At 36.5% G+C, this 57671-nt stretch carries 42 protein-coding genes (1 of these 42 running past the window's edge); 30 read left to right on the top strand and 12 right to left on the bottom strand.

Annotation, left to right across the window (positions count from 1 at the left end; genetic code table 11):
* Positions 1-5: 5 nt before the first annotated feature.
* From AC07N0_RS07370 to AC07N0_RS07355, 4 genes are all read right to left on the bottom strand, one after another.
* Complete coding sequence (locus tag AC07N0_RS07370; protein WP_494588678.1) at positions 6-1286, bottom strand: adenylosuccinate synthase; 1281 nt, start codon at positions 1284-1286, stop codon at positions 6-8.
* A gap of 284 nt (positions 1287-1570) precedes the next feature.
* Positions 1571-2071, bottom strand: coding sequence for a Fur family transcriptional regulator (locus AC07N0_RS07365; RefSeq protein ID WP_492801874.1), 501 nt, complete (start codon positions 2069-2071; stop codon positions 1571-1573).
* 107 nt (positions 2072-2178) lie between these two features.
* Complete coding sequence (locus AC07N0_RS07360; RefSeq protein WP_492801873.1) at positions 2179-4437, bottom strand: RelA/SpoT family protein; 2259 nt, start codon at positions 4435-4437, stop codon at positions 2179-2181.
* A gap of 162 nt (positions 4438-4599) precedes the next feature.
* Entirely contained in the window at positions 4600-5607 is a 1008-nt protein-coding gene (locus tag AC07N0_RS07355; protein ID WP_494588677.1) for a DUF6089 family protein, read from the bottom strand.
* Between the two features lie 293 nt (positions 5608-5900).
* On the opposite strand from AC07N0_RS07355, the gene AC07N0_RS07350 reads away from it, so the two are divergent.
* Positions 5901-6395, top strand: a complete 495-nt coding sequence (locus tag AC07N0_RS07350; protein WP_323246397.1) for a hypothetical protein — start codon at positions 5901-5903, stop codon at positions 6393-6395.
* Between the two features lie 69 nt (positions 6396-6464).
* Here the strand turns inward: AC07N0_RS07350 and ilvC are convergent, their stop codons facing one another.
* A complete protein-coding gene (gene ilvC / locus AC07N0_RS07345) occupies positions 6465-7949 on the bottom strand; it encodes a ketol-acid reductoisomerase (protein ID WP_494588676.1) in 1485 nt (494 codons plus the stop codon).
* Between the two features lie 222 nt (positions 7950-8171).
* Here ilvC and AC07N0_RS07340 point away from each other — a divergent pair, with 222 nt between their 5' ends.
* Together AC07N0_RS07340 and ilvA are read left to right on the top strand one after the other, a co-directional pair.
* Positions 8172-9056, top strand: a complete 885-nt coding sequence (locus tag AC07N0_RS07340; RefSeq protein ID WP_309912888.1) for an AraC family transcriptional regulator — start codon at positions 8172-8174, stop codon at positions 9054-9056.
* Between the two features lie 83 nt (positions 9057-9139).
* A complete protein-coding gene (ilvA, locus tag AC07N0_RS07335; protein ID WP_494588675.1) occupies positions 9140-10417 on the top strand; it encodes a threonine ammonia-lyase IlvA in 1278 nt (425 codons plus the stop codon).
* Positions 10418-10475: 58 nt separating this feature from the next.
* Here the strand turns inward: ilvA and AC07N0_RS07330 are convergent, their stop codons facing one another.
* Positions 10476-13148, bottom strand: a complete 2673-nt coding sequence (locus AC07N0_RS07330) for an MGH1-like glycoside hydrolase domain-containing protein (RefSeq protein ID WP_492801865.1) — start codon at positions 13146-13148, stop codon at positions 10476-10478.
* Between the two features lie 456 nt (positions 13149-13604).
* Between AC07N0_RS07330 and AC07N0_RS07325 the strand changes: the two genes are divergently transcribed.
* The 14 genes from AC07N0_RS07325 to AC07N0_RS07260 all read left to right on the top strand — a co-directional run bounded on the left by AC07N0_RS07325 (position 13605) and on the right by AC07N0_RS07260 (position 32259).
* The gene (locus AC07N0_RS07325; RefSeq protein ID WP_492801864.1) at positions 13605-15731 is read left to right on the top strand and encodes a bifunctional aldolase/short-chain dehydrogenase; all 2127 of its coding nucleotides are present in this window, start codon (positions 13605-13607) and stop codon (positions 15729-15731) included.
* A 146-nt stretch (positions 15732-15877) separates the two neighbouring features.
* Positions 15878-17152: a sugar isomerase gene (locus AC07N0_RS07320; RefSeq protein ID WP_494588673.1), complete on the top strand. Its 1275-nt coding sequence runs from the start codon at positions 15878-15880 to the stop codon at positions 17150-17152.
* Positions 17153-17158: 6 nt separating this feature from the next.
* Positions 17159-18553, top strand: a complete 1395-nt coding sequence (locus tag AC07N0_RS07315; RefSeq protein ID WP_494588672.1) for an FGGY-family carbohydrate kinase — start codon at positions 17159-17161, stop codon at positions 18551-18553.
* Between the two features lie 608 nt (positions 18554-19161).
* Positions 19162-20679: a lipopolysaccharide biosynthesis protein gene (locus AC07N0_RS07310; RefSeq protein ID WP_494588671.1), complete on the top strand. Its 1518-nt coding sequence runs from the start codon at positions 19162-19164 to the stop codon at positions 20677-20679.
* Between the two features lie 139 nt (positions 20680-20818).
* Positions 20819-21148, top strand: a complete 330-nt coding sequence (locus AC07N0_RS07305; protein ID WP_309912909.1) for a hypothetical protein — start codon at positions 20819-20821, stop codon at positions 21146-21148.
* An 84-nt stretch (positions 21149-21232) separates the two neighbouring features.
* A complete protein-coding gene (locus AC07N0_RS07300; RefSeq protein WP_309912912.1) occupies positions 21233-21523 on the top strand; it encodes a cell division protein ZapA in 291 nt (96 codons plus the stop codon).
* 344 nt (positions 21524-21867) lie between these two features.
* Complete coding sequence (rny, locus tag AC07N0_RS07295; RefSeq protein WP_492801858.1) at positions 21868-23445, top strand: ribonuclease Y; 1578 nt, start codon at positions 21868-21870, stop codon at positions 23443-23445.
* 490 nt (positions 23446-23935) lie between these two features.
* On the top strand, positions 23936-24358 hold the full coding sequence (locus AC07N0_RS07290) for a hypothetical protein (protein WP_494588670.1): 423 nt from the start codon (positions 23936-23938) through the stop codon (positions 24356-24358).
* Between the two features lie 148 nt (positions 24359-24506).
* Positions 24507-25592 (top strand): efflux RND transporter periplasmic adaptor subunit, encoded by a 1086-nt coding sequence (locus AC07N0_RS07285; protein WP_494588669.1) that lies wholly within the window; start codon positions 24507-24509, stop codon positions 25590-25592.
* A gap of 120 nt (positions 25593-25712) precedes the next feature.
* Positions 25713-28919 carry an efflux RND transporter permease subunit gene (locus tag AC07N0_RS07280; protein ID WP_494588668.1) on the top strand — a complete coding sequence of 1069 codons (3207 nt, stop codon included), beginning with the start codon at positions 25713-25715 and terminating at the stop codon, positions 28917-28919.
* Positions 28912-30351: a TolC family protein gene (locus AC07N0_RS07275; protein ID WP_494589092.1), complete on the top strand. Its 1440-nt coding sequence runs from the start codon at positions 28912-28914 to the stop codon at positions 30349-30351. The genes AC07N0_RS07280 and AC07N0_RS07275 overlap by 8 nt, the downstream gene beginning before the upstream one ends.
* A gap of 137 nt (positions 30352-30488) precedes the next feature.
* Complete coding sequence (locus AC07N0_RS07270) at positions 30489-31181, top strand: helix-turn-helix transcriptional regulator (RefSeq protein ID WP_492801851.1); 693 nt, start codon at positions 30489-30491, stop codon at positions 31179-31181.
* A gap of 75 nt (positions 31182-31256) precedes the next feature.
* Positions 31257-31670 carry a DUF1761 domain-containing protein gene (locus AC07N0_RS07265; RefSeq protein WP_494588667.1) on the top strand — a complete coding sequence of 138 codons (414 nt, stop codon included), beginning with the start codon at positions 31257-31259 and terminating at the stop codon, positions 31668-31670.
* A gap of 10 nt (positions 31671-31680) precedes the next feature.
* The gene (locus tag AC07N0_RS07260; RefSeq protein WP_494588666.1) at positions 31681-32259 is read left to right on the top strand and encodes a YdeI/OmpD-associated family protein; all 579 of its coding nucleotides are present in this window, start codon (positions 31681-31683) and stop codon (positions 32257-32259) included.
* Positions 32260-32361: 102 nt separating this feature from the next.
* On the opposite strand, the gene ilvN is transcribed toward AC07N0_RS07260, so the two are convergent.
* The 3 genes from ilvN to ilvD all read right to left on the bottom strand — a co-directional run bounded on the left by ilvN (position 32362) and on the right by ilvD (position 36517).
* Entirely contained in the window at positions 32362-32892 is a 531-nt protein-coding gene (gene ilvN, locus AC07N0_RS07255) for an acetolactate synthase small subunit (protein ID WP_309912936.1), read from the bottom strand.
* 113 nt (positions 32893-33005) lie between these two features.
* A complete protein-coding gene (gene ilvB / locus AC07N0_RS07250; RefSeq protein ID WP_494588665.1) occupies positions 33006-34748 on the bottom strand; it encodes a biosynthetic-type acetolactate synthase large subunit in 1743 nt (580 codons plus the stop codon).
* Positions 34749-34834: 86 nt separating this feature from the next.
* Complete coding sequence (ilvD, locus tag AC07N0_RS07245; protein WP_492801846.1) at positions 34835-36517, bottom strand: dihydroxy-acid dehydratase; 1683 nt, start codon at positions 36515-36517, stop codon at positions 34835-34837.
* An 812-nt stretch (positions 36518-37329) separates the two neighbouring features.
* Here ilvD and mgrA point away from each other — a divergent pair.
* The 6 genes from mgrA (at position 37330) to AC07N0_RS07215 (ending at position 42713) form a co-directional block, all read left to right on the top strand.
* Positions 37330-38334, top strand: a complete 1005-nt coding sequence (gene mgrA, locus AC07N0_RS07240; RefSeq protein WP_494588664.1) for an L-glyceraldehyde 3-phosphate reductase — start codon at positions 37330-37332, stop codon at positions 38332-38334.
* A 171-nt stretch (positions 38335-38505) separates the two neighbouring features.
* Positions 38506-38928, top strand: coding sequence for a Dabb family protein (locus AC07N0_RS07235; protein ID WP_494588663.1), 423 nt, complete (start codon positions 38506-38508; stop codon positions 38926-38928).
* A gap of 11 nt (positions 38929-38939) precedes the next feature.
* Positions 38940-39926: an aldo/keto reductase gene (locus AC07N0_RS07230; RefSeq protein WP_494588662.1), complete on the top strand. Its 987-nt coding sequence runs from the start codon at positions 38940-38942 to the stop codon at positions 39924-39926.
* 35 nt (positions 39927-39961) lie between these two features.
* Positions 39962-40726 (top strand): ThuA domain-containing protein, encoded by a 765-nt coding sequence (locus AC07N0_RS07225; RefSeq protein ID WP_494588661.1) that lies wholly within the window; start codon positions 39962-39964, stop codon positions 40724-40726.
* Between the two features lie 265 nt (positions 40727-40991).
* Positions 40992-41789, top strand: a complete 798-nt coding sequence (locus tag AC07N0_RS07220) for an SDR family oxidoreductase (RefSeq protein WP_494588660.1) — start codon at positions 40992-40994, stop codon at positions 41787-41789.
* Positions 41790-41801: 12 nt separating this feature from the next.
* Positions 41802-42713: a helix-turn-helix domain-containing protein gene (locus AC07N0_RS07215; protein WP_494588659.1), complete on the top strand. Its 912-nt coding sequence runs from the start codon at positions 41802-41804 to the stop codon at positions 42711-42713.
* A 149-nt stretch (positions 42714-42862) separates the two neighbouring features.
* Here the strand turns inward: AC07N0_RS07215 and AC07N0_RS07210 are convergent, their stop codons facing one another.
* The 3 genes from AC07N0_RS07210 to AC07N0_RS07200 form a co-directional block, all read right to left on the bottom strand.
* Positions 42863-43720 carry a sugar phosphate isomerase/epimerase family protein gene (locus tag AC07N0_RS07210; protein ID WP_494588658.1) on the bottom strand — a complete coding sequence of 286 codons (858 nt, stop codon included), beginning with the start codon at positions 43718-43720 and terminating at the stop codon, positions 42863-42865.
* Between the two features lie 21 nt (positions 43721-43741).
* Positions 43742-44860 (bottom strand): TolB family protein, encoded by a 1119-nt coding sequence (locus AC07N0_RS07205; protein WP_494588657.1) that lies wholly within the window; start codon positions 44858-44860, stop codon positions 43742-43744.
* 213 nt (positions 44861-45073) lie between these two features.
* The gene (locus tag AC07N0_RS07200) at positions 45074-46192 is read right to left on the bottom strand and encodes a glycoside hydrolase family 26 protein (RefSeq protein ID WP_494588656.1); all 1119 of its coding nucleotides are present in this window, start codon (positions 46190-46192) and stop codon (positions 45074-45076) included.
* Positions 46193-46389: 197 nt separating this feature from the next.
* Between AC07N0_RS07200 and AC07N0_RS07195 the strand changes: the two genes are divergently transcribed.
* From AC07N0_RS07195 to AC07N0_RS07165, 7 genes are all read left to right on the top strand, one after another.
* Positions 46390-46947 (top strand): RNA polymerase sigma factor, encoded by a 558-nt coding sequence (locus AC07N0_RS07195; protein WP_492801828.1) that lies wholly within the window; start codon positions 46390-46392, stop codon positions 46945-46947.
* A gap of 85 nt (positions 46948-47032) precedes the next feature.
* Positions 47033-48037, top strand: a complete 1005-nt coding sequence (locus tag AC07N0_RS07190; RefSeq protein WP_492801826.1) for a FecR family protein — start codon at positions 47033-47035, stop codon at positions 48035-48037.
* Between the two features lie 315 nt (positions 48038-48352).
* Entirely contained in the window at positions 48353-51703 is a 3351-nt protein-coding gene (locus tag AC07N0_RS07185) for a TonB-dependent receptor (RefSeq protein ID WP_494588655.1), read from the top strand.
* A 117-nt stretch (positions 51704-51820) separates the two neighbouring features.
* Complete coding sequence (locus AC07N0_RS07180; protein WP_494588654.1) at positions 51821-53404, top strand: RagB/SusD family nutrient uptake outer membrane protein; 1584 nt, start codon at positions 51821-51823, stop codon at positions 53402-53404.
* Positions 53405-53525: 121 nt separating this feature from the next.
* Positions 53526-54638 (top strand): acyltransferase family protein, encoded by a 1113-nt coding sequence (locus AC07N0_RS07175; RefSeq protein ID WP_494588653.1) that lies wholly within the window; start codon positions 53526-53528, stop codon positions 54636-54638.
* Between the two features lie 68 nt (positions 54639-54706).
* The gene (locus AC07N0_RS07170) at positions 54707-56947 is read left to right on the top strand and encodes a GH92 family glycosyl hydrolase (RefSeq protein ID WP_494588652.1); all 2241 of its coding nucleotides are present in this window, start codon (positions 54707-54709) and stop codon (positions 56945-56947) included.
* A 336-nt stretch (positions 56948-57283) separates the two neighbouring features.
* Positions 57284-57671 carry the 5' portion of a gluconate 2-dehydrogenase subunit 3 family protein gene (locus AC07N0_RS07165; RefSeq protein WP_494588651.1) on the top strand. The gene runs 143 nt beyond the window's last position, so the window shows 388 of its 531 coding nt (coding positions 1-388); its start codon is at positions 57284-57286; its stop codon lies beyond the right edge, outside the window.

The raw sequence follows: 57671 nt of genomic DNA, 5'->3' as shown, positions 1-57671 counted from the left end.
TTGGATTAAGCCAAAGCTCCTTTCAATACACATTCATCACGGTCTGGACCCGTAGAGATAAAATTGATTGGTAAGCCTAATTTCTCTTCTAAGAAAGTAATATAGCCTGTTAATTCAGTTGGAAGATTTTCGAAATTTCTTAACCCTTCTAATGAACAGTTCCACCCCTTCAATGTTTCATATACTGGTTCTACAATCGTATCTGTCATATCGTAAGGCAATTGTTCTGTAACAGTACCGTCTGGTAATTTATAAGCAACACATACTTCTATTTCTTCAAAAATGTTCAATACATCAGCTTTCATCATTACCAATTGCGTTACGCCATTAATCATCATTGCGTATTTAAGCGCTGGTAAATCAATCCAACCACAACGACGAGGACGACCAGTAGTTGAACCAAATTCGCGACCTTCCTGACGCATTCTTTCGCCCACTTCATCCATTAATTCCGTAGGGAATGGCCCTGAACCTACACGTGTAGCATAAGCTTTGAAGATACCATAAACTTCACCAATGTTTTTTGGAGCAACTCCTAAACCTGTACAAGCACCTGCTGTAATAGTATTTGAAGAAGTAACAAATGGATACGAACCAAAGTCAACATCTAATAAACTTCCTTGCGCACCTTCAGCCAAAATCGTTTTGCCCGCAGTAATCGCATTGTTAACAGAGTATTCAGAATCTACCAAACGGAATTGTTTCATAAACTCTACTGCTTCAAAAAAGTCAGCTTCAGCGGCTGTTAAATCATATTCAAACTTATAGACATCTAAAATTGCAGTATGACGAGCCACCAAAGCATCGTATTTTGCTTTGAAGTTTGGTGAAATCATATCACCTACTCTTAATCCTTGACGTGAAATTTTATCAGTATAAGTTGGTCCGATACCTTTTAAGGTTGAACCAATTTTGGCATCACCTTTTGCTTTTTCATAGGCAGCATCCAACAAACGGTGTGTTGGCAGAATGATAGAAGCTTTTTTAGATACTTCTAAGTTCTCAAGTACGTTCAAATTATACTTTGCTAAACCATCAATTTCTTTTTTGAAAATAATTGGGTCAAGAACAACACCATTTCCGATAATGTTTTGTACTTCCTGACGGAAAATTCCTGATGGAATTTGATGCAAAACATGTTTAAAACCATCGAATTCAAGGGTATGCCCAGCGTTTGGTCCACCTTGAAAACGAGCAACTACTTGATATTTAGGGGCTAAAACATCAACTATTTTACCCTTTCCTTCATCACCCCACTGCAAACCCAACAATACATCTACTGCCATTTTTTTGTTTTTTGGTTGTCATTCTCACGAAGGAAGCATCTGGCGGTGGCAGACCAGTTCCCTCCTGACGTCGAGATAACAGGAAACAGAAAAATCAAAAAAGAATAAACCACCTAATCAAAGTCGCAAAGATAAACAAACAAAAATAAAACCTCACAAGAATTTCAATAATGCTGTAGTTTTAGTTGAAGAGTATTCCAAAAAATTTCCTAAAAAATACAAAAACAGGACTTTCATTCGGATTATGAATGAAAGTCCTGTTTGCTTGCTGTTGATAAATACTGTTAATTATGGTCTCTACTAGACATTGCTCTTTCCGCTAACATTGCTTTTTTATGTTCGCATTCTGTTTTTGTGCAAGCACCATAAAAAATCAAAGAATGGTGCATTACATTGAACTGTAACATTTCTCCTACCATCGATTGTATTGTTTGTACTCTTGGGTCACAAAATTCAGTAACATGATGGCATTCTGTACAAATCAGGTGGTCGTGTTGGCGACGTCCGTATGATTTCTCGTACTGTGCCTGATTTCTCCCAAATTGATGTTTAGAAACTAAATCACATTCTACTAATACGTCAAGTGTATTATACACAGTAGCACGTGAAACCTGATATTTCTTATTTTTCATCGAAATATATAGTTCCTCCACATCGAAATGGTCATCTCTTGTGTAAATTTCCTCCAAAATGGCAAATCGTTCTGGAGTTTTTCGAAGACTTTTATTTTCAAGATAAGCAGTAAAAATCTTCTTTACTGCCTCTAATGTGGCGTTTGATGGCATTACTGACTATTTTCAGAAAAACAAAAAATAAAATTTATTGATTTAATAATTAGACTAAATCAATTTTGAAAAGTAAAATAAATCAATTTTTAAGAGAAAAAGAAATTCTAGTCTCCTCTTTCAATCTGAATTACACCATCAACTTGCTCTAAAGAGTGAACAAGTGTTTCAAGATGTTGTGTGTCTTGTACCATCAATGCTATTTTTCCTTCAAAAATACCTTCTTTTACTCCTATTGAAAGATTTTGAATATTTACTTTTAACTCTTGCGAAATTACTCTTGTCACATCGTTCATCAAGCCCATGCGGTCTGTGCCTTTAATAATTAATTGGGCAATGAACGACATTTTCACTTGGCTCGTCCACAAAGCTTTTATTACTCTATCGCCATGACGAGACAATAGCTCGGTAGCATTTGGACACGAAGTTCTATGAATTTTTATGCCTTCATTAATCGTAACAAAACCAAAAACAGTATCGCCCGCAATAGGATTACAACATTTAGCCAACGTATAGTCTACCCTATCCATGTCCTCGCCAATCAAAATTGCATCTGCATTTTTTACATCACCATGCAATTTCTTAAGCTCTTTAACGATATTTTTAGTATTCGTTAGCGGTTCTTGAATGGTTTTTGTAGCCTGCTTTCTTTCATGCGCCTCTCTGTCTGACTTCCATTTTTTTATCTCGTCTAAGCTAATATATGCTTTTCCAAAACGATAAAATAAGTCGTTTGTATCTTTTGCATTAAAATACGCCCTTAGTTGATTGGTGATTTCTAGGGTTAACGTATTTACGCCCAACACTTTTAAACGATGTTCAATCATATCACGCCCCATGATGACGTGCTGCTTATTGGCTTCTTTAATATAATCCTTGATACGGGCTTTTGCCTTGGTCGTTGCTACAAAGGCTAACCAATCTTCTGATGGTTTTTGCTTTGCCGAGGTCATACACTCGATAATATCGCCAGTCTTGAGTTTGTGGCTCAAAGGGACTAGCTTATTATTTACCTTAGCTCCTATACACCTTGCTCCTACTTCTGAGTGAATTTCAAATGCAAAATCCAATGCCGTAGCACCGTCTTTCAATACAATCAGTTTCCCTTTTGGGGTATATACAAAAATCTCGTCGTTATACAAACTACTTCTAATATCATCAACCAATTCAACGGCTGACTGTGATTTATCAGTAGTATCCAATGCTTCTCGAATTTGGCTTAACCATGACTCAAAAGCTTTGTTTGTACGTGTATCATTTCCTTTATATTTCCAGTGTGCGGCAAATCCTTTTTCGGCAATTTCATCCATCCGAGTTGTCCGAATCTGTACTTCTACCCAGCGTCCACGTCGCCCAGAACTCATTACAGTGGTATGCAATGATTCATACCCATTTGATTTAGGATTAGAAATCCAGTCTTTCAAACGTTCAGGATTGGGCTTATAATGGTCTGTTACCATCGAATAAACAGCCCAGCAAGCAGACTTCTCTAATTCAGTAGGGACATCTAAAATTACCCGCACCGCAAAAAGGTCATAAATTTCCTCAAAGGGCGTATTATTCTTCTTAAGCTTGTGGTAAATAGAATAGATTGATTTCGGTCGCCCTTTCACAATGTGTTTATAACCCATTATGTTAAGGTCTTTCTCAATCGGGCGAATAAAGTTTTGGATGAAACTCTCTCTCGATGTTTTGGTTTCTTTTAACTTCTTGGCAATATCTTTATAAGCTTCTGGCTCAGTGTATTTCAAACACAAGTCTTCTAGTTCAGACTTTATCGCATGAAGTCCCAAGCGGTGTGCCAGCGGAGCATATAAATAAAATGTTTCAGAGCTAATTTTGAGTTGTTTATCACGAGGCATACTTCCCAATGTTCGCATATTATGCAAACGGTCGGCAAGTTTGATTAATATTACCCGAATATCATCCGAAAGCGTAAGTAACATCTTACGGAAGTTTTCTGCTTGTTGCGAACTTCCATAATCAAAGACGCCCGTAATTTTAGTAAGACCGTCAATAATTTTGGCTACATTTTTTCCAAAAATAGCTTCAATTTCTGTCAGTTCTATTTCAGTATCTTCCACCACATCATGCAACAATGCACACATGATAGATGTTGCTCCCAAACCTATTTCTTCAACACAAATTTGGGCAACAGCAATAGGATGATAAATATAAGGCTCGCCAGATTTCCTCCTCATCTCTTTATGAGCTTCGGCAGATAATAGGAAAGCTTTTTTTATCAGTTTAGCATCATCATCTTGCAAATATGGACGGGCAATGTTGAGTAATTTTCGGTATCGCTTTAGAATCTCTTTCCGTTCTTGCTCTAAGTCTATTTCTTTTACTTCCACGGTGTTATTCAAGGACAAATGAGTTTTTTGTAAGAAACATTAATTTAGTGTTTAGTCTAAATTAGCGATTTTTGAGGGAAACGGCAAATGGAAGTGCATTTAATTTATGAGAGAAGTGAATGGTTTTTATAGAAATTCCATTAAAGTCCTGATTAATAATTAGTCACAATTATTTTATTCAATCACAGGGCATTTTATTGAGGGAGAAAGATGGTATGTTATCCGAAAGCTAGTTAATAAATAAATATCATTTAATTTACTAGCGCCATCTCTAATAGTACCTTGTCTATATATTTCAGGAAAAGTACTTACTGGGGTCAAATTAGGATTACTATAATTGGGGTTAATATTTTCAGCCAGATATTTTCTAATAGAAGCTTCTCTATTATTGCCAGTATTAGCCGCTATCAATTCATATTCTCGATGGCCCATGATAGCAGAAAGAGGGCTAATAGCATACATTTGATTGAAACTGGTATAATATCCACCAACGTCATCAATATAATCCGTTAAATTATAACGAATACCTACCTCAAACCCTAAATCAATTTTTCTATCTATTTTATATTTTACTCCAAACCCCAACGGGAAGTTCATTGCCAACAACTCATATTTATTATTAAGATTGCCAGGTAAACCTTGTCCTTCCGTATGAAGTGGCTGAAGACTCACCCAATCACCTGGTGATGCCTCTGATCCTCTATAACTAACAGGTACTTTGGCAACTGGATTATGGTGAAAAAAAGCAAAGCCTAAAAAAACATAAGGTGTTATTTGCGCTCTTTTTTGATACCTATCACTTTCTCTAATTAAATTAAAAATCCCCTTGAAAGATAACTCTTGAATATCATTTCTGAAATGGGCATTTCTCATAAATGATCTTTCTAATAAAGAAACACCTTCAAGTTTACTATCATCACCCACAATTCTTACCCAAGTCAAAGCGATATTTCCTGAAAATCGAGGTGTGAAATGTTTTGTATAATCCACTGAAATATTCCAACGAACATTTTCTACAGTAGACTGGATGGGGCGGTTTATTGGTACGAGGTCTCCGTAATAATTTGCAGTGCCTATTCCAAAAGCTATATCAGAATGCTTCTCAAAAAGCTTTTTTTGTGAAAAAGCTTGAAAACATATACATAAAGCAATAAGGATTTTAAATAAGTTCTTAATCAACATTAGGAAATCTATTGGGTTATGTTTTGCTTATAAACGACAAACAAAGTATAAAAATATACTAAATTTTACAAATTAGATAATTGACATCTAATTATTGCCTAGAATAGGCATCAAAAAACAACCAATATATCATTCATCTTTTTATGAAATACCCTTCCAAAAATTCATATTCACGATAATTTTTAAGAAATGATTAATAGAACTTAATCAACTTAACAAAAAAATACATTAATTGCTATTATTAGCTATTTTCAGTAAGTTTGATTTTCACATATATAAACCATTTAATAATTATGTCAATAGTGTTTATTGCTTTTGCTATTATCGCTGGATTTGTTGCTTTTACACGAACTAGAAAAAATTCAATGGCTTCCGAAAGATCTGATGATGTATTAGGCGAGATTGTTAGAAATGAAGACTATGCATCAGCGTTTGCTGAAACGCTAGACCTTACTGTTGTTATAAAAAAAAATATTGATGTTAACGCAGTCAGAAAAGCACTATTACAAATAAAACCTTTCCAGCTCGACAATTATTCAATAAAATCATTTAAGGAGTTAACACAAGACTCCTTCCTTTGCTTAACGGTTGTAAAATATGATGATATAGAATATAGGAGACATGGTAACATAACTGTCGAACACATATTAGACTTGAATTTTAAAATTTTGCTAAATGAGGAAAGTCAGAATTGCAGAATCTATTCAGACTTACATGAGACTCTAACTGACAAAACTTTAAGGGAAGAGTTTGTAAATAAATTTTGGGCATTCATTGAGAAAAAATAACAATTTCCTAACAAAAAACTCCCGATGAAATTCATCGGGAGTTTTTTGTTATCTATTAAAACCAATTCCTTACGCTACCGTAGAAATTGCTTTCATGTCTGTCATTGCTTGACGTAATTCAGCCCCAACGAACTCGATATCGTGTGAACGAAGTGCTTCGTTTACTGCGATAATTGTTCTGTTATCTACGCCGTTATCTTTACCAGCATTGAAGTTTGTACCGATAATGTCAGTTTCAACTGTTGACATAAAATCAGCTAACAAAGGCTTACAAGCGTGGTCGAATAAATAACATCCGTATTCAGCAGTATCTGAAATTACAGAGTTCATTTCGAATAGTTTTCTACGAGCAATCGTGTTAGCGATTAGCGGCGTTTCATGTAATGATTCATAATAAGCAGATTCTTCTTTGATACCTGCTTCAACCATTGTTTCAAAAGCTAATTCAACCCCTGCACGAACCATCGCAACCATCAATAATCCGTTATCGAAGTATTCTTGTTCAGCAATTTTAACATCACCTGCTGGTGTTTTTTCAAAAGCAGTTTCGCCAGTGGCAGCTCTCCAAGTCAATAAGTTTTTGTCGTTGTTTGCCCAGTCAGCCATCATGGTTGAAGAGAACTCTCCACTCATGATATCATCTTGGTGTTTTTGGAACAACGGACGCATAATATCTTTTAATTCTTCAGAGATTTCAAATGCTTTGATTTTCGCAGGATTCGAAAGTCTGTCGAACATAGCCGTAATACCACCTTGTTTCAAGGCTTCAGTAATTACTTCCCATCCGTATTGGATTAATTTAGAAGCATAACCAGCATCGATTCCTTTTTCAACCATTTTGTCGAAACAAAGGATTGAACCTGTTTGTAACAAACCACAAAGGATAGTTTGCTCTCCCATTAAGTCAGATTTTACTTCTGCTACGAAAGATGATTGTAATACCCCTGCACGGTGACCGCCCGTTCCTACGCAATAAGCTTTTGCATAAGCCCATCCTTTTCCTTCTGGATCATTTTCTGGGTGAACTGCAATCAAGGTAGGTACACCAAAACCACGAACATATTCAGCACGTACTTCTGAACCTGGACATTTTGGCGCAACCATGATTACTGTAATATCTTTACGGATTTGCATTCCTTCTTCAACAATATTGAAACCGTGTGAATAAGAAAGCGTAGCTCCTTGTTTCATCAAAGGCATTACTGCATTTACTACTGATGTATGTTGTTTGTCTGGCGTAAGGTTAATTACTAAATCAGCAGATGGAATTAGTTCTTCGTAAGTACCAACTTTGAAATTGTTTTCTGTAGCACTTTTCCAAGATTGTCTTTTAGCATCAATTGCTTCCTGACGTAAAGCATAAGAAACATCTAAACCTGAGTCTCTCAAGTTCAATCCTTGGTTCAATCCCTGTGCACCACAACCTACTACTACGATTTTTTTCCCAACTAAAGCACTTACTCCGTCAGCAAACTCATTACTTTCCATGAATTCACAAACACCTAACTGATTTAATTTTTCTCTTAAAGAAAGAGTATTGAAATAATTTGCCATTTTTTGAATGTTTTTGATTTTGAATAACGTTGTCGAAGGCTAAAATTCGCAACATTGCTGAAATATGCACAAAGTTGATAAAAATCATCAATTAATGAATGGTAAATTAGTGTTTTATTTAGGTACTTTTCATGGGTAATTCATATCAGGGTAAGCGTATTTTATTTTAAGTAGATGATTTTAAAACTTTTACAACTAAAGCTAAATGTGTAATTTTATTACATGAAACAATTAGATATTCCTGTTTATAGTATCGATAGGTTTAATAGTAAATCTGAAAAAACGATTCAATTTCAGATTGAACCCTTTGATATTAATCGAAATTTTAAGGTAACTTATCCACATCGTCATGATGATTTTTACGAAATCCTCTTCCTTACACAAGGACAAGGCATTCATACGATTGATTTTCAGAATTATACGATAAAACCCAATACTATTTTTTTCCTTTCTCCAGGTCAGATTCATGAGTTAGACCTTTCTGAAGATGTAAAAGGCTACATATTCCTTTTTACGTCCTCTTTTTACCATTTTAATAAGACTGACCCTTACAAGCTTTTTGAACTTCCGTTTTTCTATAACCTTAATCAAGAAACACCACCGATTTACTTAGAAAATCAAGCGGAGAAACAGGTGCTGACAGAGCTTTTTAAGAATGCTATTTACGAGAATCAGCAAAACCTAACCGATTCAGAAGAGGCTATTCGTGCTTTGCTAGATTTAATTTTAATTCAATGCAAAAGAATTTATCCGCTCAGTAATTATGATGATAAAACCAGTAAAGGAAAAATCATGGTAAAACGTTTCAAACAATTGATTGAAGAAAAATGTCAGGAAAATTTATCGGTGAAAGATTATGCACACCTACTTGCTATTACACCCAATTACCTAAGTGAAACAGTAAAAAGTGTAACAGGAAGAACATCAACCGATTTAATCAATGACCGTATGATTATGGAAATAAAACGCTTTTTGACGCATACCGATTTGGGGATTTCTGAAATTGCTTACCAACTCAACTTTTCTGACCAATCATATTTTTCAAAATACTTCAAAAAATTGACTAATCTTTCACCTTTGGAATTTAGGAACGGATTATCTAGGTAAGGAAAATCATTTTTTACCTACAAACTATCTTATATTTGTAGAAAAAGGAATTGTATTACAATCAAAGGCTTTATCTCATCAACATGGCTAATAAAACAGAGCAAAAAAAAGATTCTATATTTCCGACACTTGAAAGCATCTATGAAGCGGCAGAACGCCTTAGAGGGGTGGCAGTACATACGCCATTGACTGAAAACATTGTGCTTTCGGAACGTTATGAAGCTAATATTTTTTTAAAGAGAGAAGATTTACAAATTGTTCGCTCCTACAAAATCAGAGGAGCATATAATAAAATGGCGATGCTTTCAGCCGACGAGCTAGCCAAAGGTGTAGTATGTGCATCTGCAGGAAACCATGCCCAAGGACTAGCATATGCTTGCCATAAAATGAAAGTAAAAGGCACGATTTTTATGCCGACTACTACGCCTAATCAGAAAATCAAACAAGTAAAGATGTTTGGTAAAGACGATATTGAGGTAATGTTGGTAGGTGATACTTACGATGATGCCTCAAACGCTGCCAAACAATATTGTGACGAAAATAATGCTACTTATGTCCATCCTTTTGATGACATGGACGTAATTACGGGACAAGCGACTGTTGGCTTAGAGATTTTTAAAGATTCAGATATTAAAATAGATTATATTATTTTGGCCATTGGTGGTGGAGGTGTTTCGGCAGGCGTTTCTACTGTTTTTAAACAACTTTCTCCGCATACTAAAATTATTGGTGTCGAACCTGCTGGTGCTGCCTCTATGAAGGCTAGTTTTGATGCTGGTCATGTCTTAGAACTCGAAACTATTGACAAATTTGTGGATGGTGCTGCCGTAAAACGTGTTGGAGAGAAGACTTTCAACATTTGTAAAGAAACGTTAGATAATATCATCCTTGTTCCAGAAGGCAAAGTTTGTACGACTATTTTAGAGTTGTACAACGAATCGGCGATTGTAGCCGAACCTGCTGGGGCTTTAACGATTGCAGCCTTAGATTTTATGAAAGATGAAATCAAAGGGAAAAATGTAGTATGCTTGGTTTCTGGTGGCAATAATGACATTACGCGTACCGAAGAAATAAAAGAACGTTCATTGTTGTATGAAGGACTAAAACATTATTTCATCATTCGTTTTCCACAAAGAGCAGGTGCCTTGAAAAATTTCTTGAATAATGTGTTGGGTGAAGAAGATGACATTACCTTATTTGAATATCAGAAAAAAACTAACCGAGAGTCTGGCCCTGTCCTATTAGGCATTGAACTGAAACACAAAGAAGATTATGAGCCATTATTAGGGCGAATGATAGAACAAAACATTGTTTATCAAAAATTGAACGAACAACCAGATTTGTTTTCAGTTTTGGTCTAACAAAAAAGGTATCAGCATACTGCTGATACCTTTTTTGTTACCTTATCATTAAACGAATTTACATTGTTGATTCTCTAACCCTGTGTTTTTCTGCTTTTGAAACACTCAAAATCAATTCAGCCACAAGACCCGTCCAACCAGTTTGATGCGCAGCTCCTAGTCCTTTACCTGTATCACCATCAAAATATTCATTGAAAAGAATTAAGTCTTTAAAATGCGGGTCACTCTGCATTTTCTCATATTTCTCATACATTGGGCGTCTTCCTTCCTTATTTTGTGTAAATAAGTTAATCAAACGTTCTGAAATACTTAATGCTGCCTCTTTGATACTCACCATATTTCCAGAATTGGTAGGATATTCTACTTCATAATCATTACCATAATATTCTTGAAATTTCATCAAAGAATCTATCAACAAGAAATTCATCGGAAACCAAATAGGACCACGCCAGTTTGAATTACCACCAAACATACTTCCTGTTGACTCGGCAGGAGTATAATCAACCCTTAGTACATCTCCGTTTACTCTGAACTGATAAGGGTTTTCTAAATGATATTTTGAAAGAGAACGAATACCAAAGTCAGAAAGGAACTCGGTTTCATCAAACATTCGTTTCATAATCATTTTCATACGGTGTCCTCTCAGAATAGCTAATAGCCTACTCTCGCCTTTTCCTGATTCATACCAACGAGAAATTAAACTTGCAAGGTCAGGTCTGTTGGCAAGCACCCACTCTACCCTACGACGGAAATCAGGCAATTTTTCAAGCATTTCTGGCGTTAAAACCTCTACCGCAAACAAAGGAATCAAGCCCACCATCGACCTGATTTTCAATAACATACTGTTATTATTAGGTAAATGGAGCATATCATAATAAAACTGGTCTTCTTCATCCCAAAGACTAATTTCATCACCACCAAGAGATTGCATCGCTCCTGCAATATGCAAGAAGTGTTCAAAAAACTTGGAAGCCATATCTTGATAAACAGGGCGTTCAAGGGCAATTTCAACGGCAATCCTTAGCATATTCAAGCTATACATTGCCATCCACCCCGTACCATCAGCTTGTTCTAAGCGTCCGCCTGTTGGTAAAGTGGCAGAACGGTCGAATACCCCAATATTATCCATACCGAGGAAACCTCCTCCAAAAATGTTGTTTCCTCCCTCATCTTTTAGATTTACCCACCAAGTAAAGTTCAATAAAAGCTTATGGAAGATTTTCTCTAAAAAGGCTATATCTCCTTTTCCGTTTATCTCTTTGTCAATCTCATATACTTTCCAAGTAGCCCAAGCGTGCACAGGTGGGTTCACATCCGAGAACGACCATTCATAGGCAGGAATTTGCCCATTGGGGTGCATATAATATTCTCGAAGTATTACTGCTAATTGACGCTTTGCAAAATCAGGGTCAACCCTTGCTAAGGGCAAGGTATGGAAAGCCAAATCCCAAGCGGCAAACCAAGGATACTCCCATTTATCAGGCATCGAAAGAATATTGGCAGAATACATGTGGCGCCAGCCCGCATTCCTTCCATACTTCCTATATTCCGATGGCTTAGGCATCGAAGGGTCACCCTTTATCCATTCGTTGACATTATAATAATACCATTGTTTAGTCCAAAGCATACCTGCATAGGCTTGTCGCTGAATTTTTAGCAACTCGGGGTTTTCAACACCTTGCTGTACTTCTTCATAAAACTGATTGCCTTCACGAATACGCTTATCCATCGTATCTTCAAAGCCCCCAAAAGGTTCAAGGATAGAATGATCGACCAAACGAAGCCTAACGGTATAGCTATCGCCTGCCTTAATTGTTTTGGTATAACGAGCAGCCGCTTTTGTACCAATATTATTGGGATTGACAGCCGTTTTCTTATTATCAACGATATAATCATTAATACCATCTTTACAATAAGGCGAAGCATTACCTACTTTATAAAGACGTTCAAAATTGGTTTCGTTTTCGCAGAAGAGTAACTCTTGGGCATTTTCACAATACAATTTATAATGCCCTATATTTTTGTTATCAATATCAATGGCTTTTTTGGCCACCCCCGTCATCATGGGTTTATACTTATATTTTTCGTAGCCCCAGCTCCAAGTATTCCTAAACCAGATGGTAGGCAAAATCGTGAGTGGTGCTGCTTTTTTGCTTCTGTTATGAGCTGTTATTTTTATTAAAATATCTTGCTCGTCTGCCTTTGAGTATTCTATGAAAATATCAAAATATTCGTTGTCATCAAAAACGCCCGTATCAAGTATTTCAAACTCGGGTTCTAAGCGCGAACGCTTTCTACTTTCAGAAACCAGCTTGTCATAAGGATACGGATTGATAGGATACTTATAAAGCATCTTCATATACGAATGCGTGGGCGTAGAGTCTAGGTAATAATAAAGCTCCTTTACATCCTCCCCATGGTTAGATTCACTTCCCGTTAATCCAAAAAGGCGTTCTTTTAATATATGATCATTATGGTTCCAAAAAGCTAAGCCAAAACAAATATGAGACTTATTATCTGAGATACCCGCTATGCCTTCTTCACCCCAACGATAAGCAATAGAACGGGCCATATCATGTGTTACAGAGTTCCATGCATCTTGGTTGGCTGTGTAGTCTTCTCTAACTGTACCCCATTGCCGCTCAGAGAGATAAGGTCCCCACTTTTTCCATCCCTTATTATCTTTGCGAGTATTCAATCGCAACTTCTCCGCACTTATACTTTTACTCATACCTTTTTATATAAATGGTTATCAATAAATTTCTAAAATTTATACTACTTTTATTTATAATTTTTATCTTTATAATACTAGTAGTTGCAAACAAATGCAATGTTGCTTCAACCTTATGCACTTATGTGCAATAATACTACCAAATTTAAAAAAAACACCCAAACCTTTATCATAATAGGCTATCTAAATAGATTAAAATGCAAGTTTTAGAGTAATTATACTTAAAAATAGGTAATCAATCATCATTAAATAATTAAATTTCTGAATATTTATACCAAAATTAGCATGCTGTAGTATTAAAAAACAGGCAAAAAAGTTACTATTTCAAATACTAAAAGTGTCAACAATAGATTGCGCTATTTACACACCTTTTTTCCGCATGATAGTACAGGACGGTTTAAGATACAGAGAATTCTAGTTTTGTTGAACATTAATTATTATATTTTTTATAAAAAAATGGCAACCAAGACATTCAAATACGTCAGCTATCTTTGGGACGAAGCCAAAGCAGCCGAATTAGCAGGCGACGAAGTAGCTCTATTCATTTATCGCTCAAATTTATTAGGAGCTGATCTACGTTTAACCAATTATGGTGGTGGTAACACTTCTGTAAAAATCAAAGATAAAGATCCTTTGACGGGTAATCAAACTGACGTGATGTGGATTAAAGGCTCTGGTGGTGACATCGGTACTTTGAAAAAATCAGGTTGTGCAGCTTTGTATGTTGACAGACTTCGTGCTTTAGAAAACGTATACCGTGGTATCGAATTTGAAGATGAAATGGTAGAATTATTCAACCATTGTATCTTCGATTTAGCTTCTAAGGCTCCTTCTATTGATACTCCTCTTCATGGATTTTTACCTTTCGCTCATATCGACCACTTACACCCAGACGCCGCTATTGCTATTGCAGCAGCTAAAGATGGTAAGCAAATCACTGAGGAATTGTTCAACGGTGAAATTGGCTGGGTAGGCTGGCAACGTCCAGGTTTCGACTTGGGTCTTCAATTACGTGAGTGTTTGGAAGAAGCTGAATCTCGTGGTATCAAATTAAAAGGTATCATGTTGGGTTCTCATGGTTTATTTACTTGGGGTGATACTTCTTTCGATTCTTATATTAATACTTTAGAAGTAATCGAAAAATGTGCTGAGTATTTAGAAGCAAATTACGGAAAGAAAGCTCCTGTGTTTGGCGGTCAAAAAATTGAAAGCCTTCCTGAAGCTGACCGTAAGAAACAAGCATCTTCTATCGCTCCTATCTTGCGTGGTTTCTGTTCTTCATATCGTAATATGATTGGACACTTCACTGACGATGCTCGTGTGTTAGAATTTACCAATTCAAACGACCTTGCTAAGTTGGCTCCACTAGGTACTTCTTGTCCTGACCACTTCTTACGTACAAAAATTTCTCCGTTAGTACTTGAACTAGCACCAAACGAAGATTTGACAGACGTAGCCGCTATCAAAGCAAAATTAGAACCTGCTTTTGAAGCATACCGTGCGATGTACACTGAGTATTATAATAATTGTAAAAGAGATAACTCTCCAGCAATGCGTGACCCTAACCCAGTGGTAATCCTTTACCCGGGCGTAGGTATGTTTACTTTCTCAAAAGATAAAACAACAGCACGTTTAGCTTCAGAATATTATGTAAATGCCGTGAACGTAATGAAAGGTGCAGAAGCAGTTTCTGAATACACTTCATTGCCACGTCAAGAAGCATTTGATATTGAATATTGGTTATTGGAAGAAGCTAAATTGCAACGTATGCCAAAACCAAAAGCACTTTCTGGTAAAATTGCTTTAATCACTGGTTCTGCTGGTGGTATTGGTAAAGCAATCGCTAAGAAATTTGCTGAAGAAGGTGCTTGCGTAGTAATCAACGACATCAACCAAGAACGTTTAGACGGAGCAAAAGCTGAGTTTGTAAGCAAATTCGGTAAAGATGCTGTTTCTTCTACCTTATTGAACGTTACTGACGCCGCTTCAATCGCTTTAGCTTTTGATGATGCCGCTTTAGCTTTCGGTGGTGTTGATATCGTAGTAAACAACGCTGGTATCAGTATTTCAAAATCTATCGCTGAACATTCTATCGAAGAGTGGGATAGATTATATGATATTTTAGTAAAAGGACAATTCTTGGTTTCACAAGTAGGTGTAGCGATGATGCGTAAACAAAATTTAGGTGGCGACATCGTAAATATTGTTTCTAAAAATGCCGTAGTAGCTGGACCAAACAATCCTGGTTATGGTTCTGCTAAAGCTGCTCAAGCACACTTGACACGTTTGATGGCTGCGGAATTAGGAGGAGACAAAATCAGAGTAAACACAGTAAATCCTGATGCAGTAATTTCAGATTCAAATATCTGGGCAGGCGGATGGGCTGAAGGTCGTGCGAAAGCTTACGGAATCACAGTAGCTGAATTACCAGCTTACTATGCAAAACGTACTTTATTGAACGAAATCATTCTTCCAGACGATATCGCTAATGCATGTTTTGCTTTCGTAGGTGGTTTATTAGGTAAATCAACTGGAAATGCACTGAATGTAGATGGCGGTGTAGCAATGGGCTTCTATCGTTAGAAATAATTTTATTCCCCCTTCTCCGTTAGGAAAGGGGGTTCTTTATTTACAGGCTATTAGTATATAAAGATGATGAATGTATTTTAACAATATGTTTGCTTGTACTCCCAATGACTTGTATCCAATAATAAACTTTCTCCTCTCCAATGCAGCTCGAAAAATATAAAATTCATTCACATAACGAAGATGTACTTGCTGGACATCAACGTAAATTGGCATATACTCTTTCAGAAGTTGAAAATGCTGAAAACATCATCCAAAAACTAGTTGATTTCCAAATCGCTATTCCTTCATGGGCTTTAGGCACAGGAGGTACACGTTTTGGTCGTTTTTCTGGTGGTGGCGAACCAAGAAGTATAGAAGAAAAAATTGAAGATGTAGGTTTGCTACACGCTTTAAACCAAGCAAGTGGTGCTATCTCTTTACATATTCCTTGGGATATACCTCAAAATGCTCAGGCTATCAAAGTATTGGCAGCACAGCACGGCTTAAAATTCGATGCTGTAAACTCAAATACTTTCCAAGACCAAGCGAATCAAGAATATACTTATAAGTTTGGTTCACTTCAAAATGTTAACAAGGCTATTCGTAAACAAGCGATTGACCATAACATTGAAGTAATTAAGCATGGTATTGAATTGGGTTCTGAATCACTAACGGTTTGGTTATCTGACGGTTCTTGTTTTCCGGGACAATTAAACTTCCGTAAAGCTTACCAAAATACATTGGAAAGTTTAGAGGAAATTTATGCCGCTTTACCAGAAAACTGGAAATTGTTCCTAGAATATAAATGTGCTGAACCTAACTTCTATTCAACAACTGTTGGAGATTGGGGACAGTCATATTCATACGTTAAAAAATTAGGTGACAAAGCTTTCACATTGGTTGATTTGGGTCACCATTTGCCAAATGCCAATATCGAGCAAATCGTTTCATTGTTATTAATGGAAGGTAAATTGGGTGGTTTCCACTTCAACGATTCTAAATATGGTGATGACGATTTGACGGCTGGTGCATTGAAGCCATACCAATTATTCTTAATCTTCAACGAATTGGTTGAAGGAATGGATGCAAGAGGAATGAACCATGCTACTGACTTAGGATGGATGATTGATGCATCACACAATGTAAAAGACCCATTAGAAGACTTATTGCAATCAGTAGAAGCCATCATGACGGCCTATGCGCAGGCATTATCTGTTGATAAAAAATCTTTAGAGATTGCTCAAGAAGAAAATGATGTAGTGCGTTGTCAAGAGATTTTACAAGATGCTTTCCGTACTGATGTTCGTGCATTAGTTGCTGAGGCTCGCCTTCGTGCTGGTGGAGCATTAAACCCAATTGCGTTGTATCGCAACTTGAAAATTAGAGAAAATTTGATTCAAGAAAGAGGCTTGAAAGCCGTTTCTACTGGGCTTTAATTTTTTATGACAAACAAAACTTCTGTCATTGCTATTTTTGACATTGGCAAAACCAATAAAAAACTGTTCCTCTTTGATGAACAGTACAAAATTGTTTTAGAAAAATCGACCCAATTCGACGAAACTCAAGACGAAGATGGCGATAACTGTGAAGATTTAGACCTCCTCAATTCGTGGGTAACCCAAACATTTGAGGAGGTACTAAGCCTTCCTGATTTTGCTATCAAGGCATTAAATTTTTCAACTTATGGAGCAAGCTTTGTGCATCTTGATAAGAATGGTAAAGCGGTAGCTCCTTTGTATAATTATTTAAAAACGTATTCTGAGACCCTGAAAAAACAGTTTTATGATACGTATGATGGTGAACAAAAATTTTCACAAGTTACAGCATCACCAGTATTAGGAAACCTAAATTCAGGCATGGTGCTATATCGTTTGAAATACGAAAAACCAGATTTATTTGCCAAAATCAACTACTCATTACATTTACCGCAATACTTGAATTTTCTGTTTACGGGTAACTATTATTCAGATATTACGAGTATTGGGTGTCATACCAATCTTTGGGACTTTACTAAAAACACCTATCATAGATGGGTGCATCAAGAAGGCGTTGACGAGAAGCTCGCTCCTATCTTTCCTTCTAATCAGGTTCAGCAAAAAAGTATTGATAACCATGAATTACAAGTGGGTGTGGGCTTGCACGATAGCTCGGCTGCGTTAATTCCCTACCTTGCTACTTTTACAGAACCTTTTATTTTGCTTTCTACGGGTACGTGGTGTATTAGTTTGAATCCTTTCAATCATATTCCATTGAGTGCGGAGGAATTACAATACGATTGTTTGTCGTATATGCACTATGAAGGTAAGCCCGTAAAAGCTTCAAGATTATTTGCTGGCTATGAACATGAACAACAAACCAAGCGTTTGGCATCGCATTTCAATCTGGCAAATGATTATTATAAAACAGTAACGTGTGACCTTGAATTGTTGCATAAATTAAGAGAAAGTCAACTACATGGCGACGACGACCATCTGCGTGAAGCCCGACGTCCGCCGCTCCAAGAATCTCTTTTTGGAAGTAGGGATTTGACTGTTTTCAATAATTACGAAGAAGCATATCATCAATTAATTATTGACATCGTTGCTCAACAATTAATTGCTACTGAATTAGTATTGAATAATTCGCCCGTAAAAAAACTTTTTGTGGATGGAGGTTTTGGTAAAAATGAGATTTTCATGACATTACTAGCCATGGCTTTTCCTACCTTAGAAGTTTATGCAGCCTCAGTTGCTCAGGCTACATCGTTGGGAGCTGCACTTTCCATCCATCAATATTGGACGAATAAAGCTTTACCTGATAATTTGATAGAATTAAAAAAGTATCAGCTTGAAAGTTAATACTTTAAAGCAATATAAATTCTTAGTCAACATGAGTCATCCCGAATTTTTCTTAAAATAGGAAGTTTAACAAAATAGCCTCATAGAGGCGATATATCGGTAGCCGCATTTGCGGTAAAATGTAAACAAAATTCTCCTCTAAGCCCCATCGGGGCGAAATATTTCGCCCCGATGGGGCTTAGAGGAGTTAATAGATGCTTCTTCTACCGCAACGACGGCCGCCGATATAGTGTTCCTAACGGAACTATAATCTGTATCCATAAATCAAGAAAGCGGTCGAAAAACTAATTTCGACCGCTTTTTTATGATTTTAAAATTCGGGATGACTCATGTTTGTTTAATGGGCAAAAAAAAAGTGATTAAACGTATTTGGGGCGTTTAATCACTCAGCTCTGTTAAAAGCACAATTCAACCACGAATTGATTATTATGCCACAAATATAGTATAAATACTCATATATTTTTAAGTGTTTATACTTATTTTGAAAAATATTTTTTATCTATTCATTTGAAATCAAGATTGTATTAACACATAAGTCCTTGTAAATTGCGACTACATTGTGGTAAGCAAAAAGATAAACGATTGTTTGATACACAATTCTGATTAACATGAGTGTTTTAAAAAAATTAGCTAGCGAAACAGCATCATACGGCATAAGTACAATTTTAGGGCGATCACTTAACTTCCTATTAGTGGCTGTTCACACCGCTGCTTTTACACCCGCAGAACTTAATATAAACGTAAAGCTTTATGCCTATGTAGCCATTGCCAATATTATCTATACGTATGGCATGGAAACAGCCTTCTTTCGTTTTGCTACTGACGACAAAGAAAAATATTATAACATCATTCAATCTGCCATTACCGTTAGTAGTTTGGTATTTACCAGTATCATCATTATTTTTTCAACACCCATCATCAATGCATTGGGTGTACCAGGCAAAGAGATTTTCTTAACTTGGATTGCACTAATAGTAGCCATCGATGCGATTACAGCCATTCCTTTTGCCAGATTGAGGCTAGAAAAGAAAACCAGAAAATTCGTAGCAGCAAAAATTTTCAGCATCATTGTCAACGTAATATTGAACATTATTTTTTTATTAGGCTTTAAAAAAATAGCAGATGGCGATTATCTACTTTTCTTACAACCATTTGCTAAACAATTATATATACCGAGTGTTGGAGCAGGTTATATTTTCTTAGCTAATCTTTTAGCAAACGCCAGTTTATTTTATTTTTTGAGAGCTGAGTTTAAAATATTCAAATTTCAGTTTGATAAAGCTACTTTCAGTAACTTAATGATATATGCCTATCCAATTATGATAATGGGCTTAGCAAGTACATTTAATTTGATGTTTGACAGAATATTACTGGAAAGACTATTGCCCGAGGGTTTCTATCCGAACCGTACTTCTCAGGAGGCACTAGGTATCTATGGGAATGTCTATAAGCTTTCTATTTTTATGGCATTAGCAACACAAGCTTTCCGCTATGCTGCCGAACCTTTTTTTCTGGCAAAAACTGAAAATAAAAATTCGCCTGAAACATTAGCTGATGTAACAAAATGGTTTTTGATAACCTGTATATTTATTTGGTTAGGCGTTTGTCTAAATCTGGACATTATAAAAGTCCTTTTCTTAAGAAAGCCTATTTATTGGGAAGGAATGAAAGTAGTACCGATTTTATTACTAGCCAATCTTTTCCTAGGTGTTTATTACAATATCTCTGTTTGGTTTAAGCTCAACAAGAAAACATATTTCGGTACTAGAATCACTTTTGGTGGTTTAGCAATCACTATTTTTTTCAATATTATCCTCATTCCCAAGATGGGATATATGGGTTGTGCGATAGCCTTTTTGATATCTTGCTTTTCGATGACAGCACTCTGTTATTACTTCGGACAAAAGTATTATCCCGTACCGTACAAGATACTCTCTGCTTTTGGATATATTATTTCAGCGGGTGTATTAATTTTTTGTACCATGCAGATTAACATTGAAAATCTATGGATTTCTATCCCATATCATTTCATATTACTAAGTTTATATGCTGCTGGTGTTGTTTTAGTTGAGCGAAAGACAATTATTCCATTGAAAGTCAGAGATAAGTATGCTTTTTTAAGATAAAAACATAAAATTTTCGAGTAAATTATAGAACTTTGTAATAAATAGGATTAAAGCCTAAATTAATTTTAGGGTTTTATTCAATGTATCGTTATTTCTTTAGGTTTTTTGCAATCTAAATACTTATCTAAACAAAGACATGATGACTGACAATCAAATTCGGACTCAATTTGAGGCCTTAGAAATAAAACTAAGGAATGTTGTCTTAAGATATAAAGATTTGCAAACTAGGCTTGAATTGGCTACCCGAGAAAACGAATCTTTAAAACATACATTGGCTGAGACCTTAAAAGAAAACCAAGAATTAAACAAAAAATTAAACCAAAGAGTAAAAAACTTTAAAAAATCAGATAAAATCACTAAGATTGCAGTAAACAATCTAAATAGTACAGGCAATCCTGCCGAATTGAAAGAAAAACTTGACCAATATATCTTAGAAATAGATAGGTGTATTAGTCAGCTTAGCAAATAAAAAGTTTAAAAAATCAATCGTTTAATAGTTCATAGTTTTCTTGACTAAATAACTCAAAACTTTTAATTTAAAACTTAAAATATAATGGCCGAAAAAGTCCCTTGTAATATAGTTGTTGCTCACGAACCTTTTAGCCTATCAGTTGGGAAGGAAGAAGAGGAATTTGTTCGCAAAGCTGCTAAGTTGATTAATGAAAAAATGGATTCTTATCGAGAAACTAAAAAGGTAGACTCTCACCAACGTCTGTTAGCAATAGTTGCTTTAGACTTTGTAATGAGTAACCTTAAATTTGGCGTCAAACACGGTGATCTTCAAAAATCTGTGATGGGGAAGATTGCTGAATTAGACAACTTATTGAGTTCTGTTACAGAATGAATTAACATATTTCTTTAGTATTCGTTTAAACGTTTTAAGTATAAAATTGAGCGATTATAAATCATATTTATAAAAATTAGTGCAAGTACCTGAATACCATAAATTAAACCTTATAACATTCTAATAACATGATTTTGATTGGATTCGTTTCCGTAAACAACCATACAAAATTCTAGTTTACTTGTTTGATTTAACTATTCTTGATTTTAAATACGATATACCAACGTTTAATTTTTCTTTTCATTTTCAAGGCATTTGTCTGTTTTAGTCCTTTTTTTCACTCAATAGTTGGTCGGATTGCATTATTCAATGCACGAAAACTATTAACTAAAACGATATAAATAATGCTAACTCCCATCATTGCCGCAGTTGCTTCGCTGATAGCGGGAATATTTGTCGGTAAGCTTGCTTTTGCAAAGAATACCCAGAGAATTGAAGAAGAAGCAACTTCCAAAGCTTCAGATATTGTCAAAAATGCTGAATTACAAGCAGAAAACATCAAGAAAGATAGAATACTCGAAGCCAAAGAAAAGTTCTTGAAACTTCGCTCGGAATTTGAAGATGATTCAAATAAAAAGAAGCAAATTTTAGTTCAAAATGAGCAAAAACTAAAAGAGCGTGAGCGTACTTTACAGATTTCGATGGAGCAGACTAAGAAATTAGAAACTGAGTTAAATTCGCAAAAACAATCGTTGACTTCTAAAGAGGAAAATCTAAGAAAAAAGACTGAAGAAGCAGATAAGAAAAGAACGCAAGCAGACGAAATGTTAGCGTCGCAAGTATCACAATTAGAGAAAATAGCAAGCTTAACTGCTGACGAAGCACGCCAACAATTGATTGATGCTTTGCGTGCGGAAGCAGAAACGAAGGCATCGTCTATTATTAAAAATACGATTGAAGAGGCTAAGTTAACGGCTACTAAGGAAGCTAAGAAAGTAGTTATTGAAACGATTCAAAGAACGGCGGCTGAAAATGCGATTGAAAACTGTGTATCTGTTTTCAACATTGAATCAGATGACGTAAAGGGTAAAATCATTGGTCGCGAAGGTAGAAACATCCGTGCTTTAGAAGCCGCTACAGGAGTAGAATTTATTGTAGATGATACGCCAGAAGCCATCATTATTTCTGGCTTTGACCCTGTTCGCCGTGAAATCGCTCGTTTGTCGCTACACCGTTTAGTACAGGATGGTCGTATTCACCCTGCTCGTATTGAAGAAGTAGTTGCCAAAACGAAAAAGAATATTGACGAAGAAATTATTGAAATCGGCGAACGTACTGTGATTGATTTAGGTATTCATGGTTTACACCCTGAATTAATTAAAATGGTAGGTAGAATGCGTTTCCGTTCTTCGTATGGTCAAAACCTTTTACAACACTCGCGTGAAGTAGCTAAGCTTTGTGCTACTATGGCGGCAGAATTAGGCTTAAATGCGAAGTTAGCTAAGCGTGCAGGGCTATTACACGATATTGGTAAAGTATGGCACGAGGAGGCAGAATTACCTCACGCTATTTTGGGAATGCAATTGGCAGAAAAATACAAGGAAAACGTAGAAGTTTGTAATGCCATTGGTGCTCACCATGATGAAATTGAGATGACTTCTATGATTTCGCCAATTATTCAGGTATGTGATGCCATCTCTGGTTCTCGTCCTGGTGCTCGTCGCGAGATGATGGAATCTTATATGCGTCGCTTAAAAGAATTAGAAGAATTAGCGGTTAGTTTCAGCGGTGTTCAGAAATGTTATGCTATTCAGGCTGGTCGTGAGCTACGAGTTTTGGTAGATGCAGAGAATGTTACTGATGAAAAAGCAAGCATGTTATCGTACGATATTTCACAGAAAATTGAAAAAGAAATGCAATATCCAGGGCAAATCAAAGTAACGGTTATCCGCGAAATGAGAGCTGTGAACTACGCAAAATAATAAAGGTTTATAGCAATATTCCTCCAACAAAATCCCCCTAAGAGAATAATTCTTTTAGGGGGATTTGTATTTTAACTGCCTACGAAAACAGGCAAAATATAAGTGTACATTCCAAAAAATTGCTTTGAAATTAAGAGCGTTTTTTGATAAAAAAAATGACTTAAATCAGTTTTCAAAAAGGATAAAAATAGAGCATTATGGTATTTTTTTAAACAACCTTGTTAAAAGGCTTATTACCAAACATTTAGTAGACGTTGAGTGTATTTACCTAAATATTTTTAATAATTATTTGTTAAAAATATTTATTATTTGGAACAGTTTTTGAATAAAAAAATTTGTTGTTACAACGATATTTTTTTTAGTAAGTAGAGAATCAATGTAAAATATGAAAGATAGAATATAAAAAATAAAAGAACTTGTGATGCTTAGTATAAATTTTAGATTAAAAATTTTGCAAGTATAATTATCACGAATTACTTTCAAGCTCGAAATGAAAAAGGCATTCATAAAATATCCCCTATTTTTATGTGTTCTCCTGTTGAGTATTACAAGTCAATTGTTTGCTCAGATACACAAGGAGGCTGCCTTTCATGTGCCTACAAAAACGCTTAAAGAATCAAAAAATTTAAGTGCAATTACAGAAGTATCTAACCAGTTTTTTTTCACATCAAGTTCTTTAGATGGCAAAGGAAATAACTTCTTTGCATATGATGAGGAGAACGTTGAAGAAGAAGAGAGTTTTATAACGCCAAAAAAGAATGTAGAAACCACTTCGTATTTTACGATTCCTTTTTTTGGTTGGTATACTAGATTAATCCTACTCGATTTACCTAAAGTCTTACATTTCTGTAAGCATTATTCACATTTCTTCTCAATTAATTTGAACATTATATTCTGTGTCTTCAGAATATGATTTAACATCGTGGGTATATCATACTACCCAACTCTTCACACAATTATCTCGTTTTTTAGGCTAATCATTTTGGCTTCAATCGCTTGTTGATGTCTTCTTGTGCCCTATACAATCTAAAATCCAGTAAACCAACCAAATAAAACTTATCATGAAAAAAATTCTCATCCTCATGAGTATGGGTGCTATGTTGTGCCTTACTAGCTGCGAAACAAAAAAAGAGGAAGAAAAACAAGAGCAAACTAAGCTGCTTGTTACCAGCCCACTAAAGAAAGACACAACCGCTATCAATGAGTACGTTTCTCAAATTCGTTCGATACAACACATCGAATTAAGAGCCCTAGAAAGAGGCTATCTACAAAAAATATATGTAGACGAAGGACAATTTGTTAAAAAAGGGCAATTGATGTTCCAGATTTTGCCTTTACAATATCAAGCAGAATTTCAGAAAACTCAAGCAGAAGCTAATTATGCTGAGATTGAATATAAAAACACCAAATTATTGGCAGATAGCAATATCGTTTCTCGCAATGAGTTGGCACTGACTAAAGCCAAATTCGATAAAGCAAAAGCTGAAATGGAATTGGCCAAAGTACACCTTGGTTTTACCGAAATCAAAGCTCCTTTTGATGGTATCATGGACCATTTCTATGTAAGAGAAGGTAGCCTTTTGGCAGAAGGAGATTTGTTGACTACGCTTTCTGACAACAGTAAAATGTGGGTGTATTTCAATGTTCCAGAATCGGAATATCTAAATTTCAAGACTAAGTCAAACAATAGCAACGTGCCAACGGTGAAACTCAAGATGGCAAATCAGGAGATTTTTGAATATCCAGGACTTGTTCAAACAATTGAAGCAGACTTTAATAATGAAACGGGAAATATTGCTTTCAGAGCTACCTTCCCTAATCCAAATAAGCTATTAAGACACGGAGAAACAGGTAATATCCAAATGGTTGTACCGCTTAAAAATGCTGTGATTATTCCACAGAAAGCTACTTTCGAAATCTTGGAAAAGAAATATGTTTTTGTGGTAGATAAAAACAATATAGTTAAGTCACAAGAAATTACGATTGGTGCTGAATTGCCAGATTTATATATCGTAAAAAGCGGATTGACTGGCAATGAGAAAATACTTCTTGAAGGTTTGAAGAAGGTGAGAGACAACGATAAGATTACCTACGACTACAAAGACCCTAAGTCGGTAATTGCGAATCTGAAAGTTTATGCAGAGTAGTCAAGTAATGGTGTGATATAATGATTGTATGCATAAGCGATTCTTAAATCCTTTATACATCATTAAAATCACTCATTCGCTAAATCACTCATTTTATCTGTATTCAAACAAATCAAGGATATGTTTAGTAAATTCATTCATAGGCCAGTATTGGCCATAGTAATATCAATTGTCATTATCTTCTTGGGGGTATTGTCTATCAAGACGTTACCTACCTCACAGTTCCCAGAGATTGCTCCACCCGTGGTAATGGTGAGTGCATCATATCCTGGAGCTAGTGCCAAAGTACTGACAGAATCCGTACTTATTCCACTTGAACAAGCCATCAATGGCGTGTGGGGAATGAGATACATGACCTCCGATGCCACTAGTGCGGGTGAGGCAAACATCCAGATTGTATTCAACCTAGGAACCGACCCTGACCAAGCCTTGGTGCAGGTTAATACAAGGATTGCACAGGTATTGAACAGACTACCGCCCTTGGTACAGCGCGAAGGGGTAGTTGTAAACCGTGTAATGAACAGTATGTTGATGTATGTTAACCTTTACAGTAAAGACAAGAATTCCGATATGAAGTTCTTGTTCAACTTTGCTGGGGTAAATATGATTCCTGAACTACAGCGTATCAATGGTATCGGACAAGCTCGTATTTTGGGTAGCCGTCAGTATGCCATGCGTGTGTGGTTAAATCCTGATAGAATGCGTGCTTATAATATTTCAGCAGATGAAGTAATGGCAGCATTATCTGACCAAAGTGTGATTGGTTCGCCTGGTCGTATAGGTCGAGCAGATGGTAAACGGGCTGAGGCACTAGAATATGTTTTGACGTATCAGGGTAGGTTTAATAAGCCCGAACAGTATAAGGACGTCATCGTCAGGGCGAATGCCAAAGGGGAAATCTTGCGGCTAAAGGATGTCGCCAATGTAGAGCTTGGAAGTGAATATTATGATATTTATTCTAACCTGAATGGCTATCCTTCAGCGGCGATTGTATTGAAACAAACTTATGGTAGTAACGCGAGTGATGTAATCAAGAATGTAAAAGACAAATTGGACGAACTGAAAAAGACATCTTTTCCTCCAGGGATGGATTATCAAATCAGTTATGACGTTTCTAACTTCCTTGATGCTTCTACCGAAAACGTAATCCATACGTTAAGAGATGCCTTTATCTTGGTGGCATTAGTGGTATTTATATTCCTTGGCGACTGGCGTTCTACGCTTATTCCGACATTGGCCGTACCAATATCACTAATTGGAGCCTTTACGTTCATGAAGTTCTTTGGGCTGACTATCAACATGATTACGCTTTTTGCCCTTGTATTAGCGATTGGTATTGTGGTAGATGATGCTATTGTCGTCGTCGAGGCCGTCCATGCCAAGATGGAAGAAGAACATCTCTCCCCTTATAAGGCTGTTCGGAAAGTACTTGGTGAAATCAGTGGTGCCGTTATAGCCATTACATTATTGATGACAGCCGTGTTTGTTCCTGTAGCATTTATGTCTGGTCCAGTAGGTATTTTCTATCGTCAGTTCTCTATTACGATGGCCAGTTCAATCGTTCTGTCGGGTGTTATTGCGCTTACGGTTACGCCTGTACTTTGTGCGATGATTTTGAAAAACAATCATGGAAAGCCTAAAAAGAAAACATTTCTTGATAAAGGTCTCGATGTGTTCAACAATGCTTTTGAAAAGCTTACTGGAAAATACGTAGGACTTTTACGTCGTATTGCTCATAAAAAGTGGATTACGGTCGGTATGTGGATAGTATTTGTGGTTGGAATCGTTGCCATCACTAGCAATTTACCATCGGGCTTTATTCCAAGTGAAGACCAAGGGATGATTTACGCCATTATCCAGACACCTCCCGGCTCAACACTTGAAAGAACCAATGATATTTCACGCAAGCTTCAGACGATTGCAGAAGAAGTAGAAGGAATACAATCGGTATCGGCATTAGCAGGTTATGAAGTACTTACAGAGGGACGTGGTTCAAACGCTGGTACTTGTTTGATTAACTTAAAGCCTTGGTCTGATCGCAAGCATTCGGTTTCTGAAATCATCTATGAATTAGAAGAAAAAGCGAAAGCTATTCCTGGAGCGACCATCGAATTCTTTGACCCTCCAGCAGTACCAGGATATGGCGCAGCAGGCGGTTTTGCCTTACAATTGCTTGATAAAACCAATAGTGGTGATTACAACCAATTGGAACGTGTGAAGAATGACTTCATGAAAGAATTGGAAAAACGCAAAGAATTGACAGGTTTGTTTACTTTCTTTAGTGCTAACTATCCTCAGTATGAATTGGAGATAGACAACCAATTGGCGATGCAAAAAGGTGTTTCTATCGGTAACGCCATGAATACTTTATCAATCTTGGTGGGTAGTACTTATGAACTTGGTTTTATCAAATTCCAGCGTTTCTTCAAAGTGTTTGTGCAATCGTCGCCTGAATTCAGGAGATTGCCTGAGGACATTATGAAGCTTTATGTAAAGAATAATCGTGATGAAATGGTGCCTTTTTCAGCTTTTATGAAAATCAAAAAGATGCAAGGACCTAACGAAATCAACCGATATAATATGTATTCAACGGCATCTATCAGAGGTGGTGCAGCCAAGGGATTCAGTAGTGGTGAGGCAATTGCTGCGGTACAAGAAGTAGCGAAGAAAACATTACCTCATGGTTTTGATATTGACTGGGCTGCTCTTTCTTATGACGAAGTAAGACGTGGTAACGAAGCCGTTTATATCTTCTTAATCGTTCTAGCTTTTGTGTATGTAGTTTTGGCTGCACAGTACGAAAGCTTCATTATTCCATTGGCAGTAATTTTATCATTACCTGCTGGGGTTTTTGGTTCATTTATGTTCATCAAGTCGATGGGACTAGCAAATGATATTTATGCTCAAGTAGGTCTGGTCATGTTGATTGGTTTGCTAGGTAAGAATGCCGTGTTAATCGTAGAGTTTGCGATGCAAAAACATCATGAAGGAGCAACCGTATTGGAGGCCGCCATCGAAGGAGCCAAAGTTCGTTTCCGTCCTATTTTGATGACATCATTCGCTTTCATTGCAGGGTTAATTCCATTAGTGATGGCTCATGGTGCTGGTGCTATCGGAAACCGTACCATTGGTGCGTCTGCCTTAGGCGGTATGCTTTTCGGTACTATTTTCGGGGTACTGATTGTACCTGGCTTATACTACATATTCGGCTCGATAGCTGAAGGCCGTAAGCTTATCAGAGACGAAGATGACGAATCGTTGACCGAAAGTTTGGTTCATTCAATAGACTCTTTCCCACAATTAGACGACAGCAAAGATGATGAATAATAGAAAGAAACTGAACTATTTACTAGCAAGTAGCATACTCTCCTTGGTAGCAGCCTGTATGCCAGCCTCATTGGTTCAGGTTAATAGAACAGCAAACAAAACAGTCCCTGCGAGTTATAATAACTCGCAGGATAGTACCAATAGTGCTAAGAAGAAATGGAGGGACTATTTTACAGACCCTAACTTGTCTGCATTGATTGATACTGCCTTACACAACAATCAGGAATTGAATATTACCCTAAAGGAAATTGAAATTTCGAGAAACGAAATTCAAGCACGAAAAGGGGAATACTTGCCTTTTGTTAGCTTAGGCGGAGGAGCAGGTGTTGAAAAAGTATCCAGATATACGAGTAAGGGTGCTAGTGATGCTTCGTCTGAAATCAGACCTGGTAAAGAAACCCCTGAGGTATTACCAGATATGTATTTCGGAGCATTTGCCAGATGGGAACTAGATATTTGGCACAAACTGCGTAATGGTAGAAAAGTAGCAGTAACCAATTATCTAGCTTCTATTGAAGGTAAAAATTTCTTAGTAACTAATTTGGTTTCTGAAGTCGCTAAGTCTTATTATGAATTGATGGCACTTGATAATCAGCAAGATATTATCAGAAAGAACATCGTTATTCTGAATAATGCGCTATCAATTATCAAGCAAGAAAAAGATGCTGCGAAAGTTACCGAACTAGCCGTAATTAGGTTTGAAGCAGAGGTCTTCAAAACGCAGAGTCTTCAATACGAAATTCAGCAAAAGATTATTGAAACTGAAAATCGTATTAATTTCCTGATAGGTAGACAGCCACAACATGTACAAAGAAGCTCGCAAGATTTTAATGGATTAGTGCCTGATAAAATTTCAGCGGGTATCCCATCGCAGTTATTGGAAAACAGACCAGACATTAAGCAAGCAGAATTGAATTTGTCGGCAGCTAAATTAAGTATAGATATAGCTAAAGCCAATTTTTATCCTTCTTTGGGGCTTTCTGCTGCTTTAGGTTTCAGGTCGTATAGTCCTTTATATTTAGTAAACATCCCGCAAGCATTAATGTCATCTATTGCAGGCGATATAGCAGGGCCATTGATTAATAAAAATGCGATTACGGCTACCTACAAAAATGCAAATGCCAAGCAAATACAAGCCGTTTACGATTACGAACGAACTGTGTTGAATGCTCTTATTGAAGTGACAAATCAGTTATCAAATATTGATAATCTGGAAAAGAAATACACCATGAAAAATAATCAGGTGCAAGCGCTTACTAAGTCGACAGACATCTCACTGAAATTATTCAAATCAGCAAGAGCGGATTATATGGAAGTGTTATTAACCCAGCGTGATGTATTGGAATCAAGAATGGAGCTTATTGAAACCAAAATGCTACAAATGAATGCTCTAGTAAATACTTATAGAGCATTAGGTGGTGGTTGGAATTAGTAGATAATCAATCAACATTTGCTATTTAAGAATTACGATTACACAAAAAGAGTCTGTTTTTGAAACAGACTCTTTTTGTGTAATTTAGCCCTTCAAGGACGCTATGAATCCTAATAACGATTTTGAAAATTTGAATAATGAACGATAACGATACCAAACGGCTTTCACGCTTAACTGCAATTTTGACACAATTGCAAACGAAACGACTGTTGACGGCTAGGGAATTAGCAAACAAATTTTCGGTGAGTATCAGGACAATTTATCGAGACGTTAGGGCTTTAGAGCAAGCAGGAGTACCAATTCTAACAGAGGAAGGAAAAGGCTATACGTTAATGGAAGGATATAAAATTCCTCCTGTAATGTTTACAGAAAGCCAAGCTAATGCTTTAATTCTTGCTGAACAATTGGTATTAAAAAACAAGGATGCCTCTTTTATTAAAGACTACTCAGAAGCTATTGACAAAATTAAGGCTGTATTAGGACATAGTATAAAAGACAAGGCAAATCTATTGGCAGAACGCACCCGATTTAATCAAAACATCAACAACGAAAGAAACAGTAATAATATATCTGAGTTACAATTTGCCCTAACAAATTTTTATCTGGCAAGGATTGAATATATCAACGAAGGAGAAAACGTTACGAGCAGACTGATTGAACCCTTTGCTTTATTAAGTACACAAGAGAATTGGTTATTGGTAGCATGGTGTCGTTTGCGAAATGAATTTCGCTTTTTTCGGCTTGATAGAATTAAAAAACTAGATGTGCTTACCGAGCAGTTTACTCCCCATGAAATGACCTTACAAGAATATTTTGATAAGTATCATTAATTTGTTTTTACCCCTGACATAGGGCTGTCATTACCCTCCTTTAGCTTTGCATCATAAACTTAAAAAAATAATTTTATGATCAATCAATTAGCAAATCTAAATTGGATTAGTGTCTTAGTAGCTTTTATGCTATATTGTTTTGAGGGTGCTTTGTGGTTCACTTTGCTATTCAGTAAACACTACAAAATCTCTTTAGGACGTGAAAACGAAACTTTACCCAACAAACCCATTTTTATCATTGGCCCTGCAATTTGCACATTGGTGGTTACAATTGTAAGTGCCATATTAATGTATGCACTGAATATATCCACATGGGCACAGATGTTTGAATTTTCATTACTTACTGGCATTGGATACTTAGTTGCCAATACGTTTAATATCGCCATCAATCCGAATATTCCTCAGCCAATACTCTATGGAATTATTAGTGGCTCGTATCATTTAGTGGGTATTTTGATAACAAATAGTATTCTATTCATCATGAAATAATGAAGGAATCATGCAAAACAAGGATTTAGAAACTTTTTACCCCACAAATCGCCAAGAATGGAGAGAATGGTTAGCTGAAAATCATCGCTCAAAACAGTCTATTTGGCTTGTTTGCTATAAAAAAAAGACTAATATACCAACTCTCTCTTGGAGCGAAGCCGTGGAAGAAGCCCTTTGTTTCGGCTGGATTGATAGTACAAGGAATACCGTAAACGATGAGAAATTCATACAGCTTTTCAGCAAAAGAAAAGCAAAGAGTACTTGGTCAAAAGTTAATAAAGAGAAAGTTTTGCTCCTTATTGAACAAGAACTGATGACACAGGCTGGTCATGAAAGTATTGAAATTGCTAAACAAAATGGTTCATGGATAATATTGGATGAAGTAGAAGCCCTAAACATACCCACAGATTTGGAAGACGCATTTAAAGCTAATCCAGATTCAATGGAGTATTTCTTGAGTTTAAGCAAGTCTGTAAAGAAAAGTATCTTACAATGGATTGTACTGGCTAAACGAGCTGAAACTAGAGCGAAAAGAATAAACGAGATAGTAGGAATGTTGGCACAAAAGCTAAAACCAAGACAGTTTTAGACAGAAGACTTTTTCTGTTGGTTATATTTTGACTTTCTAAAATCATTTATCCCTAGAGAGGGAATTAATTCCCTCTCTAGGGATAAAATTACATTTGTAATACTAAACAATTTCCCAATCATGTTCTGGTAAATATTCTACCAAACCTTTTTCAGTTTTACCTACCGCTACTCTTCCAGATTTTAGGTATTCAAGAATTTCCCAGTTTTTCATGTATTGATAAAACTCTAGTATTTCCGTTTCAGTACCATTTTTTTCAATCACTACGTAGTCGAGCCCCCAGTGAACTACTTTAGCATTCCAATCGAGGTTTATTTCCTTAATATTCAAGGGAGAACCGCCAAGTGGTGTTGCCAGTTTAAAAAGAGCAATTTCGTTGAATACAATTTCGTGGTCTAGATAACCAAAAACGGCTAATACATCAACAACTTTACGAATTTGACGTACCAATTTTTCAACAGCCTCACGACTTTCATGACGAATCACAATCGTGAATCTTGAAACACCTTTACGTTCAGTTTCGCAAACGTTTAAAGATTCAATGTTCAACCTTCTCCTTGTAAAAATAATAGTAATTCGATTCAACAAACCAACGGTATTAGTTGTGAAAACGGATAATGTGTATGTTGTCATTTTAAAGTTCTAAATTTAGATTTTAGCTAATAGAATAAACATCTAAGAGGAATTGAAAAGAAGTAATTGACTGATTAAAAATCACTCAATCACCACTTATTCCCTCAATGAATTTACTCTAATCTAATTGCTGAAACACTTGCCCCTGCTGGAACCATTGGGAAAACATTTTCTTCTTTTTCGCAAACGATTTCTAATAAATAAGGTTTATCAGAAGCTAATAGCATATCTAACGATTCTGACAAGTTGGCTCTATCACTCACTGTATGTCCAGCAATACCAAAACCCTTGGCAATTGTGATAAAATCAGGATTTTGTAATTCTACAAAAGAATAGCGTTTGTCAAAAAACAACTGTTGCCATTGGCGAACCATTCCTAAGAAATTATTATTCAAGATAATAATCTTAACAGGCAAGCCACTTTGTGCAATAGTTCCTAATTCTTGAAGGGTCATCTGAAAGCCACCATCACCTATAATAGCAATTACTTCACGGTCGGGAGCTCCTACTTTCGCCCCAAAAGCGGCAGGTAAAGCAAAGCCCATTGTACCAGCTCCACCTGAGGTAACTAACGAATTCCAAGTATTGTATTGATAGTAACGGTTTGTTACCATCTGATGTTGACCAACATCAGTAACCGTTACGGCTTCACCTTTAGTTTTTGCAGAAAGCATTGTAACGGCTTCTCCCATTCTGATTTTATCACCCTCATGGAATACATCACGTTTCGTTATTTTCTCAAATTCTTCTTCATCATATTTTTTAAATTCAGCTTTCCAAGCCTCATGTTTGCGTTCTTTTACTAACGGCAACAATGCTTTCAATGTTTGCTTAGCATCACCAATTACAGGAGCATCAGCAAACACATTTTTATTGATTTCGGCAGGGTCGATATCAATATGCACTACTTTAGCCTGTTTGATAAACTTGGCTAAATCGCCCGTTACACGGTCATCAAAACGCATACCAATGGCAATTACTAAATCGGCCTCGTCTGTTAACACATTAGCGCCATAATTTCCGTGCATACCCAACCAACCTATATAATTTGGATGATTTGTTGGTATTGCCGACATCCCTAAAAGCGTAGTAGCTACTGGAATATCTGTTTTACGGACAAAGGCATCAAATTCTTCTTGAGCATTGGAAATGATAATACCATGACCTGCAAAGATATAAGGCTTCTGAGCAGCATTAATTAATTTTGCGGCTGCTTCTACTTGGTCTTGTTTTGGTGTAAGTCTTGGGCGATAGCTAACGATTTCGGTACATGGCTTGTACTCAAAAGGAATCGTCATCAAATCTGCCTGAGCTGTACGTGTAATATCTAACAAAACAGGTCCTGGACGACCAGATTCGGCAATATAAAAAGCTTTCGCCATTGCCGCAGGAATTTCGTTAGGATCAGTAATCTGATAATTCCATTTGGTTACAGGCATCGACATCCCGATGATATCACACTCTTGAAAAGCATCAGTACCCAGTAAATTTGCTTTAACCTGACCTACTAAACAAACCATTGGTGTTGAGTCTAGTAAAGCATCTGCAATAGGCGTCATTAAGTTGGTTGCTCCAGGTCCAGACGTTACCATAGCAACGCCCGCACGACCCGTCATACGTGCATAACCTTGTGCAGCATGACCAGCACCTTGTTCATGACGGACAAGGATATGTTTGATTCTATCTTGATAATCATAGAGGGCATCATACGTTGGCATGATAGCGCCACCAGGATAACCAAATATGGTTTTAACATTATTTTCAACCAAGCATTGCATGATTGCCTGTGCACCTGTCAAAAACTTAGCAGGTTCAGCTTTCTTTTCCTCTACGGTCATGGTTTGTGAGTTTTCCATGGTTAAATTTCTTTATTTATATATAATGAATAAATGTCAGATTGTGGTTTTATTTGATTGATAAGCCAATCATTTTATAAAGGCTCTTACAAATCCGTCACACAGCCTTCGCTTGCTGTTGATACGTTTTTAACATATTTGCGTAATACCCCTTGTCTGAATGGTGATGGCGTTGGTTTCCATTCCTTACGTCTCTCTGCTAATTCTTCATCAGAAACATGTACATGAAGGATATTATTTACGGCATCAATCGTAATTAAATCTCCATCTTTCACCAAGGCAATATTTCCACCGATTTGTGCTTCTGGTGTGATGTGCCCTACTACAAAACCGTGTGTTCCACCTGAGAAACGACCATCCGTAATCATGGCTACTTTGTTGCCTAAGCCTGCACCCATTACTGCCGAAGTTGGTTTCAACATTTCGGGCATTCCAGGTCCACCTTTTGGTCCTTCGTTACGAATCACAACTACTTGTCCTTCTTTGATTTCGCCTTTCTGTAAGAACTCAATTACTTCTTCTTCACTTTCACATACTTTGGCAACACCTTCAAACTTCTCTCCTTCTTTTCCTGTAATTTTTGCTACAGCACCATCTGTTGCCAAGTTACCGTATAAAATTTGTAAGTGACCAGTCGCTTTGATTGCGTCAGCGATAGGCTTAATAATTTTTTGAGTATCAAAATTAATTTCTGGTACTTCAGCCAAGTTTTCTGCAATGGTTTTACCCGTAATTGTCATACAATCTCCGTGTAATAAACCTTCTTGTAATAAATATTTCATTACCGCTGGCACACCACCAATAGCTAACATATCTTCCATGTAATATTTACCAGAAGGTTTTAAATCAGCAAGCAATGGCGTACGGTCTGAAATATCTTGAATATCTTTTAAGGTAAAATCCACTTCAGCAGCACGTGCAATGGCTAAGTAGTGAAGAACAGCATTGGTAGAACCTCCCATTGCCATTACCACTGTCATAGCATTTTCAAATGCTTTACGTGTCATGATATCACGTGGGCAAATGTTTTTCTCTAACAAATTTTTCATGGCTGCACCAATGGCCAAACATTCTGCTTTTTTGCCTTCGTGTGTAGCTGGATACGTAGAAGAATTTGGTAAGGTTAAACCCATTGCTTCCATCGATGAAGCCATCGTATTAGCAGTGTACATACCGCCACAAGCACCAGCCCCAGGAATGGCATTTCTGATTACTCCTTCGTAGTCTTCATCCGAAATATTACCTGCGAATTTCTTTCCTAATGCTTCAAAAGCAGAAACGATATCTAATTTTTGTCCTTTGTATTCACCAGAACGAATCGTTCCACCGTATACCAACATCGCTGGGCGGTTTAAGCGAGCAATTGCCATCATGGCACCTGGCATATTTTTATCACAACCTACTACTGCAATTACGCCATCGTACCACTGTGCTCCTACTACGTTTTCGATTGAATCGGCAATTAAATCACGAGAAGGGAGGGAATAAGACATCCCATTGTTTCCGTTTGTCATTCCATCAGAAACTCCAATCGTATGGAAAATCAAACCCACCATGTCATTTTCCTGAATCCCTTTTTTTACATGAACCGACAAACCATTGAGGTGCATATTACAAGTATTGCCTTCATATCCCGTACTGGCAATACCAATTTGGGCTTTCTGCATATCTTCTTTCGTTAAGCCAATGCCATATAGCATTGCTTTTGCTGCTGGGTTGGTAACTTCTTGCGTAAGGGTTCTGGAGAATTTGTTTAGTTCTTGTGACATCTTGAATTGAAATGTTTTGAATCAGAATCTAGCGATTGTACTATATCCTTCGATGGTTATTTAAGATTATTTTTCAGCAAACAGTATTTGTACTTTATCTACTTTTATTACATTTTTCTAAGAATCAAAATCCTTTTAAACAAAAGACCTTTCTCCGGTGTGAGAAAGGTCTTGGTATATTAGAAAATATCAAACCGTCTCACACCGATTGGGAGAGTAGAATTACCACTAGGACGATATTGATAAATTGGTTTAACATCTTTTCTTAGAATTTTTTCTAGCGAATTTTCGCTGTTGTTTCTTTGTTTACTTAACAAATATACAGGAGTTAATTTCTTAATTCCAAGGAAATACCAAATAATATTTTAGTAATAAATACTTAAACCAATTATTATTTTCTGAATGAACCTTTAGTTTCAAAAGATAATTCTTTAAATAGTTAAAATCATTAGGTTTTATTTTGCAAAAGTTTTCAGATTCCAGAGAAAATATTTTTTACAAAATTGCCGATTTTTGATTTAGCGAAATTTCGCTAAATCAAAAATCGGCAATTTATTTCAAGGAAATTTGCATTTTTACTAGTTGTCTATTTTCACTCAACAATATAGGTTTAAATAACTTTGGAAAAATTCTGTCTTAAAGTCTCCGAACAAGGACAAAACCTATCAATCTACATAAGGAATTATATTACATTTGTTATAGCTTAAAAATATATTCATTTGATTTTAAATAGCGTAAAAAAACATACGAACTCTTTAAAATCTTGAGTAATACTTTCACTCGATTTATTAACTATTTTCTGAACTCATTAAATGACTTACCTAGCAAACCCTACTCGTTACGATCAATCAGGAACCCGCCCAATGGAGTATCGCCGTTGTGGTAGCAGTGGTTTAAAATTACCCGCTATTTCTTTAGGTTTGTGGCACAACTTCGGTGGTGTCGATGTATTTGAAAATTACCGTGCTATTTTACAAACTGCTTTTGATAATGGTATTACGCATTTCGATTTAGCCAATAACTATGGCCCTCCTCCAGGGTCGGCAGAAGAGAATTTTGGTGTTATCATGAAAAAAGACTTCGCTCAATACCGTGACGAATTAGTGATTTCAACCAAAGCAGGTTATTTGATGTGGCCTGGTCCTTATGGAGAATGGGGTTCAAAAAAATACTTGGTGTCCAGCTTAGACCAAAGCTTGAAACGCATGGGTTTAGATTATGTTGATATTTTTTATCATCACCGTCCAGACCCTGATACACCTTTAGAAGAAACAATGGCAGCTTTGGATTTAATCGTCAGACAAGGTAAAGCCTTATATGTAGGTATTTCTAATTATCAAGCTCCAGAAGCTGAAAAGGCTATTGCTATCTTGAACCGACTAGGGACACCATGTTTAATTCATCAACCAAAATATTCTATGTTTGAGCGTTGGGTTGAAGGTGGTTTGCTAGATGTACTCGGTCGCGAAGGTGTGGGGTGTATTCCTTTCTCACCATTAGCACAAGGGCTTTTGACTGATAAATATTTAAAGGGTATTCCTAGTGATTCTAGGGCATCTAAACCGCATGGTTTCTTGCAAACTAGCCATGTCACCCCAGAGGTAGTGGCAAAATTAGAGCAACTGAACGCCATTGCTTTACAACGTGGTCAGACTTTGGCACAAATGGCACTCGCTTGGTTATTGAAAGATGCAAGGGTTACTTCTGTATTGATTGGCGCAAGTAGAGTGTCACAATTATTAGATTCGCTAGATTGTTTAAAAAACAAAACCTTTAGTCATGAGGAATTAACGAAGATTGAAGAGATTTTGAAGTAGGTTGTTTTAAGCTATGAGCTGTGAGCCTTGAGCTATGAGTTTTTTTTAATGCCAAATCGCTCAATAGAAAAAACTCAAGACTCGTTGCTTTTAAAACAATAACAAATAACATTTACTAAACATAAAAGCTGAAAGCTCAAGGCTCAAAGCTATCAGCTAAAAAAGCCAACTATGAAAAATATTTCCAGACGTAATTTTGTTAAAAACACTGCACTAACTGCTGGTGCGAGTTTAGCAATGGTGAATACTACTGAGGCTAAGGCTTCAAAAGAACTATTTGTTCATCATGTGTATTTTTATTTAAAGAATGCGAACAACGAGGCAGATACGGCTAAATTAATCGAAGGATTGAATGCGTTAACGAAAGTCCCCACTATCAGATTTGTACACATCGGTACACCGGCAAGTACTAACAGAAGCGTAATAGAAAAAGGCTATGCCGTATCTTGGTTATGTTTCTTTGATAATTTGGAGGAAGAAGAAATCTATCAAAAGCATCCTATTCACTTGAAATTCATAGAAGAATACTCACATCTTTGGGATCATGTCGTTGTATATGATGCTATAGGTCCAAGAAGAGAAAAGCAAAAATAATATTCAAAAAAATGCAATATAGAAAGTTAGGTAAAACAGGTTTTGAAATTTCAGAAATCAGCTTAGGCACATGGCAAGTAGGCGGTAAATGGGGTGATGATTTTAGCCATGAAACAGCTGACAAAATCCTTCATACTGCCGTAGATGCTGGTATTAATTTTATTGACACTGCCGATGTGTATGGCAATGGAGAAAGCGAAAAGTCCGTTGGGAGATTTGTAAAAAGTCGTTCAGAAAGACTTTTTGTCGCTACTAAATGTGGAAGACAATTGAACCCACACGTCAATGAGTCATACCATCCAACAGTACTTCGCAAGTTTGTGGAAGATAGTTTAACAAATATGGGTTTAGAAACCCTTGATTTGATTCAGCTACACTGTCCGCCCACAGAAGTATATTATCGTCCAGAGATTTTTGAATTGTTTGATAGATTAAAAGACGAAGGAAAAATATTGAATTTAGGCATTAGTGTCGAGAAAGTAGAAGAAGCCTTAAAAGGGATTGAATATGATAACGTAACGAGCGTACAAATCATTTTCAATGTTTTTCGTCAGCGACCAGCAGCATTGTTTTTTGAACAAGCCAAGAAAAAGGACGTCGGTGTGATTGTAAGGGTACCTTTAGCAAGTGGCTTATTAACAGGTAAGTTCTCTAAAACATCCACTTTTACAGAAGGAGACCACCGTAACTTTAACCGTAATGGCGAACATTTCGATAAAGGTGAAACATTTTCTGGGATTGATTACGAAACAGGTCTGGCGGCTGTGGACGAATTAAAAGCATTATTCCCAGCACATCCTAATTTAGCACCTATCGCCTTGCGTTGGATTTTGGAACACGATGCTGTAAGTACCGTCATTCCAGGAGCATCTCGTCCAGAACAAGTATTATCTAATTTAGATGTTTTCAATATCCCAGCTTTAACTGCTGAAGAAGTTTCAAGTATCAATCAGGTATATCAAAAAAGTATTAAACCGTTAGTCCACGACTTGTGGTAAGTATATTCCAATTTATTTTTAACCATTCAAGAAAAATGAAAAATAATCTCCTTAAAAACGCGCTGATGCTAATGTTGGCTCTGTCATTCACCAGCACAACTTTTGCACAGCAATTTAAAGTATTATTGTTTACTAAAACTGACGGTTTTCATCATGAATCAATTCATGAGGGCGTAACAGCTATTCGTCAATTGGCAGCCCGTAACAACTTCACCGTTAACTGGCAAGAAAATGCCTCTGTATTCAATGACAAAGATTTGGCTAATTTTAGTGCAGTAATTTTTTTGAATACTACTGGCAATGTTTTGAATGATGAGCAACAAGCTGCTTTTGAAAAATTCATCCGTTCGGGTAAAGGATATGTAGGTATTCACGCTGCTTCGGACACTGAATACGACTGGGCTTGGTACACTAAAATGGTGGGAATGATGTTCAAAATTCACCCTGCACAACAAACCGCCTATTTGAAAGTTGAAGATAGCAACTTCCCTGGGATGGAGCGTTTCCCTAAAAAACTCCTTTGGACAGACGAATGGTATGAGTTTAGCGACCTAAAATCAACAGATTTACATTACTTGGTTTCAGTGGATGAAAAATCTTACGACCCTTATGCAAAATGGGGAACAAACGAAGGAAAAGGAATGGGTAAATTCCATCCGATTTCTTGGTATCATAACTACGATGGCGGTAGAGCATTCTATACTGCTTTAGGACATATTCCATTAACGTTTTCTGACCAAACTTTCTTAGACCATATCTATGGAGGTATTTACTGGGCAGCTACTGGTAAAGGATTGTAGTCCGTAAACAGGTTATTGTTATCTTATCTTCTAACAAATAGAGGTCATATCAGTTGATATGACCTCTATTTGTTTCATTGCAGTAGCTCGTTTCTAGCGAGTTACCACTATTAAATGGCTTCAAGCTATAAAAAATAAAAGTAATAATAGTTATTGAATTGTTTTTTTGATTTGATGCATTTTTGGATACAACATTTACTAATTTGGATACAGGCAAGAAGCAGTAGTTGATGAATTTTGTATATCAAATCTTAAATACAAAAACATGAAAACAATATTCATCACAGGGGCATCAACAGGTTTAGGGAAAGCAACAGCAAAATTATTTGCCTTAAATGGCTGGAAGGTAATTGCTACTATGCGCAAACCTGAAAACGAAACAGTGTTAAATCTTATTGACAACATTACGCTGTTACCATTAGACGTTACTAATTTAGCACAAATAAAAGAAACAGTACAAAAAGCAATTAATTTAGGCAATATTGATGTTGTATTCAATAATGCAGGTTATGGATTAATGGGACCTTTAGAATCTACTACAGATGCCCAATTGATACGTCAGTTAGAGACTAATCTTTTAGGAGTAATTCGTGTTACACAGGCATTTATTCCTTATTTTCGAGAAAAACAAGGTGGACTTTTTATCACAACTACCTCCATCGGCGGGCTGATTACTTTTCCATTTAGCTCGGTTTATCATGCTACAAAATGGGCATTGGAGGGCTGGAGCGAAAGTATGTCTTTCGAGTTAAAAAAAATTGGGGTTAGTATAAAAACAGTTTCCCCTGGTGGAATAAAAACTGACTTCTTGAGTCGTTCAGCGGATATGTCAGCCCATCCTGCTTATGATAAATGGGTTGAAAAATTATTCGCTGGTTTTAGTGAAGATAATTTTACGCCTGCCGACCAAATTGCTTCGGTAGTATACGAGGCAGCTACAGATGGTAAAGAAAAATTAAGATATATAGCAGGTGATGACGCCAAAGCATTATACGAACAGCGTTTGGCATTGGGAGATACACAATTTATGAAATCGATGGAGCAAATGTTTCTGGACAATTAAAATATCCATATCATGAAAAACAGTGAAAGTACACCACATAGATTTAATTCAATATCCGACCTACATCGGGTGCTTGGCTTACGAAAGCCTTTGCACCCTTTGATAAGTCTGGTAGATAATACGCAGATAGCGATTAACAAAGAAGACTTACAAACGTCTTTCTTGCTCAATTTTTATAAAATATCCTATAAAACAAGCCCGAGCGGAACGATAAAATATGGTCAGAATTATTATGATTTTGATGAAGGGAGCTTGGTTTTTACTTCGCCTAATCAATTACTGGCAACAACAGATGATACTGAATATTTAGGATATACATTACTTATTCATCCAGATTTTATCAGGAATCATACCTTAGGGAAAAATATTAAAAGCTATGGATTCTTTTCTTATGCTGTTCATGAAGCTCTCCACCTTTCAGATAAAGAAAAGCAAACGATTATATCCGTTTTTAAGAATATAGAAGATGAATTACACTCAAGTATTGATGATTTTAGTCAGGATATAGTTATTTCACAAATCGAGTTATTGTTGAACTATAGCAACCGATTTTATAAAAGACAATTTACCACTCGAAAAATGGTAAATAATGATATGCTGTATCAATTAGAAAAACTATTGAATGAATATTACAACGAGATAGCATTAATAAAAGGATTGCCAAGTGTTCAATATTTTTCTGACCAGTTGAATGTTTCACCGCGCTATTTAAGCGATATGCTTCGCTCATTAACAGGACAAAGTTCACAGCAATATATTCACGATAAATTAATTGAAAAGTCAAAAGAAATGTTGGCAACCACCAATTTATCGGTTAGTGAAATTGCCTATCAACTAGGTTTTGAATATCCACAATCATTTAGCAAATTATTTAAAAATAAGACTAAAGTTTCTCCATTAACATTTAAACACTCTTTTAACTAACTATAAAATCAATTAGTGATTTAGCCCTCTGCAGTCGCTCGCTTCAAGCGAGTGACGATTATTAAAAGGCTTCAAGCCTTAAAAAGAAACAGGCATGATGCCTGATAACAGCAGTCACTCGCTTGAAGCAAGCGAGTGCTATTTTATTCTTAAAGCCCTTTCAAATACTGAAGACCCAATGGCACATTTTCTAATTCATGTTCGCTTTCATCTTCGATGAAGTAGTGCTTGATGCCTATCTTTTTGGCTATTTTTAAGATGGCTGGCCAGTTGGCTTGACCTGTTCCTAATACAACATCGTTTTCTGCAGGAGTATGTCCTGAAGCATCCCCTACCACTCCTTTTTTCAAATCTTTTACGTGCATCAATTTCCAACGTGAGCCATATTTTTGTAATAATGCTTCTGGGTTAGCACCACCGTGAAGTGTCCATAAAACATCCATTTCAAACGATACATAGGCTGGATTAGTATTCTTCACCATATAATCGAAAAGCGTTCCACCTTCATAAGGTCTGAATTCATAGCCGTGGTCGTGATAGCAGAAAGTAAGTCCGTTTTCTTTCAATACTTTTCCCGCTTTGTTGAAAACTTCGACTGCTTTTTTGACATCTTCAATAGTAAATTCATTGCCTTTATGAGGAATCCAAGCACACATCACATACTTCGCTCCTAGTGCCTTGGCATTATCTACAACTTCCTGCGGATTTTTCTCTAATTGTTCATAACTACAACCCGCCGAAGGAATACTGATACCTCTTTCATTACATAGCTTTTTATATTCCGTATTAGTCAATCCCTTCGCTCCGCTACTTTCTAGTTCGGTAATGCCCATTGCTTGGATTTTATCCAACGTGTTCTCGACAGAAACAGGGAAATGCTTACGGAAAGTATACGCCTGTACACCAAATGGAAAATTAAATAAAGGTTTCTTCTTTTGGGCAAAGTTATCTGTGATGTTCAGCAACAACATTAATGTAATTGCTATCAAGTAAGATTGTTTTTTCATGTTCATAAAATTGGGTTTCAATTAATTAGAAATACTATTCGTAAAATTTAAAGACTTACTATCTGCTGACCAAACAAGCGAATTGCTAGTGGTCTGATTTCCATAAAAATGAGCAATAACCTTTGCCCCAATACCACCCGTTAAAGGAATGAGCCTGACCATTGCCTGCTTATATTGATTAGCATTTTCGGTATCATTCGGAAATGAAATAAAGGCTAACCATTTGCCATCTGGTGAAATACTTGGTGCTGTATTCTGATACTCATCGAAGGTTACTTGCTCTTTTTCTGAACCATCTGATTTTATTCGCCAGATTTGCGAATTGCCCTTATTATTGATTGAAATATATTGATACTTCGCTCCTACTTTTGTTTCAGTAATTACTTTACCCGTTACGGTATTGGCTTCTGATGCCGAAAGATTTTTACATAAGCCATTGGTGATATTTACATTTGTCAGAAGTGTTGGTAAAGACATCGCCTTCTCAGTTTTTATGGAATAATTAATTGGCTTATCAATACGCACATTCCATATTTTAGCCTCATCAATCGCCAGTGAATCATGCGAACAAACATACAGTCCAGCTAAAACAGCATCCTTCATTTCTGATGTGTATGAACCAACCGTTTGCAAAGGTTCTCCTTGATGCGCTACTCTCATCGTAATTTTTTTGCCTATTCTTTCTAACTGCACTACTTCAAAGCCTTTTTTTGTAAAAAAGATTTCGTCTTCAGGGTCACGCATATAAGCCCCACGTAATACTCTCCATTGCATCACGGTCAAGCCATCACCATGCGAAACTGCACTGACATGCGCAGCGGACTCATCCGCAGATTCCCGAATCATCCAGCCATATTTACGGTGATTATTGCCTTTATCACCGATGAATTCAAAATTGGCTGTCAACACAAAATCACCTTTTAGTTTTTGATACAAGTATTGAAATTCATCTCGATTGAACCAAATATTATAACCTGCTCCCTTGACATAATAAGTCTGAGTAGCTTCGTCGTAACGGGATAAACCTGCAATTTTAGGTTTCCCAACGTCGCCATGATTCTGAAAAACTCCGACTGGAGTATTCTGGGAAAAGCCAAAATAGCTACAGCATAGTAAGCAAAAAGTAATATAGATTTTCATAGTGAATAAATTGAATATATGAGAGGATGGTAATATAAAATTAAGCGATTTAAGTCCAACTGATTATCAACATTTTTTAAAGTAAATAAAGAGATAATTTAAATGGACTTAAATCGAGTGCTATTAAATAAATAGAGTAAGCTTATAATACATTTATCACTAGGGAGGGACTTAAGTCCCTCCCTAGTGATAAATGTATTATAAATAAGCTAATTACTTATTTTTACCATACACATCTTTCAAATCATTTTCAAAAAGCGTGTAAGGGTCGTTATAAAATTTCAGAAAGTCAGGTACGCTTACTTGTTCTGGAAATGGCGCATAAAAGTGGGTTGGACTTTTGCTATCATTCCTCCAAACTAATACATAGGCTAATTCCATCTTTTCAGATTTCAGTGCCTTTAATAATGTCTCTGTCCACCAAGTAGGGTTAGGGATTGATTCTAAGCCTGTTTCTGTAAAGGCAGCTAACTTATTGGCCTTTTTGGCGTAATCTGCTACAATTTTCAGCTTTTTTACGCCTGTTAGAATATCATATTTGCCATTTCTGCCAAAATCAGCGTAGTTGTCCATTCCTACCATATCTACCCATGCATCACCAGGGTATCTTTCTAAAAATTCTTGTTCTGTCCTGAATTTACAATCTGGTGAAAAGGCATAAATAAAATTATGAACATCCAGACTATCACGTAGATAAGTAACCGTAAATTGCCAAACGGATATAAAGTCTTCACGAGAACAATGAGATTTTCCCCACCAAAACCAATCACCATCAAATTCATGATAAGGTCTGAAAATCATAGGAGCTAACCTCCCATCCTGCCCTTTTACCGATTTAGTAAAATCAGCTACTGTTTTCAAAATTTCTTTATAGGCTTCATGATGCGACCCTCCAGGCTTTATCAATGCGATAGACGCTACCGAAACAGAGTCGTTCCAATAAAAGCCACCTTTGGATGCAGGATTAGAAAAATGCCAAGCTACCGTAGTAATTCCTCCACGATGATAGGTATCCACTACGTTTTTCCTTAATAACTCGGCTGTTTTAGCAATTTGTGCTGAAGGTCTACTCGACAATCCACTTAAATCTACGCCAATGACAGCAGGATGCGACCCTGTTACAGATTTTACATCTGAACGGTTTTCGTCACCAAACCAACCATGTCCATACTCGGTGGCATGTTGATGTCCAAAAAGAATATTTTTCTTGGAAATTTTTGCTAAACTTTGATATAACGCTTTGGTTTCGTTAGTGGCTTTTTTATCAATTTGTCCATAGCCAAATTCAACAAATACGATACTTAATAAAAGTAAAATGAATAACTTTTTCATGTTTCAAAATTTAAAATTGAGTGAATTATGTATTATTCATAAAAATATTGCGTAGAAATTCACATTCTACCCTTTTCTGAGTGTAAGCAGGATAGCAAAGCCCCTTAAATTGTATTTTAAAAATATTTTTTAAAATCATTTAGGGATTTTGACGACTTGTTTGACTATACATCAAATATTGATTCCGGAACAATCACATGAAGCATTCTCAACTAAGTGACGAACAACTGATAGACTTTCTGAAGAGGGACGACAAAAAGGCCTTTGAGGAAATCTACCATCGTTATTGGTACAAACTTTTCGGTGTTGCCTATCACGAAACTGGCACAAAGGAGGAAGCTGAAGAGCTTGTGCACGACTTGTTTGAAAGTCTTTGGCTAAAAAGAGAGCATTTAAACATTCGTTTCTTGAGTGCTTATTTGGTAGTAGCCATAAAGCACCTTACGACCAACTATATCAAATCTCAAATTACGAATAGGAAGTTTCAGGAATATATCATTTTTCACGAAATCCAGCAGTCTTTCTCAACCGAAGAAATTGTACATTTTGCAGATTTATCAAAAGCAGTGGATGAAGTATTAAAGAAATTACCAGAAAAAACCTGCGAAGTATTCAAGATGAGCAGATTCGAAAATCAATCTGTCAAAGACATCGCTCAACGTTTAGACCTTAGCGAAAAAGCTGTAGAATATCATATTACCAAATCGCTAAAAGTACTAAGAGAAAACTTAAAGGTGTATCACTCAGATAACTAAACATTCACATTTAAAACATATTAAACCCCATTCAACGCCTAGCATTTATAAATCAACTCCATACTTGCAGAAAAATTCACGAAAGATGAACCAATACGATTTCGATAAATTATTAGAAAAATACCTTGACGGAACTTGCACGACTGAAGAAGAGGCGATGATAAAGGAATGGTCCGACAATATGTTGAAGCATAGCGAACTGAGATTGAGCCCTTCTGAAAAAAATAATATCGAACACCACCTTTGGGAAAGAATCCAACACAGTTTATTTCCAAACAATGTAATTTCTGTCCGCTTCAAATGGACGGCAGTTGCCATTGCTGCTTCATTGATTATTGGCATATTTGGCTTATTCTATTATCAGAAAACCACGGCTTATACAAGCTCATTTACCGAAAGCATAGATAGCAACTTAGGTGTAATTGAAGTAAAAAACACCTCCTCAAAATCACAGAAAATTAAATTGGAAGACGGCAGTGAAATTGTATTGAAGGCCGCTAGTAGCATTAGTTATCCAGAACACTTTAATGATAAAAACCGCAGTGTGTATTTAAAAGGAGAAGCTTTTTTTAAGGTAAAACGAAATCCATCAAAACCATTCATTGTGCATACCCGCGATTTGGTTACAGAAGTATTAGGAACAAGTTTCACGATTAAATCTTACGACGATTCAAAAGCGATTGAGGTATTGGTAGTAACTGGCAGAGTATCTGTGTATGAAAATTCAGAAAAAACGGGCATTCATAAAAATGGTGTGATTTTGACGCCTAATCAAAAAATCACTTTTGATAAAGAAACAAAAAAAATAATTCCTAGTCTGGTTGAAAACCCTGTGATTGTAAACACACCCGCTACTCCACTTGATTTTATTTTTGACGAAACACCCTTAACCGAAGTACTCAATCGCTTAAAAGAAGCTTATCAAATTGAATTTGTCGTTGAAAATCATGAGTTAAATAAATGTGTGTTCACGGCAGATTTGAATGAAATTCCATTACACAGCCAACTTGATTTAATCTGTAAATCCATCAACGCTACTTACGAACAGCGTGGAACGGTGATTTTTGTCAATGGCGTTGGATGTCAATAAGCTGTTAGCCTTGAGCTATCAGCTTTGAGCAATGAGCTGTTAATCATTCAATTATCTTCTGGATAAAACCTAAAAAGGTCATGACTAAAAATTTTGTTGCTCAAAGCTCACTGCTCATTACTTAAAGCTAAAATAACTCAAAACTCTTAATTCCCATTAACTCCATGAAAACATAGTCGCTTTCACAAGAAAAAGCCGATAATGTTACGAGCATTACCGGCCTTAGAAAACCCCACCAAACGCCAATTCGGTGGCATCGCAACGATGCTTAGGGTTTGTTTTTCCACATTTCACAGTTTAAAAACAGTTAAAAGTATGAAAAAAAAATTATCATTTAAAAAGATTCTCTCCAAAGCGATGCGAATTACCATTACCCAACTATTCCTCTCGATAATCTGTTGTGGGATTTCTCTCGCAAACAGTGCTTTTTCGCAAGAGGTACTCAATAAAAGTATTACGCTAAGAACTGGGTCGAGTACTATTAAAAAGGTATTGTTCCAGCTAGAGAAGAAAGCAGATGTTAAGTTTGTCTATAGCCCAAATGCCATTCAGGCAGAGCAAATTGTGTCTTTCAATTTTACTGACGATAAATTATCAAAGGTTTTAGAAGACCTTCTTACACCCTTAAATATTTCGTATGAAGTAATTGACAATCGTATTCTTCTTCGCAAAAAAGCGAGTGCTGAAAGAGAAAACATTCAATCGCTCATCCCAAACGAAATAATCGCCGAACAAACAATCAGCGGAACCATCACCGATGAAAAAGGACAAGCATTGCCAGGGGTTTCGGTATTGGTAAAAAACACCAACAGAGGTACTGCAACCGATACAAAAGGACAGTATAAAATTGCGGTACCTGATGGAAACAACACCTTGATTTTCTCTTTTGTGGGGTATCAGAAACAGGAAGTTGTGGTGAATGGTCGTTCGGTAATCAACGTATCTATGTTAGTTGAAAACCAAAGTTTGGAAGAAGTAGTAGTAGTAGGTTATGGTACGCAGTCGCGTAAAAACTTGACAAGTGCTATTACAACTATCAAACCAGAGGATATGAACAGAGGAGCCATCAGTGATGTTGGCCAGTTATTACAAGGTAAAGTGCCAGGCTTAAACATTACTCGTAGTGGTGACCCTAACCGTGCGGCCGCTATTATTTTACGTGGCGTGTCTTCACTTCGTGATGGTGCACAATCACCATTGTTTGTAATTGATGGCGTACCAGGGGCTGATATTTCGTTGATTGCACCAGATGATATTGCGACGATGGACATCTTGAAAGATGCTGCTGCTACTGCAATCTATGGTAACCGTGCTGCCAATGGTGTAATCATGGTTACGACAAAACGTGCTAATAAAGGGCAAATGCAGGTTTCATATAGTTCGTATATGGCAATCGACAAAGTGTCTAAGCAATACAACATGATGGATGCTACTCAGTTGAAAACATTTTTAACGAAAAATGGACAAGCTTTATCACCAGAGGATGATTTAGGGGCAAATACCAACTGGCAAGATGCTGTTCAACGTAGTTCAGCAATTAGCCAAAACCATAATATTTCATTTGGTGGTGGAAACGAAAATACGATTTACAATGCAAGTATCAATTACTTCGACCAAGAAGGTATTGTAAAATCAAGTGCTTTGAATCGTGTAGTAGCAAGATTATCTATCGAACAAAAAGCATTTAACGATAATTTGAAATTGGGTTTATCAGTAACCAATTCAGTAAGTGATGCCAAATGGGTTCCTTACAGAAACACTGTTTTAGCACAAATGTTGACTTATTTGCCAACAGTTCCTGTACATAACGCAGACGGTTCTTTTTATGATAACTTCAACAAATCTAGTTATTATAACCCTGTTTCTTTGATTGAAAACGGACAAGAACGCTTGAAATACAAGAGTTTAATTGGTACTTTCTTCGGGCAGTTAAAACTTCCTTTAGGCTTTACCTATGATGTTAAATTCTCGTACCAAAATTTCCAAACAAATTATGGTGCATACTACAATAGTTATTATACACAATATTATAATAATATTCGTAGCACACCAGAACCTCCGGGAAACCCATCTTTCATCACTTTAGTAGGTGCCAATGGTCTGGCAACAAGAAATGCGTATCAAAATACCCAGAACTTATTAGAAACCTATCTTACTTGGGACAAACAAATTGGAGACCATTCAATTAATGCTGTAGTGGGTTATTCTTGGCAAGAAAGTATCAATGGCGACGGCTTCCAAGCAACTAGTACAAACTTCCCAGTTGATGCGGTTGGTTACAACAATTTAGGTTTAGGAAATCCTTATGCCGTTAACTCATTCAGGGTAAATTATGGCGGTGATAATTATCAACAAGTACGTTTAATTTCAGATTTTGGTCGTGTTAATTATAATTACAAAAACAAGTACTTATTGCAAGGGTCAATCCGTCGTGATGGTTCTTCGGTATTTGGCTTGAACAAACAGTGGGGGTATTTCCCAGCAGTAGGTTTCGCTTGGAGAGTTGACCAAGAAGGATTCATGGAAAAACAACAGGTTTTCAGTGAATTAAAATTACGTCTTAGTTATGGTGTAACAGGTAACTCTTTAGGTTTTAGTCCTTATACAACCAAGTTGATTTATGGGAACATTGGTACATTCTATTACAATGGTTCTCAATTATCAGCTATTGGTGCATTACAAAACGAAAACCCAGATTTGGGTTGGGAAAAAACAGCGACATCTAACTTAGGTCTTGATTTCGCTATTTTGAAAGGAAAAGTAAGCGGTACATTGGAAGTGTATGACAAAACGACTTCTGATTTGATTTGGACGTATCCCGTGAGTACTGTATTATATCCAAATGGTTCATTAACAGCCAACGTTGGAAAAATGAGCAACAAAGGCGTAGAATTTACATTAAATGTAAATGCTGTTAAAACCCAAAACTTTTCTTGGAATACTACCATCAACTTAGCGCATAATCAAAACAAAATTGTCAGCCTTTCTAATTCAACACTTAAAACAGATTCAGTTAAAATTGTACAACCTGATGGTGCAGGACAAACTGGAGAAACAGTACAGTTGATTGTAGCAGGACAACCAATTGGACAATTCTTTACTTATGAGTACGCAGGAAAAGATGCCAATGGTGTTTCGCAATACTATAATGCAAAAGGCGAACTAACTACCAAACCTATTAGTGTAAAAGACTACAAAGCTTTGGGAAATGCACAACCTAAGTTATTAATAGGCTGGTCAAACAATTTTACGTACAAAAACTTCGACTTGAATATTTTCATGCGTGCAGTTTTAGGCAACAAAATCATGAATATTACTCGTGCAGATTTATTCAGACCAAGTACAGCAAGATTTACCAATATTCCTGTTGAAGTTGCCGAAGAATCCGCAAACGATTTTAACTCTTATCGTTACTCATCACGTTTCTTAGAAAATGGTAGCTACTTGCGTTTAGACAATGCTACTTTGGGTTATTCATTCAAGAATATTACCAAAAACATCAAACGTATTCGTTTGTATACTTCAGTAAACAACTTGTTTGTGATTACAGGCTATAAAGGTATCGACCCTGAAATCAATCAAGGTGGTACAGCACCAGGTGTAGATGCTAACAACTTCTATCCTAAAACACGTACATTCTTGTTTGGTGTTTCCGCCTCATTCTAAAAACATTTACAATAATTCAAACAGTACCTATGAAGCAATTAGCTGAATAAATAATATTTTTTGAGATTTCGTCTTAGAAAATTAGGTGCTGTTCAAAACTATTAATGCTAGAAACAGATGAAAAAAATATTTCAATTAATAATAACCATTGCAAGCATAAGTGGATTAATGGCTTGCCATGACCTTGATGTCCCCGTAACAACACAACTAACGCCAGAGATTTTCCCTCAAACCCCTACACAGTTTATCCAAGCTGCAGGCCCAACGTACAATGCTTTTCGTCAAAATTATGCAACTGACTACTGGTTTTTACAGTCGTTGAGTACAGATGAAGCAATTTTACCTGCACGTGGAGGAAACTGGTATGATGGCGGACGTTATGAACAACATCACAAACATACTTGGAACCAAGATAACGCACACGTACAAAGTGCTTGGGCATGGTTGACAAGTACCATCAGTACAAGTAATCAGAATATTTTCTTGATTTCAAAAGCACCAGAATCTACTGTAAAACAAACCAGTTTGGCAGAGTTAAAGACTATACGTGCTTTATGTTACTTTATGATGATGGATATGTGGGGAAATATTCCCATTTCAACAAAATTTGGTGATACAACTACGGCTAAAACAACCGCTAGAGCTGATGTATTTAAGTTTATTGAAAAAGAATTACAAGAAAGTATTCCGAACCTAAGCACAGTAGTTGGTCAAGAAACGTATGGTCGTCCGAACAAATATACTGCCTATGCTATATTAGCAAAAATGTATTTGAATGCTGAAGTTTACACAGGTACTGCTCGTTGGAACGATGCTATCACGGCTTGTGATAACATCATCAGTTCAGGAAAATATGCCATTGAAAGTGATTATCGTAAAATGTTTTTCGTCAATAATGGTCCGCAAATCAAGGAATTTATTTTTGCCATTCCTTTTGATGCCTCCGCTCCGAATGGGTATATGTTTTATGCTCGATACTCGATACCAAGATCATTGCGTGCTAAATTCAGTTTACCATTTACACCAAGTTCGGCATCAAGTACTTTACCAGAATACTATGCCTATTACAATGACCCTAAAGACGTAAGAAATCAGCAATGGATTACGGGTAAGCAATTTGACTACAAGGGTGTACCTGTAACGGTATCCACAACCAAACAAGGTTATGACGAAGATTATAAAGGTGCAGATGCTGGGGCTGCTTTGACTTATCAAGTAGATATTACCCCAGATGTTATCATTAAAAAACCTGCCACTTTTGATTTAGGAAATGATGAGAAAGCTTGGAATATGGGTTATCGTAACAACAAATTTTATGCTGACAGTACTTCGGCAACTAGAAATCAAAACAACGATGTACCGATTTTCAGATATGCAGATATATTGTTAATGAAAGCTGAGGCAATTGCTAGAGGAGGTTCTGCTACGAACGGACAAACGGCTATCTCATTAGTAAATGAAGTAAGAAGCAAACGTACTACTTCAACAGCTTGGACTTCTGTTACTTTACAACAACTTTACGAAGAAAGAGCTAGAGAGTTCGCTTGGGAAACTTGGCACCGTAATGATATGATTCGTTTTGGTAAATATGAAGATACTTGGGGAGCAAAAACTGATAAGGATATTAAAAAACGCCTTTTCCCAATTCCGACAAATGCTTTACAATTAAACACCTCATTAACTCAGAATCCTGGGTATTAAGATTTAGTTGATTACGCTTACTTATCAATAGCTTTGTATCAAAGAGTTTTTTTGGTGCAAAGCTATTGTTTTCAAGAGCCATTATGAAAATGTAAATTGTATAAATTTATAGACATCCCTTATGCAAAAAAGTAGCCCTTCCTCGCGTTTACAATCACTTGATGCCCTCAGAGGCTTTGATATGTTTTGGATAATCAGTGGCGAAGGCTTAATTCATGAATGGGCAAAAGTCTCTGACAATATGCTTATCAATTGGATGTCTAGCCAATTACACCACTCAGATTGGAATGGCTTTACTTTTTATGATTTAATATTCCCTCTCTTTATTTTTATTGCTGGGATTTCGATGCCATATAGCATTGGAAAACAGTTAGCAAATCAAAACCCTAAAAGTAAAATTTTAAAAAGCTTATTAAAAAGAGCCGTCATCCTGATTATTCTTGGTACAATCGTCAATGGTTTATTCAAATGGCAAGGTTGTGAAAATACACGCATTGCCAGTGTACTAGGCAGAATCGCACTTTCTTGTTTATTCGCAGGTATTATCTTTATTTATACAGACCTCCGAACACAAATCTTTATTTTCTTCGGTATTCTTATAGGCTATTTTTTACTGATGAACTATGTACCTGTCCCCAATTTTGGTGCTGGTATTTTGACCAAAGAAGGCAATTTATCAGCTCATCTCGACCGACTTTTCCTTCCCGGAAAACTTCATCGAAAGGTTTATGACCCTGAAGGGCTGTTATCAACCTTACCTGCAATTTGCAATGCGCTATTAGGCGTTTTTACAGGGCAGTTCTTACTATTAACCAATATTGCTAAATTAAAAAAGGTATTTGTAATATCAGCTAGTGGCATTGTTTGTATCCTATTAGCTTGGCTTTGGAATCCATTTTTTCCGATTAATAAAATCATGTGGACAAGCTCTTTTGTACTTTGCTCAGGTGGTTTTAGTTTACTGTTTATGGCTTTCTTTTATTTGGTGATAGATGTGCTAGCCATCAAATTCTGGATAGCACCATTCGTTTGGATTGGTATGAATTCCATTACCATTTACATGGCCGCTCATGGCTTAATTAACTTTGAGTCTACAGCCAATTATTTGTTCGGAGGATTAATTCAACAACTTAGTACCACATGGCAACCTGTGGGATTAGCAACAGGAATTGTTTTAGTACAATTGGGCTTTTTGTATTTTTTATATCGCCAGAAATGGTTTTTGAAAGTCTAGAAAAATACCAATTTAACCTACTTTATAAAAATATTACGAAAAAATCGAAGCAACATATTTTCAATAAAATGAGCAAAAGAAATATTCTTCTCGCTTTGTTATTTCCCTTAGCAAGCATAGCCCAAAAACAACCCGTCGATTATGTAAATCCATTGATTGGCTCGGCACCCAGTACAACAGAAAGTGCTAAAAAACACAGTGAAGCGGGGTCGGAAATGAAAGGACAAATTGTACCAGCCATCGGTGTGCCACAAGGCATGACCTCTTGGACGCCCCAAACCCGCGCTACTGAATTAAAGTGTATTCCTCCTTTTTATTATAACGATACTAAAATTCAGGGTTTTAGAGGAACACACTGGATGAATGGTAGTTGTGTGCAAGATTATGGCAGTGTTACTATCATGCCAATGTCTGGAAAATTGAATGTGAATACAACAGACAGAGGGAGTGATTTCGACCGAAAAACTGAAATAGTAAAGCCTTATTATTATCAGGTAAATCTGAAAAAAGGGAATATCAAAGCTGAAATGACGGCTCTTTCTCGTGCAGGATTTTTACAATTTGCTTTTAGCCAACATCAGGATAACTATGTAATGATTGAACCCAATTCGGACGAAGGCGAAGGCTTTGTTGAGATTCATCCTGAAAAAAATGAAATAGTTGGTTATAATCCCGTCCACAGGATTTATCAAGGTTTTGGTAAGCCCGCAGGTTTCAGTGGATATTTTGTCATTCAATTTGACCAATCTTTTACAGATTATGGCACTTGGAAGAATAATGATATAAATGCCAAATCTGTACAAGCACAAGGCAATGGACAAAAACAGGCTGTTGGGGCTTATGCGCAATTCGGCAATAAAATAGTGAAAGTGCGTATTGGGACTTCGTTTACTAGTTTGGAAGGAGCGCGAAAGAATCTGGAAGGCGAAATCAATCATTGGGATTTTTCAAAAACCCGTCAAGCATCAAATTTAGCTTGGAATAAAGCCCTTAGTAAAATTCAAGTAAAAGGCACAGAATATGATAAAACCTTGTTTTATTCTGCCTTATATCATACCAAACTTACACCCAGAATATTCTCGGATATTGATGGTTCTTACACTGGTTTTGCCGATGATGATAACATTTACAAAGCCAAAGGTTTTGATTATTATGAAGATTATAACCTGTGGGATACTTACAGAGCGGTACATCCATTGCATACGTTGCTAGAACCTAAAGTAACCGCAGATATGATGCAATCTTTAGTCAAAAAAGCAGAACAAGGTACTTGGTTGCCTATTTTTCCATGCTGGAATCATTATACTGCTGCCATGATTGGCGACCACGCCATTGCGGCCATTGGTGATGCCTACATCAAGGGTATCAAAGGTTTTGATATTAAAACGGCTTATCAATATATGCGTAAAAATGCTTTTGAAGTAAATACAGACCAAAAAAGTTATGAAGAAGGCAAAGGAAGAAGGGCATTGGCATCTTACTTAAAATACAATTATATCCCCCTTGAAGATTCCGTTTGGCAAGCTTTCCATAAAAGAGAACAGGTTTCGCGTACTTTAGAATATGCTTATGACGATTTTGTATTAGCTCAAGTAGCCCAAAAGCTGGGCGAAAAAGCTGATTATGAAGTCTTGATGAAACGTTCTAAGAACTACCAAAATGTAATAGACCCACAAACTGGCTACGCTCGTGGGCGTTATGCTGATGGTAGTTGGATTGCTAAATTCGACCCCTTTGCACAACGTAGTAGTTTTATTACCGAAGGCTCGCCTGCTCAATATACCTTCTATGTACCACAAGATGTTGAAGGCTTGATAAAACACATTGGTGGGCAAAAACGCTTTATAGAAAAGCTAGATACGCTATTCGACCAAGGCTATTATTGGCATGGCAATGAACCCAACAATCAAATCGTGTATCTATATCCTTTTGCTAATCAGGCGTGGAAAACACAGGCTAAAGTACGCCAGATTATTAAAGAAGAATACGATATTTCGGCAGGTGGAATGAGTGGCAACGAAGATGGTGGACAGATGTCAGCTTGGTTGGTTTTTAGTATGATGGGCTATTACCCCGTTTGTCCGGGTACGCCAAATTATGTGATTGGTAGCCCAACTTTTGATGAAACGACGCTCCAGTTGCCTAACGGAAAGCAATTTAAGATTATTGCGAAAGGTAATTCGGCAAAAGCGCCATATATTCAATCGGCCACATTGAATGGAAAGCCTTTTACACAGAAATTCATTACGCATCAACAAATTATGGCAGGGGGTGTTTTAGTATTTACGATGAGCCATAAGAGTTTATGAGCTTATAAGTTGAAGGTTTATGAGTTTAAGGTTTAGAGGTTAATGTTTATGAGTTTAGAAGTTAAAGGTTTAAAGCTTAGAGAAATGCTAATATTTATAAGGTTCAAATTTAAACTTTGTAAACGTAAAAGTGCACTCATAATCTTATCAACTAAAAAAACTCATGAACCTTTATCTCATAAACTCCATAATAACACAGGGCAGAATTAAACTATTTCAATAAAAACTTATACTAGGAGTAATTTGATAACGTTTTTTTCTTTACTTTACTAAAAAGTATAAACTGCTGAGTACAACGTTTTTTAATAATCTAATAATCAATTATTTAACCAAAATATGAACCGTAGAGAAGCCGTCCAACGAGTTGCCCTTCTGATGGGAGGTGTGCTTTCTGCCCCTTTAATGGCAGGAGTAATGGGACAAATTATCAATACTGGCAACAGTGTAAGCGTGAGTCTTGAGCAAGAAGCGTTGCTTGCGGAGGTTGCTGATATTATTATTCCAACCACTGATACTCCTGGTGCGAAAGCTGCTGGCGCTGAAAAATTCATTGTACGTGTCATGCGTGATTGTTATAAAAAAGAAGATCAAGAAAAATTCTATGCAGGTTTGGCAAAATTAGATGCTGATAGCAAAGCTAAATTTGGAAAAGGTTTTGTGGAATTAGATACTGCTCAGAAAAATGAAATGGTTAAACTAAGTACTACAACCGACAAGCCTTTCT

It is taken from the genome of Arcicella sp. GW821-FHT09D11 (genome assembly GCF_059416265.1).
The sequence above is the reverse complement of the archived record's forward strand: the minus strand, read 5'-3'. Positions and strand labels throughout refer to the sequence as shown.

Coding starts and splice junctions, on each gene's coding strand:
- AC07N0_RS07370 (WP_494588678.1), bottom strand. CDS start 1,286: ATGGCAGTAGATGTATTGTTGGGTTTGCAGTGGGGTGATGAAGGAAAG.
- AC07N0_RS07365 (WP_492801874.1), bottom strand. CDS start 2,071: ATGCCATCAAACGCCACATTAGAGGCAGTAAAGAAGATTTTTACTGCT.
- AC07N0_RS07355 (WP_494588677.1), bottom strand. CDS start 5,607: ATGTTGATTAAGAACTTATTTAAAATCCTTATTGCTTTATGTATATGT.
- AC07N0_RS07350 (WP_323246397.1), top strand. CDS start 5,901: ATGTCAATAGTGTTTATTGCTTTTGCTATTATCGCTGGATTTGTTGCT.
- ilvC (WP_494588676.1), bottom strand. CDS start 7,949: ATGGCAAATTATTTCAATACTCTTTCTTTAAGAGAAAAATTAAATCAG.
- AC07N0_RS07340 (WP_309912888.1), top strand. CDS start 8,172: ATGAAACAATTAGATATTCCTGTTTATAGTATCGATAGGTTTAATAGT.
- ilvA (WP_494588675.1), top strand. CDS start 9,140: ATGGCTAATAAAACAGAGCAAAAAAAAGATTCTATATTTCCGACACTT.
- AC07N0_RS07330 (WP_492801865.1), bottom strand. CDS start 13,148: ATGAGTAAAAGTATAAGTGCGGAGAAGTTGCGATTGAATACTCGCAAA.
- AC07N0_RS07325 (WP_492801864.1), top strand. CDS start 13,605: ATGGCAACCAAGACATTCAAATACGTCAGCTATCTTTGGGACGAAGCC.
- AC07N0_RS07320 (WP_494588673.1), top strand. CDS start 15,878: ATGCAGCTCGAAAAATATAAAATTCATTCACATAACGAAGATGTACTT.
- AC07N0_RS07315 (WP_494588672.1), top strand. CDS start 17,159: ATGACAAACAAAACTTCTGTCATTGCTATTTTTGACATTGGCAAAACC.
- AC07N0_RS07310 (WP_494588671.1), top strand. CDS start 19,162: ATGAGTGTTTTAAAAAAATTAGCTAGCGAAACAGCATCATACGGCATA.
- AC07N0_RS07305 (WP_309912909.1), top strand. CDS start 20,819: ATGACTGACAATCAAATTCGGACTCAATTTGAGGCCTTAGAAATAAAA.
- AC07N0_RS07300 (WP_309912912.1), top strand. CDS start 21,233: ATGGCCGAAAAAGTCCCTTGTAATATAGTTGTTGCTCACGAACCTTTT.
- rny (WP_492801858.1), top strand. CDS start 21,868: ATGCTAACTCCCATCATTGCCGCAGTTGCTTCGCTGATAGCGGGAATA.
- AC07N0_RS07290 (WP_494588670.1), top strand. CDS start 23,936: ATGAAAAAGGCATTCATAAAATATCCCCTATTTTTATGTGTTCTCCTG.
- AC07N0_RS07285 (WP_494588669.1), top strand. CDS start 24,507: ATGAAAAAAATTCTCATCCTCATGAGTATGGGTGCTATGTTGTGCCTT.
- AC07N0_RS07280 (WP_494588668.1), top strand. CDS start 25,713: ATGTTTAGTAAATTCATTCATAGGCCAGTATTGGCCATAGTAATATCA.
- AC07N0_RS07275 (WP_494589092.1), top strand. CDS start 28,912: ATGAATAATAGAAAGAAACTGAACTATTTACTAGCAAGTAGCATACTC.
- AC07N0_RS07270 (WP_492801851.1), top strand. CDS start 30,489: ATGAACGATAACGATACCAAACGGCTTTCACGCTTAACTGCAATTTTG.
- AC07N0_RS07265 (WP_494588667.1), top strand. CDS start 31,257: ATGATCAATCAATTAGCAAATCTAAATTGGATTAGTGTCTTAGTAGCT.
- AC07N0_RS07260 (WP_494588666.1), top strand. CDS start 31,681: ATGCAAAACAAGGATTTAGAAACTTTTTACCCCACAAATCGCCAAGAA.
- ilvN (WP_309912936.1), bottom strand. CDS start 32,892: ATGACAACATACACATTATCCGTTTTCACAACTAATACCGTTGGTTTG.
- ilvB (WP_494588665.1), bottom strand. CDS start 34,748: ATGGAAAACTCACAAACCATGACCGTAGAGGAAAAGAAAGCTGAACCT.
- ilvD (WP_492801846.1), bottom strand. CDS start 36,517: ATGTCACAAGAACTAAACAAATTCTCCAGAACCCTTACGCAAGAAGTT.
- mgrA (WP_494588664.1), top strand. CDS start 37,330: ATGACTTACCTAGCAAACCCTACTCGTTACGATCAATCAGGAACCCGC.
- AC07N0_RS07235 (WP_494588663.1), top strand. CDS start 38,506: ATGAAAAATATTTCCAGACGTAATTTTGTTAAAAACACTGCACTAACT.
- AC07N0_RS07230 (WP_494588662.1), top strand. CDS start 38,940: ATGCAATATAGAAAGTTAGGTAAAACAGGTTTTGAAATTTCAGAAATC.
- AC07N0_RS07225 (WP_494588661.1), top strand. CDS start 39,962: ATGAAAAATAATCTCCTTAAAAACGCGCTGATGCTAATGTTGGCTCTG.
- AC07N0_RS07220 (WP_494588660.1), top strand. CDS start 40,992: ATGAAAACAATATTCATCACAGGGGCATCAACAGGTTTAGGGAAAGCA.
- AC07N0_RS07215 (WP_494588659.1), top strand. CDS start 41,802: ATGAAAAACAGTGAAAGTACACCACATAGATTTAATTCAATATCCGAC.
- AC07N0_RS07210 (WP_494588658.1), bottom strand. CDS start 43,720: ATGAAAAAACAATCTTACTTGATAGCAATTACATTAATGTTGTTGCTG.
- AC07N0_RS07205 (WP_494588657.1), bottom strand. CDS start 44,860: ATGAAAATCTATATTACTTTTTGCTTACTATGCTGTAGCTATTTTGGC.
- AC07N0_RS07200 (WP_494588656.1), bottom strand. CDS start 46,192: ATGAAAAAGTTATTCATTTTACTTTTATTAAGTATCGTATTTGTTGAA.
- AC07N0_RS07195 (WP_492801828.1), top strand. CDS start 46,390: ATGAAGCATTCTCAACTAAGTGACGAACAACTGATAGACTTTCTGAAG.
- AC07N0_RS07190 (WP_492801826.1), top strand. CDS start 47,033: ATGAACCAATACGATTTCGATAAATTATTAGAAAAATACCTTGACGGA.
- AC07N0_RS07185 (WP_494588655.1), top strand. CDS start 48,353: ATGAAAAAAAAATTATCATTTAAAAAGATTCTCTCCAAAGCGATGCGA.
- AC07N0_RS07180 (WP_494588654.1), top strand. CDS start 51,821: ATGAAAAAAATATTTCAATTAATAATAACCATTGCAAGCATAAGTGGA.
- AC07N0_RS07175 (WP_494588653.1), top strand. CDS start 53,526: ATGCAAAAAAGTAGCCCTTCCTCGCGTTTACAATCACTTGATGCCCTC.
- AC07N0_RS07170 (WP_494588652.1), top strand. CDS start 54,707: ATGAGCAAAAGAAATATTCTTCTCGCTTTGTTATTTCCCTTAGCAAGC.